This is a genomic window from Methylobacterium sp. E-046 (assembly GCF_022829625.1).
Lineage (GTDB): Bacteria > Pseudomonadota > Alphaproteobacteria > Rhizobiales > Beijerinckiaceae > Methylobacterium > Methylobacterium longum.
Genome location: NZ_JAKSYP010000252.1, coordinates 112,052 through 168,312, shown reverse-complemented (window position 1 = coordinate 168,312; position 56,261 = coordinate 112,052). Strand labels below are relative to the sequence as shown.

Here is a 56,261-nt window from a genome sequence, read left to right as displayed (position 1 = left end):
GAGCGGGCGATGGCCGTGAGGATCAGGCCGGAGACCGCCATGAAGCCCAGCGCCAGCCAGTAGTTGGTGTCGGCGTCGATGGAGATGACGTCCGGCACGGTCAGGCCGATCTCGCCGCCGGTGAGGCCGGAGAAGACCACGATCATGTTCTGCAGGAGCAGGACCGCCACCAGGGTGATCAGCCCGAAATAGGGGCCGCGGACCTTCAGGGCCGGCAGCGCCAGGGCGAGGCCGCCGACCACGGCGAGCACCGTCCCGACCGCCAGGCAGTAGGGGATCGGCAGCTCGTAGCGGTTGTTGAGGATGCCGGCGCCGTAGGCCCCGAGCCCGATCAGGAAGGTCGGGCCGAAATTCACCTCGCCGGCGAAGCCGAAGAGCAGGTCCCAGGCCATCGAGAACACGCCGAAATAGTAGGCGATGGTCAGGAGGCCGAGGATGTAGCCGGACACCCACCAGGGCAGGGTGGCGGCGGCCAGGACGGCGAGGATCGCGATCCAGAAGCCGGGGGTGGTGAGGAGCTTCATGGATGAGCCAGACCAGGGTCGACCATTACGATTCCGAGTGCCCGAAGCGGTACGGACAAGGGGCGGGTCCGCGCTCCCGGGCGGGAGAGGGGGCTCGTCGCGCGACCGGCGGACACGGGGATGCCGGACCCGCACATCACCGTCGCCCCAGCAGGCCCTGCGGGCGCAGGTACATGACGGCGACCAGCAGCAGCAGGGCCGGGATCACCCGGTAGGCCGGCGAGACCAGGTAGGCGGTGGCGGTCTCGAGGTAGCCGACCACGTAGGCGGCGATCAGCGAGCCGGTGACGCTGCCCAGCCCCCCCAGCACCACGATCGAGAAGGCGCTCGCCGTGAGGGGCCCCACGGAATACGACGACACCCCGAGGAACATCCCGAGCAGCACCCCGGCGATGCCGGCGAGCAGGCCGTAGATCGCCCAGACCGCCACGTAGATCTTGCCCATGTCGTGGCCGAGCAGCGTCACGCCGCGCGGGTTCATGGAGGCGGCGAGCAGGACCTTGCCGGCCCGCGCCCGGTTCACGAACAGCCAGAGCAGGGCGATCACCACCCAGCAGATCACCGCGGTGAACAGCTCGTTCTTGGGCGTGCGCACCCCGGCGATCTCGACCACGCCCTCGACGATCGGCAGCACGGTCTTGGGATTGTCGGTGAAGAAGTAGGCCACCAGCTCCTGGATCATGATCCCCCAGAGCAGGGTGCCGGTGAGGACGAAGATCTCCTTCTCCTCCCGCGGGATCGCCCGGCTGCGCTCGATCGGCGCGACCACCGCGAAGTAGGTGACGAGGGCGCCCGCGAGCCCGCAGAGGATGCCGATCGCCGCGCCCGCGTAGGAGCCGAGCCCGAACAGCGCGGAGGCCGCCCAGGCCGCCACCGCGGCCATGACCATCAGGGCGCCGTGGGTCAGGTTGAGGACGCCCGAGACGCCGAAGATCAGGGTGAAGCCCATCGCGCCGAGCGCGTAGAGGGCCGAGATGGCGAAGCCATCGACGAGGATCTGGAGGCCGATCACCGCGCTCTCCCGCCCCGGCCTACTGCACCACCGCCTTCACCGCAGGGGGCAGGATCATGGCCCCGTTGGCGGTCGCCGCCGGCCAGATCGCCACCTGCTTGCCGTTCTGCCACTGCCCGAGGACGCTGGTCATCAGGCCGGGCCCGTACTGGATCGAGTGGGTGAACGGGTCGTCCTTGCCGTAGAACTTGAGATGCCCGACCGTGCCGACGTAGTCGGTCTTCTCCAGGGCATCGACGAGCTTGTCGGCCTCCGTGGAGCCCGCCCGCCGGATCGCCTCCGCGGTGTAGTACGTGGCGTCGTACGCCATGTACCCCGCGTAGGACGGCGCCCCGCCGAAGCGCTTGGTGAAGGCCTCGGCGAAGGGGATCGTCTTCTCGGTGAGCGCCACGCCCGGCAGCGCCACGCTGTCGAACAGCACGCCCTGCGTGCCGCCGTTGGTGTTGGCCCAGAAGGTCGAGGAGGTCGCCTGGCCGCTGATGCCGGTCATGGCGATCGGGACCTGCTGGTTCTGCCACTGAACGGTCGGCTGCACGCCGACATGGGCGATGCCGGTGACGATCAGGTCCGGCTTGGCCGCCTCGATCTTGTTGTAGATCGGCGTGAAGTCGCCCGTGTCCGGCGAGAAGCGGACGTGCTCCACCACCTTGAGCCCGGATTTCGGCAGACATTCCTGGTAGGCGGCGTCGAGCGGCCGGGTCCAGGCCGCGTCCTCGCTCATGATCGCCGCCGTCTTGGCCTTGAGCTTCTCGACCAGCACCTCCTTGGCCGAGTCGCAGACCGCCTGCGCCAGGGCGTGCGAGGTCAGGTAGCCGTGGAAGGTGTACTTGTTGCGCGCGTAATCCTTGTGGACCGCGACGCTGATCTCGTTCGAGGCCGCGCCCGGCGTGATCATCGGCGTCTTGAGCCGGGCCGCCCAGGGCATCAGCGCCAGCACGACCTCCGAGATGTAGCTGGCGATGACGAAGTTGACCTTGTCCTCGGAGACCGCCCGCTGGAAGGCCCGGACCGCGTCGGAGGCGGAGGACTTGTCGTCGTAGGTGACGACCTGGATCTGGCGCCCGTCGATGCCGCCCTGGGCGTTGATCTCGTCGGCGGCGAGCTGCACGGCCTGCGGGATCGAGGCCCCGGCCACGGACTGCGCCTCGGCGATCACGCCGATCTTGATCGGGTCGGCGGCGTGCGCCGGCCCCGCGAGCAGGGAAGCCGTCGCCAGCAGTGCGGGCAGCATGCGCCGGATCGGGACGCGCCGGGAGGCTGCGCGCGCGGGCTCGGACATCGGCGTTTCCTCTCGTCGTGCCCGCATTCTTTATTCGCAGGCTTGGGGGGACTGTAGCCGGGGCTCGACGGATCACAAGGGCCGGCCGGTCCGGGGCGGGTGACGTTTCCGGCGAGTCGTTGGCTGCGCGATTTCCGCCGCCGGGATTGTTGCGCCCCGGCAACCCGCACCGCGTTTCCGGCAACCGCCGGCGGCTCCGGGCCCGCGCGAGCGCCCCGTCCGCATCGGAGCCCAGCTTCGGCACAGCCAGATGGTGTCGCGTCCGTTCCCGACCGAGCCCGGCCGCAGGGCGCCGCGCAGCATCGGACGGGAGGGGCGCCATGCTCAGACGTACAACGACCGCCGCACTGGCGCTGACCGCCCCGTTCCTGGCCGTGACCGGCCAGGCGCACGCCGCCGCCGTGACCCAGCCCGGAGAGCAGGTCGGCCTCGCGCCGGGCCTGCCGCTGCCGGAGGGATTCTACGCCTTCGACACGTTCAGCTGGGGACGGGCCGACCGCCGCGACGCCGCCGAGGTGGGCGTCAACATCCTGTTCCTGATCTACGCGTCGCCACTCAAGATTCTTGGTGCGCGCGTCGAGCCGGTGGTCGCGTTCCCGTCGGTGTTCATCAACACCCACTTCCCCGCCCCGGTCCCCAACCGGGACGTCAGCACCTTCTACACGCCGTTCCTCGGCAACATCTTCGCGTGGAACCTCGGCGGCGGCCTCGGCGTGTCGTACATCGCGGGCGCCTACCTGCCGTACGGCGACCGCGGCTCGCTCGGGCTCGGCCTCCGGGGCACGCCGCTGCTGCCGCAATCCGCGTCGGCGACGCTGACCCAGCGCGTCGCCGCCACCTACGTGGGCGACGGCAGCCTCAACCTCTCGGCCATCCTCACCTACAACCGTCCCTTCGACGCGCATGGCCGGTTCGGCGGCACCGTCGGGACGGCGATCGGGCCGATCCCGGTGGCCGACCAGATCAACCTCGATCTCACCGCCACCAAGAAGTTCGGGAAGTTCGAGATCGGCGCCGTGGCGTACGGCTACACCGACCTGCCGGTGAACCGCCGCGACCGCCTGTTCAGCCGCTTCCAGCGGGACGGGTACATCGCGGCCGGCGGCCTCGTCGGCTACGATTTCGGGCGCGTGATCCTGCAGACCTTCGTGACGCGCGAGATCGTCGCGCGCGACACCCTCAACGCCGCCGGGCAGCGCCAGCACAACGAGGAGACCCGGGGCTGGTTTCGGGTGATCGTGCCCTTCCCGGTGGCGAGCGCGGCGGCGGCACCCGAGCCGCTGCTCCGCAAGGACTAGGCGCTCTCCGCCGAGGCGGGCTCCGGTTCGGCGCCCGGGACCCGGATCCGAGCCCGGGTGCGGCGCCACGGTACACGGGACCGAGGCGGCCGGTGGCGATCCTCCAGCCCTTCCCTCATCCGGGGGTGGCGGCGCGGAGCGCCGGCCTCGAAGGGGCGCTCCGGATGGCGCGGCGATCCCTGGATGACTCCTTCGACGCCCGCTGAAGCGGGCCCTTCATCATCATGGGTCGGACAGGATCACCCGATCACCGTGCATCGGGGCGCTGTCGCGCACCGGGATGCGGCCCGACCGGGCTCGGCCCCGAGATCCGCCGCGGGTTTCACGCGGGCCGCCCTGTCCGCATCGGGACTATCGAGCCCGGCCCCGCGGGCCTAGGTTCCCGGCAGATCCGCGACGCGCGGACCGGACGGCCTCGCAGAAGGGCGCGGACAGGTGAGGAACGCACGCATGGCCGCGCCCGGGACCATCCCGGGCCGCGGCCCCCGGCCCCGCCGGGGACGGACCCCATGAGCCTGCGCTGGACCCGGCGGCCCGAGGGCTCGACCTGGGGGGATTTCGGGCCCGACGACGAGCGCGGGCGCCTGAACCTGCTGACCCCCGAGAAGGTGCGGCAGGGCGTGGCCGAGGTGCGCGAAGGGCTCACCTTCTGCCTCAGCCTGCCGCTGGACCTGCCGGGCGGCAACGTCCTCAATCCGCGCCGCCACCCGCCGCAGATCACCCCGACCCGCCGCGCCAACGGCCGGCCGAACATGAACTTCCCGGTCTGCGAGGAGGTCGACGGCGCCACCGACGTGATCTGCGACGACCGGGCGCTGATCCACCTGCAATACTCGACGCAGTGGGATTCCCTCGCCCATGTCGGCTCGCTCTTCGACGCGGACGGCACCGGGGCGGGCCCCACCTTCTACAACGGCTTCCGGGGCGGGCACGACATCGTCGGGCCGGAGAGCGCCGCGGCGGCCGACCAGCCGTCCCGGGCGAAGCGGCTCGGCATCGAGCGCCTGGCCGAGACCGGCATGCAGGGCCGGGCCGTGATGATCGACCTGCGCGCCCATCTCGGCGACGCCAAGGTGAAGGTCGGCTACGACCAGCTCGCCCGGATCCTGGAGGCCGACGGCGTCGTGGTCGAGCCCGGCGACATGGTCTGCCTGCACACGGGCTTCGCCGAGCGGCTGATCGCCATGGGCGGCGCGCCGGACCCGACGCGGGTGCACAACCTCTGCGCGGGACTGGACGGCCGGGATCCACGGTTGCTGGACTGGATCACCCGCACCGGCCTGTGCGCGCTGATCGCCGACAACTACGCGGTGGAGGCCTACCCGGCCGGACCCGGCCCCGCCTGCTGCGCGACGCTGCCGCTCCACGAGCACTGCCTGTTCAAGCTCGGGGTCAATCTCGGCGAGCTCTGGCACCTGACGCCGCTGGCCGAGTGGCTGCGCGCCAACGGCCGCAGCCGCTTCCTGCTCACCGCTCCGCCCCTGCGCCTGCCGGGCGCGGTCGGCTCGCCGACGACCCCGATCGCCACGGTGTGAGGGAAGGGGAGCATGCCCGTTCGGTCCCATCGGCGCCCGCATCCTGAGGTGCCGACGCCCGGCGGACGCGTCGGAGGGGGGCTCCAGAAGCCGCCGGGCTGGCGGGGGGCCGCCGGCGAGGCTGCTGCGCGGCACCGCAGGATGAGGACGTGGGTGGGCTTCTCCGCCCGGCGAACGGAGGGCGGGCCATGAGCGAGATCGCGATCGTCGGCGGCGGGCTGATGGGGCACGGCATCGCCCTGGTGCTGGCGCTCCACGGGCATGCCGTGCGGATCACCGACACAAGCCCCGAGACCCGCGCCCGGGTGCCGACCCTCATGGCCTCGGCGCTCGCCACCCTGCGGGCGGCGGGGGCCGCGCCCGAAGGCTGGGATGCCGACCGGCTGGCCGGCGCCGTCCGGGTCGAGGCGGAGCTCGGCGCCGCGGTGGCCGGCGCGGGCCTCGTGATCGAGGCGATCACCGAGAACCCGGAGGCCAAGCGCGCGCTGTTCACGGAGCTCGACCGGCTCTGCGCGGCCGACGCGATCCTCGCCAGCAACACCAGCTACCTCGACGTCTTCCCGCTGATCCCCGAAGCGCGGCAGGCGCGGGCGCTGATCCTGCACTGGTACACGCCGCCCTACATCGTCGACCTCGTCGACGTGGTGCCGGGGCCCGGCACGGACCCGGCGGTGGTCGCCGCGATGGACGACCTCGTGCGCGGCCTGGGCCAGGTCCCGATCGTGCTGAAGCGCTTCATCCCCGGCTACGTCGCCAACCGCATCCAGCAGGCGATCAGCGCCGAGGTGTTCCGGCTCCTCGACGAGGGCGTCGCCGCGCCGAAGGACATCGACGACGCGATCATCCACGGGCTTTCCCTGCGCATCCCGATCCTCGGCCACCTCGCCAAGGCCGACTTCACCGGGCTGGAGCTGACGCAGCGGGCTTTGGCCAACGGCAGCTACGCGCCGCCGCCGCCGCGCACCCGCTCCGAAACCCTTGACGCCCTCTGCGCCGAGGGCCGGACCGGGGTGATGGCGGGCAGGGGCTATTTCGACTGGGGCGGCCGGGAACCCGCGGACCTGTTCCGCGAGCGCGACCGCAAGCTCCTGGCGCTCAAGGCGGCCATGGCCGGGATCGGCCGGATGGAGGGCACATGATCGGGGCGGATCTGTCGGGACGGCGCATCCTCGTCACCGGGGCCTCGTCGGGGATCGGGCTGGCGACGGTGGAGATCTTCGCCCGCAACGGCGCCGCGGTGGCGCTGAACCACCTGCCGGGGGACGCCCGCGGCCCCGACGAGGCCGCCCGGCTCGCCGGGGCGGGGCTCTCGGTGGTCGCGCTGCCCGGCGACGTGTCGGCGCCCGGCGCCGCCGAGGCGATGGTGGCGGCCGGGATCGAGCGGCTCGGCGGCCTCGACGTGCTGGTCAACAACGCCGGCACGTCGGGCACCACGACGCCCATCGCCTTCGAGGACCTCGACGCGATGACCGAGGAGTTCTGGGCCACGATCCTGGCGACGAACCTCCTCGGGCCGTTCCGCTGCGCCCGGGCCGCGTCCCCGACGCTGAAGGCGAGCCGGGGCGCCATCGTCAACACCGCCTCGGTGGCCGGGCTCGGCCGGCGCGGCTCGTCGGTGGCCTACTCGGCCAGCAAGGCCGGGCTGATCAACCTGACCCGCAGCCTCGCCCGGGCGCTGGCGCCCGACGTGCGGGTCAACGCGGTGGCGCCCGGCCTCGTCGCAACGCCCTGGACCGAGCCCTGGTCGGAGGAGCGCAAGGCCTCGACCGTGGGCCGCACCATGCTGGGCCGCATGGCCCGGCCGGAGGACATCGCCGAGACGATCTTCTTCCTCGCCGCGGGGGCGGCCTACATCACCGGCGAGACGATCACGGTCGACGGCGGGGCGATCTGACGCTTGGGGAACACACGGATGTCGAGCACCACCGTCATCACCTGCGCCCTCACGGGCTCCTTCGACACGCCGCGGAAGAACCCGGCGGTGCCGGTGAGCCCGCAGGCCATCGCGCAATCGGCCCTTGAGGCCGCCGCCGCCGGGGCGGCCGTGGTTCACATCCACGTCCGCGACCCCGAGACCGCCGCGCCCAGCATGGAACTCGCCCATTACCGCGAGGTGATGGAGCGGATCCGCGAGCGGAACGCGGATGTCATCCTCAACCTGACCACCGGGGCGGGGGGCCGGTTCGTGCCGGGCGACCCCGACCCGGCGGTCGCCGGCCCGGGTACGACCTTCGTGAATCCGGAGGCCCGCACCCGGCATGTCGGCGCGCTGCGCCCGGAGATCTGCACCCTCGACGTCGCCACGATGAATTTCGGCGAGCACCTGTTCCTCAACACCCCCGGCCACCTGCGGGCGATGGCGGGTCACATCCGCGACGCGGGGGTGAAGCCGGAGATCGAGGTGTTTGACCTCGGCCAGATCGAGCTGGCCCGGCACCTGATCGCCGAGGGGCACCTGGCGCGGCCGCCCCTGTTCCAGATCTGCCTCGGCATCCCCTGGGGGGCGCCGGCGACCCCGGAGGCCCTGGTGGCGATGCGGGCCCGGCTGCCGGAGGACGCGGTCTGGTCGGCCTTCGGCATCGGCCGGGCGGAGTTCCCGATCCTCGCGGTGGCGGCCGGCATGGGCGGCAACGTCCGGGTCGGGCTGGAGGACAACCTGTACCTGTCCCGCGGCACGCTCGCGCCGAGCAACGCCGCCCTGGTGGAGAAGGCCGTGAGCCTGCTGGCCCACATCGATCGCGAACCGGCCACGCCCGATCAGGCGCGGGCGATCTTCGGGCTGGCGCCGCGGGGATAGGTGGCCCGCGCGCCTGCCGCGCATCTCCCGATCCCCTGCGCGGGACAGGAAAACCCGCCCCTGACGGAACGCCCGCATCCTCACCCGCGCCGGTATCAGCCGCGATGCCCCGCGGATACTCTGCCTTCCGAGACCGCGAGCGGCGATCAACGCTGCCGCGTTCGAGAACAGCAGGGAGAGAAACATGACGGTCCGCCACCTCACCGCGCGGCTGCTGGGAACCTTGTGCGCGCTCGGTGCCGGCGCGGCGCTGGCGGCCGACCTCGTGCCGGTGAAGATCGGCGTGCTGAACGACCGCTCCGGCGTCTATTTCGACTCCACCGGCGAGGGCTCGGTGGTGGCCGCCCGCATGGCGGTCGAGGATTTCAAGCCCGAGGAACACGGGCTGAAGGTCGAGGTCGTCTCCGCCGACCACCAGAACAAGCCCGATGTCGGCGCCTCGGTCACCCGGCAATGGTACGACCGCGACGGCGTCGACGCGGTGTTCGACGTGCCGACCTCCTCGGTGGCGCTCGCCATCGCGCAGATCACCAAGGAGAAGAACAAGGCCTTCATCAACTCGGGCGGCGGCACCGCGGACCTGACCGGCCCGGCCTGCACGCCCAACACGGTGCACTGGACCTACGACACCGCGGCGCTCGCCAACGGCACCGGCAAGGCGATCCTCAAGCGCGGCGGCAAGAGCTGGTACTTCATCACCGCCGACTACGCCTTCGGCCTCGCCCTGGAGCGGGACACCAAGGCCGTCGTGGAGAAGAACGGCGGCACGGTCGTCGGCGGCGTGCGCACGCCGTTCCCGAACCCGGACTTCTCCTCGTTCCTGCTCCAGGCGCAAGGATCGGGCGCGCAGGTGATCGGGCTCGCCGATGCCGGACTGGACGCGGCCAACGCCATCAAGCAGGCGCACGAGTTCGGCGTCCGCCAGGGCGGCCAGACCCTCGCCGCCCTGCTCATCGCGATCACCGACATCCACTCGCTGGGCCTGGATGTGGCGCAGGGGCTGGCCTTCACCGCCTCGTTCTACTGGGACCTCAACGACGGCACCCGCGCCTTCGCGGAGCGCTTCGAGAAGCGGATGCCCGGCAAGAAGCCGACCTCGTACCAGGCGGGCGTCTACGCCAGCACGCTGCACTACCTGAAGGCGGTGGAGGCCCTGCACTCGGCCAAGGACGGCGCCGCCGTGGTCGCCAAGATGAAGGAGATGCCGACCGACGATCCCCTGTTCGGCAAGGGCATGATCCGGCCGGACGGACGCAAGATCCACCCGATGTACCTGTTCGAGGCCAAGGCGCCGTCCGAATCGAAGGGCGAGTGGGACCTCTACAAGGTGCTGGAGACGATCCCGGCCGAGCAGGCGTTCCGCCCGATGAGCGAGGGCGGCTGCCCCATGCTGGCCGGCATGACGGCGAAGTAGGCACCCCCATCCCACCCAGTCACCTCATCCTGAGGTGCCGGCGCGCAGCGGAGGCCTCGAAGGAGACCTTCAGGAATCGCGGCCGGCTGGAGGGCTCCTTCGAGGCTCGCTGCGCTCGCACCTCAGGATGAGGGCGCGGTTTGGACCTTCGTCCCTCACGCCGCGCCGATCCGATCCAGCGCCGCCATCGCGGCGTCCGGGAGCGCGAGGTCCGCCGCCGCGAGGTTCTCGCGCAGGTGGCCGAGGGCGGACGTCCCGGGGATCAGCAGGATGTTGGGCGACCGGCGCAGCAGCCACGCCAGCGCCACCTGCATCGGCGTCGCGCCGAGCCCGGCCGCCACCTCCGACAGGGTGTCCGACTGGAGCGGGCTGAACCCGCCCAGCGGGAAGAACGGCACGTAGGCGATGCCGGCAGCCGCCAGATCGTCGATGAAGGCGTCGTCGCCCCGGTGGGCGAGGTTGTACTGGTTCTGCACGCAGGCGATCTCGGTGATCCGGCGCCCGTCCGCCACCTGGCGCGGCGTGGCGTTGCTCAGGCCGATCCGGCGGATCAGCCCCTTCCGCTGCAGCTCCGCCAGCACCGTGAGCGGCGCCTCGATCAACCCCTCCGCGGGGCCGTGGACATCGAACATCAGGCGCAGGTTGACCACGTCGAGGGCGTCGACGCCGAGGTTGCGCAGGTTGTCGTGGACCGCCTGGGTGAGTTCCTCGGCCGAGAAGGCCGGGTTCCACGAGGCATCGGCCCCGCGCTTGGCGCCGACCTTGGTGACGATCACGAGGTCGTCCGGATAGGGATGCAGCGCCTCGCGGATGATCTGGTTGGTGACGTGCGGTCCGTAGAAATCGCTGGTGTCGATGTGATCGACGCCCTGCGCCACGGCCTCGCGCAGCACCGCGATGGCGGCGGCGCGGTCCCTGGGCGGCCCGAACACGCCGGGTCCGGCGAGTTGCATGGCTCCGTAACCGAGCCGTTTCACGGTCCGGTCGCCGAGCTGGAACGTCCCGGTCTGCGCGATATCGGTCATGGCGAATCTCCTGTTGGCGACCCGGATGTAGACGTCACCGTTTGCGCGGATAAGCCGTGACAATCGGCACGGGCCGTGCGGATTCTCGAACGATGACCCAGGATCTGTCGGACCTCACCGCCTTCGTCACCGTGGCGCGGGCCGGCGGCTTTCGCGAGGCCGCCCGCGCCGGCGGAGCGAGCGCGTCGAGCCTCAGCGAGGCCGTGCGCCGGCTGGAGGCGGGCCTGGGCGTGCGCCTCCTGAACCGCACCACCCGCAGCGTCGCGCCCACCGAGGCCGGCGCCCGCCTGCTGGACCGGCTCGGGCCGGCGCTGGCCGAGGTGGAGTCCGCCCTCGACGTGGTGAACGGCTTCCGCGACCGGCCGGCCGGGATGCTTCGGCTGAACGTGCCGCTGAGCGCCGCCCGGCTGGTGCTGCCGGCGCTCGTGCCGCCCTTCCTGGCGGCCTATCCGGAGATCCGCCTGGAGGTGGTGGTTGAGGACGGGTTCGTGGACGTTCTGGCGGCGGGCTGCGACGCCGGCATCCGCTACGACGAGCGGCTGGAGCTCGACATGATCGCCGTGCCGATCGGCCCGCGGCGGCAGCGCTTCGCCACCGCGGCCGCCCCGGCCTATCTCGACCGGCGCGGCCGGCCGGACCATCCGCGGGATCTTCTGGACCATGCCTGCCTGCTCGGCCGGTTCCCGAGCGGCGCCTTGACGGCCCCCTGGGAGTTCGAGCGCGACGGCGACATCGTCCGGGTGGATCCGTCCGGGCCGCTGATCGTGCGGGTCGGCGCCAGCGACCTCGCGGTCGCGGCCGCGGTCGCGGGAACCGGGATCGTCCACCTGTTCGAGGATTGGCTGCGGCCGCTTCTCGACAGCGGCGCCCTGGAACCGGTGCTGAAGCCCTGGTGGCAGGCCTTCTCCGGACCGTTCCTCTACTATCCGGGCCGGCGGCTCCTGCCGGCGCCGCTGCGCGCCTTCGTGGACTTCGTCAGTGCGCGGCCGGCGGCGCCGGATCCGGTACTTCGAACACCGTGAGCTGCCCGCCCGGCGCCGTGTACTGCGACAGGGCCGCGTAGCCGCCCACCGCCCCCGAACCGTCGGCCGGGTCGGTGAGCCCGGCCGCCAGACCGATCCCGGCCCAGCCGCCGACGCCGGAGAGCACCGCCACGTACTGCTTCCCGGCGTGCAGGTAGGTGGTGACGTTGCCGACGATGCCGGACGGCGTCTTGAACCGGTAGAGCTCGCGCCCGTCCCGGGCATCGACCGCCTTCAGGTAGCCCTCCAGCGTGCCGTAGAAGACCACGTTGCCCGCCGTGGCGAGCGCCCCCGACCAGACCGAGAACGGCTCCGGGATCGTCCAGGCGATCCGGCCCTTGGCGCCGTCCCAGGCGATGAACGCGCCGGTCCGGTCGGTGCCCTCCGGCGGGTGCAGGGTGAGCGTCGCGCCGACATAGGGCTGGCCGGGCGTGTAGGTGACCCGGAACGCCTCGTAATCCATGCACATGTGGTTGGTCGGCACGTAGAACAGCCGGGTCAGCGGCGAGTAGGCCGCCGGCTGCTGGTTCTTGGCGCCCAGCGCCCCGGGACAGATATTTTTCGTGGCTTCGTCCTCGTCGGCCTCGCCCGGCGCGTAGCGCCTGTCGACCACTGGCCGGCCGTAGCCCGGCGCGGCCGGATCCATCTCGACCCGGCTGGCCCAGTTGACCGTGGGGTCGAACTTCTCCGCCACCAGCAGGTCGCCGGTGGCCCGGTCCAGGGTGTAGCCGAAGCCGTTGCGGTCGAAATGGGTCAGCACCTTGCGGGGCCCGCCGCCGATCACCTGCTCGGTGAGGATCATCTCGTTGACGCCGTCGTAGTCCCACTGGTCATGGGGCGTCATCTGGTAGACCCAGTGGGCGATCCCCGTATCGGCGTCGCGGGCGATGATCGCCTGCGCCCAGCGGTTGTCGCCGGGGCGCTGGTTCGGGTTCCAGGTCGAGGGATTGCCGGTCCCGTAATAGACGAGGTTTAGGTCCGGGTCGTACGAGAACCAGCCCCAGCTGCAGGCGCCGCCGGTCCGCCACTGGTCGCCCTCCCAGCTCCTCAGGGAGGAATCCCGGCCGATCGGGCGCCCGAGCTCGGTGGTTCGCTCCGGATCGACCAGCATGTCGGCATCCGGCCCGGTGGCGTAGGCGCGCCAGAGGCGCTTCCCGCTGGCCTGATCGTAGGCCGTGACGTGGCAGCGCGCCCCGTACTCGCCCCCCGCCAGCCCGACGATCAGCTTGCCGCGCACCGGCAGGACCGTGGCGGTGTTGGTCTCGCCCCGGCCCGGGTCGCCGTTCTTCACCGACCACAGCACCCGCCCGGTCTCCGGATCGAGGGCCACCACCGTGGTGTCGGCCTGCTGCAGGAACAGCCGCCCGTCCGCGTAGGCGAGCCCGCGGGAGACCGTGTCGCAGCACATGACGGCGATGACGCCCGCGTCCTGCCGCGGGGCGTAGCGCCACAGGATCTTCCCGCCCTGGTCCAGGTCGAGGGCATAGACCACGTTGGGGAAGGGGGTGTGCACGATCATGAGGTGCCCGATCACGATCGGCGCGCCCTCGTGCCCGCGCAGCACGCCGGTGGAGAAGGTCCAGGCGACCTTGAGGCGCCCGACATTGCCGGCGTCGATCCGGTCGAGGTCGGAATAGCGGGTGTTGGCGTAGTCCAGGGTCTGGAGGACCGGTCCTTCGGCCGCGAAGCCTGCGCCGGCCAGCAGGACGAGCGGCACAGCCGCGAGGGTCGGGACGCGCATCCTGGGGCTTCCTCTTCCGGCCGGCTCGGTCGGCGCGGCCTCATACACCGGACCGCCGTCGAAATCCCGGCGCGGCCGGCGCGGCCGACGCCCCCGACCTCAGGGGAGGGAGGACTGTTCCAGTGCGCACTGGACCGAGCGTACCGGACCGGGCGCACCGCCGGCGTTGCGGGGCCGAGCCGTTTTCGACGGCTCAAGCCCTCCATATCCGAAGCCGTGCTCTCAACGAAACCAATATAGGCAAGCTATATTTTACTATATGAGCGATATAAACGGACTAATGGCCGCATAAATCTGCACCAAGAGGGCATGTGTTCAGATTTGTACGGACTCACAACAAAAACACGATGATTTCTCCGCGGTTTTTAGCCAGACTCCGCGCGAAACGGGGGAATGGACGCATGGCGCTCAAACTGAAGATCGGCGCGAAGGTCACGCTGGCCGCGGTCACGGCCTGCCTGCTGGTCGTCGGGATGATCGCCAACCAGTGGCTCAGCGCGCAGACGATGGTCGGCAACATCGCGGCGATCGGCCGCGAGCAGGCGATCCTCAAGGGGATCGAGGGCGCGCAACTCGCCATGGCCAGGATGCGCGACACGCTGCACACGCTCGAATCGGCGCCCGCGGACGCGATCGACGAAGCGTCCCTGAGCGGGATCGACGCGCTCGCGCGCGCCGCCGCCGCGGGCCTGGACGGCCCCATCGCCCTCGCCCTCAAGCCCGACGTGCTCAAGCAGACGCAGGCAAGTCTGCTGCGCCACGCGAGCCAGGCGCGGGCCTACCTGACGGAGACGCGGCTCGCGCCCCGGGTGGCGGCGCGCAGGACGCTCAGCGACGTCGAGGCCAACGCCGACGCGGCCATCGGCGAATCGACCAAGAACGCGCAGGTCTTCGCGGCCGACGCGACGGGGGCCGCCCTGGCCCAGGCCGACACGGCGAGCTGGCGCGGCCTGGCCATCGGGCTGCTCGGCCTCACCGTGGTGCTGGGTTCCGCGCTGCTCATGATCTTCGGCGTCTCGCGCCCGATCCGCCGGATCGGCGACGTCCTGCTGGCCATCGCGGAGGGGCGGAGCGACGTCGCGATCCCCTATACCGGACGCTCCGACGAGATCGGGGAGACCGCCCGTTCCGCCCGGGTGTTCCGGGACAGCCTCATCCGCACCCACACCCTGGAGGACGAGGCCAACGCGGCGCGCAGCGAGGCCGAGGGGCGGCGCAGGTCCGCGATGCGGGCGATCGCCGACGGGTTCGAGGGCACGGTCGGCGGAATCATCCGGGTGGTCTCGGAGGCCGCGGCCGAGCTCCGGGCCACCGCCCAGAGCATGACCGACACCGCCAACGAGACGGCGATGAAGACCGCCACCGTGGCCTCGGCGGCCGAGGCGGCCTCGACCAACGTCCAGGCCGTGGCCTCGGCGGCCGAGCAGCTGGGCACGTCGGTGTCCGAGATCGGCCGGCAGGTCACCGGCTCGGCGGATCTGGCACAGGGCACCGTGAGCGAGGCCGACCGGACCGCCCGATCCGTGCAGGCGCTCAGCGCCGCGGCGACCCGGATCGGCGACGTGGTCGGACTGATCTCGACCATCGCCGGGCAGACGAACCTTCTGGCCCTCAACGCCACCATCGAGGCGGCGCGCGCCGGCGAGGCGGGCCGGGGCTTCGCGGTGGTCGCCGCCGAGGTCAAGGAGCTGGCCGACCAGACGGCCAAGGCCACCGGGGAGATCGCCGCGCAGATCGGCCAGATCCAGGGGGCCACCGCCGAGGCGGTGGCGGCGATCACCGCGATCACCGGCCGGATCCGCGAGATCAACGGCGTCGCCACCAGCATCGCCACGGCGGTCGAGGAGCAATCGGCGGCGACGCAGGAGATCGTGCGCAACGTCGCGGAGGCGGCGGCCGGCACCGGCGCCGTCACCACCACCATCACGGGCGTGGCCGATGCCGCCGAGGGGACCGGCGCTGCGGCCGCCCAGGTCTTCGCCTCCGCGTCGGCCTTGTCCGGCCACGCCGAGCGGCTCGACGCCGAGGTGCAGCGCTTCATCTCCGACGTGCGCGCGGCCTGATCGCACCGTCCCCGGGGCGTTCGGGCGGCCCCGCCGCCCGATCCGCGTCACATCCGCTGCTGGACGATGTCCTCGGCCTCGGGATCGGGCTCGTGGCCGGCGTCGCGGAGCAGCGGAACGACGGCGTCCGCCTCGCGGGCGACGAGGTAGCTGAGATCGAGCCCCTCGCGGATGAAGCCGTGGCCGCGCATGTGCTCGAACAGGGCGAGCAGCGGCGCCCAGAACTCGGCCACCGAGACCAGCACCACGGGCTTGCGGTGCCGCCCGAGCTGCGCCCAGGTCAGCTGCTCGACCAGCTCCTCCAGGGTGCCGATGCCGCCCGGCAGGGTCACGAAGGCGTCCGAGCGCTCGAACATCAGCCGCTTGCGGGTGTGCATGTCGGGCACCACCACGGTCTCCTGAACCTCCGCCAGCATGTGTTCGCGCGCCTGCAGGAAGTCCGGGATGATGCCGGTGACGTGGCCGCCGGCGGCGAGCGCGGCCCGCGCCACCGTGCCCATCAGGCCGACGTCGCCGCCGCCGTAGACGAGGCGCATCCCCGCCCGCGCGATCGCCGTACCGAGGATTTCCGCGGCCTCGCGGAAGGCGGGATCCCGGCCGAAGCCGGAGCCGCAATAGACACAGACTGTCCTCACCGGAGCCATCCGGCGCCCTCCTCGCGCGTCCGTTGCGAGCCGTCCGGAAGAAGCTCCGCGTCCGGCGCTCCACGCGCCAAACTGCTGAAGTCGCGCGGGATTCACCCGTCTGAGCGGCGGGACGGCTTGGTGTCGCGACCATGTACGGTATTATGGGCGGTGCCGTCGACGCTTTTCACGCGGGCGGGTGGGCCGCTCGGCGGCGGGATCAGGGGAGGCCATGGTGGCGATGTCGGGACGGGTGCGGCGCAGTCTCGTCCTGGCGCTCGCCGGCCTGCTCGGCGGCCTCGGCCTCGTGCTGGCCCTGTTCGGCGGCGAGTCCCTGCGGCGGCTCACCGGCCGCGACGAGGCCGCCCCGCCTGCCGCCGCGCCGCAGAGCACCCTGCGTGGTCTCGCCGATCCCGGCACCGTGGCCGGGCGCGTCGATCCGACCATCGATTTCCGCGACGACAAGCCCGGCGGGACCAAGCCCGGCGACGCAAAGCCCACGGAGATCCGGCCCACGGAGATCCGGCCCACGCAGATCCGGCCGGGCGACGCGAAACCCGGCACGCCTGCCGGTGGGACCGGACCGTCGCAGGCCCCGCAGGACGGGCGCGTCCCGGCTCCGGACGCCTCCGGCAGGATGGCCGGCCCCGATGCCGCGGAGACCCCGCGCTTCGACATCGTCCGGGTCGAGCCGAACGGCGACGCCGTCGTGGCCGGGCGCGGAGCGCCGCACGCCGTGGTCGAGATGCTGGTCGACGGCAAGCCCGTGGCCCGCGCGACGGCCGACGCGAACGGGCAGTTCGCGATCGTGCCGCCGGCGCTGCCGGCGGGATCCAGCGTGCTCGGGCTGCGGATGACCGCCCCGGACGGGCGGGCCGCCGATTCCCAGCAGAGCGTGGCGGTGGCGGTCGCTCCCGGCCGCGACCGTCGACCGCTCGTGGCCCTGACGGCTCCGGACGCGCCGACCGTGGTCCTGTCGCAGCCCGACGCCCCCGCATCAGCGTCCGGCGCGGGCGGCAAGGTCGCCACCGCCGCGCGCCCCGGGACGCCCGGCGCGGGGGCAGCGGAGCCGACCCGGATCGCCAGCGTGGACGTGCAGGGCAACGGCCGCCTGTTCGTGACGGCGACCGGGGTTCCGGGCGCCCCGATCCGGCTCTACCTCAACGAGACGCTGATCGCCCCGGGCAGCATCGGCCCGGACGGACGGGCGAGCTTCACGATCGGGCGCGGGATCAAGCCCGGCCAGTACCAGGTGCGGATCGACCAGATCGATCCGTCGACCGGCAAGGTCGCGGCCCGTGCCGAGGTCCCGCTGTCGGTGCCGGATCCGGCGCAGGTCGCAGCCCAGGAGCCCGCCGCGACGGCAACCGCCGCGGGCCACCCCAGGGCGGGCGCCCGCGAGGGTGGAAGAACGGCAGCGGGGCATGCGCCCGGGAATGCCCCTGGGACCCCGTCGGCCCTCTCCGCGCCCGCCCCGGACTCGCCCCGCGGTCCGGACACGAGCCACCTCGCGGCGGATGCCGCGGGGCCGGTGCGGGCCGGGGCGGTGTTCGTGCCGGAGATCAGCACGGCCAAGATCAGCCGCGGCGACAATCTCTGGCGGATCAGCCAGCGCGCCTACGGTCGCGGCGAGCGCTACACGGTGATCTACGACGCCAACCAGAGCCAGATCCGCGATCCGGACCTGATCTACCCGGGCCAGATCTTCGTGTTGCCGACGGGCAAGCGGGGCTGAGCCGCCCTCACTCCACGACCTGGTCGTCCCCCGCGAAAGCCAGCCGCCGCAGGCGGCGCAGGGCTTGGTCGAGGTCCTCCCGCGCGGGCGCCGCGAGGGCGAGGCGGACCGCGTTCGGCGCGTAGCCCGGCGTGACCGCGAAGGCCGAGGCCGGGAGGAGGGCGATGCCCTGGCGCAGGGCCGCCGCCGCGTAGGCCTCCGCCCGCCACGTCTCCGGCAATTCGAGCCAGAGATGGTAGGCGTGGGGATCGCCGACCACCCGGAGGTCCGACAGCGCCGCGCGGGCGATGACCTGCCGGGCCGTGGCGTCCCGGCGCTTGGCGGCGGCGAGCGCGGCCGCCGAGCCGCCCGCCATCCAGTGCATCCCGGCAGCCAGCGACAATCCGAGCGCCGTCCAGGCCCCCTGGCGGACGGAGGCCGCGAGCCGGTCGGTCAGGTGCGGGGGCGCCGCGATCAGGCCGACGGTCAGCGCCGGCATCACCCGCTTCGACAGGCTGTCGATCAGGATCGTCCGGTCCGGCGCGAAGCTGGCGAGGGGCTGGGCGTCGGCGAGGAAGCTGTAGACCGCGTCCTCGATGACCGTGAGGCCGGTCCCCTCGAGGAGGCGCGCGAGGTCGGCGCGCCGGGCCGGCCCCATCGTGACGCCCAGCGGATTCTGCAGCGTCGGCTGGATGTAGACGCCGCTCAGCGGCGCCGCCCGGTGGGCCTGGAGGAGGGCGTCGGGACACATCCCCTCCGCGTCCATGGCGACCGGCACCAGGGTGATCCCGAGGCGGGCCGCGATGCCCTTCACGACCGGATAGGTCAGCGGCTCGCAGCCGATGCGCTCGCCCGGCCCCGCCAGCGCCGCGAGGGCCGCCGCCAGCGCCTGCCGGCCGTTGCCGGTGAACAGGATGTCGGCCGGGTCGGGCGCGTAGTCGGCACGGGCCAGGAACCCGGCCGCGACCGCCTGCGCCCGGGCCGTGCCCGCCGGCCCGTACTGGCTGAACCCGATCTCGGCACCGCTGCGGGCGAGCGCCGCCAGCGTCTCCGACAGCACGGCCTCCTGCTCGGGCAGCCGCGAATGGGTCCGCTGGAGATCGAGGGCCGCCGCGGGCGGCTCCGGCTGGAGCGGCCCGACCCGGCCCGGCTCGGACCGCACGTAGGTGCCCCGCCCGACCTCCCCGGTGACGAGGCCGCGGCGCGCCAGCTCCGCGTAGACCCGGCTCGCCGTCGAGACCGCGATGCCCCGCGCATAGGCGAAGTCGCGCTGCGGCGGCAGCCGCTCGCCGGGCCGCAGCCGGCCAGCCGCGATGTCGGCCGCGATGGCGTCGGCGACCGATCGGAAATCCGCGGGCGACATTATTGCTCCGAGGTCAATGTTTCGATTGATCCGAGATGTGTATCGGATCAATTCTCCGCCAGCAATCCCGGCCGGACTGCACCCCCGCCACCGGATCGTCCGCGATGACCGCCGTCAGCCTGTTCCAGTCCCCCTCGTCCCTCCGCGCCGCCGCGCGGCCGTCCGCGCTCCAGATCTGGCTGTGCCGGATCCACACCCGGCGGGCGCTCGCCGCGCTCCATCCCGACCAGATGCGGGATGTCGGCCTCGAACCGTGGCAGGTGCGCGCGGAGATCCGGAAGCCGTTCTGGCGGGGGTGAGACGGGGACATGCGCGCAGCGCGGGTGATCCCGCGCGACCGCGCGCCTATATGCGGGGCTCACGACACCCCGCCCGACAGAACCCTCATGACCGACACCACCGCGCGCCCGGCCGGGCCGACACCGCCGGCCGGGCCGAAGCCTCTGGCCGGGCCGAATCCCCCGGCCGGGCCGGCCAATGCCGAGCGCCCCGGGCTGATCGCCACCTATCGGCGCCTCTGGCCACATCTCTGGCCCTACGGCCGGCCGGACCTGCAGCGCCGCGTCTTCCTGGCCTTCGGCCTGCTGCTCGCCGCCAAGCTGGTGACCATGGTGACGCCGTTCACCTTCAAGTGGATCACCGACGCGCTGGTCGCGGCGGTCGGCGGGCAGGAGGGTGGCAGCACGCCGGTGCCCACGGGGCTGCTCGCCGCGCCGATGCTGCTGATCGCCCTCTACGGCGTCTCGCGGATCGCCATGTCGGCCCTGACCCAGGTGCGCGACGGGCTGTTCGCCAAGGTGGCGATGCACGCGGTGCGCCGCCTCGCGCTCCAGACCTTCGAGCACATGCACCGGCTGTCCCTGCGCTTCCACCTGGAGCGTAAGACCGGCGGCCTGACCCGGGTGCTGGAGCGTGGCCGCGCCGGCATCGAGGAATTGTCGCGCCTGATGGTGCTGACCCTGGTGCCGACCATCGTCGAGTTCGTGCTGGTGCTCGGCGTGCTGGCCTACGAGTTCAGCTGGACCTACGCGGCGACCGCCTTCCTGACGGTCGCGGCCTACCTGGCCTTCACCTACAAGGCGACGGAGTGGCGGATCGCGATCCGCCGCCGGATGAACGCCTCCGACACCGACGCCAACACCAAGGCGGTCGATTCGCTGCTGAACTACGAGACGGTGAAGTATTTCGGCGCCGAGCGCCGGGAAGCGGCCCGCTACGACGAGTCGATGGCGAAGTACGAGAAGGCCTCGACGCAGACCTACGTGTCGCTGGCGGTGCTCAACGCCGGGCAGGCGGTGATCTTCACGCTGGGCATGACCGCGGTGATGTGGCTCGCCGCCCGGGACATCCTGGCGGGGCGCACCACGATCGGCGGCTTCGTGCTGGCCAACACCATGCTGGTGCAGCTCGCGATGCCTCTCAACTTCATGGGCATGATCTACCGCGAGATCAAACAGGCGCTGATCGACATCGACGACATGTTCCGCATCCTCGGGCAGAACCCCGAGATCGCCGACCGGCCGGGCGCGGCGCCCCTCGCCGTGGCGGGCGGCACGGTGCGGTTCGCGGACGTGCGCTTCGCCTACAATCCCGAGCGGCCGATCCTGCGGGGCGTCTCCTTCGAGATCCCGGCGGGCCAGACGGTGGCGGTGGTGGGTCCTTCGGGGGCCGGCAAGTCGACGCTCTCGCGCCTGCTGTTCCGGTTCTACGAGCCGTCGGCCGGCCGGATCAGCATCGACGGTCAGGACATCGCCGCGGTGACCCAGGCGAGCCTGCGGGCGGCGATCGGCATGGTCCCGCAGGACACGGTGCTGTTCAACGACACGATCGGCTACAACATCCGCTACGGCCGCGCCGACGCCACCGACGCGGAGCTGCGCGAGGCCGCCCGGCTCGCGCAGATCGACGGCTTCGTGTCGAGCCTGCCGGAGGGCTACGACACCCCGGTGGGCGAGCGCGGCCTGAAGCTCTCGGGCGGCGAGAAGCAGCGGGTCGCCATCGCCCGGACCATCCTGAAGGCGCCGCCGATCCTCGTGCTCGACGAGGCGACCTCGGCGCTCGATTCCTTCACGGAGGCCGAGATCCAGTCGGCCCTGGACCGGGTCAGCCGAGGCCGCACCACCCTGGTGATCGCCCACCGGCTGTCCACGGTGGTCAACGCCGACGCGATCCTGGTGCTCGACCACGGCCGCATCGTCGAGCGCGGCACCCATGCCGCGCTCTTGGAGGCCGGCGGCGTCTACGCGGCGCTCTGGGACCGCCAGCGGGAGGCCGACGCCGCCCTGGAGGTGCTGCAGCGCGCCGACGCGCCGGTGGTGCCGCCCCGGGTCGGGCGCGGCGCCGTGCCGGAGACAGAGGCCGCGGAGTAGGCGGGGACAAGCCGTCCCGGGGGCGGTCCTCAGGACGTCCGGTCCCGCGACCGGACCGTGACCCCGAGCAGATCCTCGAAGGGCAGCACCATCGCGCCCTTGTCCCTGTCGCCGTACCCCTGGCGCAGGGCCGTCTGGTAGGTGGCGGTGGCGGCCGCCGTGACCGGCATCGGAAAGCCGTTCTCCGCCGCGATCGCCGCCGCCGCGACGAGGTCCTTGTAGGCGGCCCCCATCGGATAGCCCTCCTCGAAGCGCCCCTGCAGGATCCGGGGCACGAAATACTGCGACGCGTAGCTCCGGCTCGTCCCCGTGGTGACCACCTGGGCGACCTGGTCGGGGTCGAGCCCCATGGCGACCGCCATCGGCAGCACCTCGGCCAGCGCCGCGATGTTGATGTCGTAGAGCACGTTGTTGATCGTCTTCGTGAGCTGTCCGGACCCGACCGGCCCCATGTGGAGGATGCTGGTGCCGATCCGCTCTAGCAGCGGGCGCACCTGCGCGACGGCGGCGGCGTCGCCGCCGCACATGACGGTCAGCGTCCCGGCCTCCGCGCCGGCCGGCGCCCCGGAGACGGGGGCATCGATGAAGAGCCGCCCCGCCGCCTCCAGGGCCCGGCCGATCGCCAGGGCCTTGGCGTGCGCGATGGTGCTGAGATCGACCACGACGGCCCCGGGCGCCAGACGCTCGGCGACACCGCCGGGGCCGAACAGGGCCGCCTCGACCACGTCGCCGTTCGGCAGGCACAGGAACAGCACCGCGGCGCCGTCGATCGCGCCCGGATCCGCCGTGGCGACGAGGCCGGGCGCGTCGAGTCCGGCGAGCCGGGCCGGATCGGCATCCACTGCGACGATCGTCTCGGCCTCGGATCCGCGCTTGGCCGCGAGGTTGCGGGCGATGGGATGGCCCATGGCGCCGAGGCCGAGGAGGGCGATGCGTGCGACCATGTCGGTGTCCCTGTCCTGGCGCCCGGCCGCGCGCTCCCGGCCGGGGCGGAGAACCAGCCGGGATCTCCGCGTCGGCGTGGCCGGTCGGTCTGCCCTAGGCCGTCGCCGCCGCTTCGTCGAGGCGGCGGCGGTGAAGCGGAGGCGTTTCGCGCCGCTCCGGAACCGACTGCGCGAGCGCCCGCGACCCTCGGAAAGTTGACGCCGGCCCGGCGGGCTGCCATCCGCGCGTCCGACCTGTCCGCCCGTCGCGGCGCCGTTGAGTCCGAAAACCCATGACAGACCTGATCGAGACGATCCGCCGGACGCTCGTGCCGATCCACAAGGAGGGCTACCCCTTCATCCTGATCGGCATCGTGCTGACGGTGCTGGCCGGCTACTTCTCGCAGTTCTTCGGCTGGATCTTCCTGATCCTCACTCTCTGGGTCTGCTACTTCTTCCGCGATCCGGAGCGCGTCACCCCGGTGGCGGACGGGCTGGTGATCTCCCCCGCCGACGGACGCGTGAACCTCATCGCCACCGTCCTGCCGCCGCCCGAACTCGACCTGCCGCAGGTGCCGACCCTGCGGGTCTCGGTGTTCATGAACGTGTTCGACTGCCACGTGAACCGGGTGCCGGTGGCGGGCCGGATCGGCCAGATCCACTACACGCCGGGCCTGTTCCTCAACGCCGAACTCGACAAGGCCAGCGACGACAACGAGCGCAACGGCATGGTCATCGAGACCGCCCATGCCGGCCAGCCGAAGCGCGTCGGCGTGGTCCAGATCGCGGGCCTCGTGGCCCGGCGCATCGTCGGCTTCGTCTCGGCGGGCGACGTGCTGGGCGTCGGCGAGCGGTTCGGCCTGATCCGCTTCGGCTCGCGGGTGGACGTCTACCTGCCGGCGGGGTCCACCGTGCTGGTGGGTCTCGGCCAGAAGGCGGTGGCGGGCGAGACGGTCCTGGCCGACCTCGGCGGCGGACCGGTCCGGGTCTTCAAGCGGATCTGAGGCGGCCATGGACGATCTCTTCCCGCCCTTCGCGCCCGATCCGAACGAGCCGCGCCCGCGCCGGTTCAAGCCGGTGCCGTTCCGGATGATCGCGCCCAACATGATCACCCTGATGGCACTCTGCCTCGGGCTCACCGCGATCCGCCTCGCCTTCGAGGGCAAGTTCGAGCCCGCCGTCATCGCCGTGGTGGTGGCCGGCGTGCTGGACGGCATCGACGGCCGGGTGGCCCGCCTGCTCAAGGGCACCTCGCGCTTCGGGGCCGAACTCGATTCCCTCGCCGACTTCGTGAATTTCGGCTGCGCCCCGGCGCTCATCCTCTACGGCTTCGTGCTGTTCCACCTGAAGTCGATGGGCTGGATCGTGGCGCTCATCTTCGCCATCGCCATGGCGCTCCGGCTCGCCCGCTTCAACGCGATGCTGGATGATCCGAACCGGCCGGAATGGAAGAAGGACTTCTTCGTCGGCATGCCGGCGCCCGCGGGCGCGCTCACCGCGATGCTGCCGCTCTACCTGCACTTCCTGGGGTTCGGCCTGGAGAGCTGGGCGGCGCCCGCGGTCCTGATCTACGTGCTGGCCATCGCCCTGCTGGTGGTCTCCACGGTGCCGACCTACTCGGGCAAGACCATGGGCAAGCGGGTGCCGCGCAGCCTCGTCCTGCCGATCTTCCTGTTCGGGGTCGCGGCCTTCGGCCTCCTGATCAGCTACCCCTTCGAGGCGCTGGTGGCGGTGAGCGGCGGTTACCTGCTGACCATCCCGGTGGTTGCCGCCCAGTACCGCCGACGGCTCAAGGCCGAGCAGGCGGCCGTCGCGGGGGAGCGGCCCGCCGCCGGCCTGCCGGCCGGATCGGAGTAGGGCCGGTCCGTCGGCCGAGCCGACTCCGCGCCCTCATGGGACATGCCCGCGTCAGCGGGCCTCGAGGGAGGGCTCCCGGGATGGCGCGCCTGGCCGGAAATCTCCCGCGCGGCCTCCGCTGCGCCCCGGCGCCTCAGGACGGGCCTCAGGACGCGGCGCGGGTCGGGGCCCGGGCACCGGGCGCGGCGCTGACGATAGCCGGCCCGCCCAACAGGCCGCTGGCCGTCACCGAATCCTCCCCTACCTTGGCAGCATTCGACGGGGGGATTCGCGAATGCTCGAGGAATTCAAGAAGTTCGCGCTGCGCGGGAACGTGGTCGATCTCGCGGTCGGGGTGATTATCGGCGCGGCCTTCGGGGCCATCGTCACTTCCGCGGTGCAGGACGTCTTCATGCCGGTGATCGGCGCGGTCACCGGCGGGCTCGACTTCTCGAACTACTACATCCCGCTCTCGTCGAAGGTGCAGGCCGGCCTGCCCTACGTGGATGCGAAGAAGCAAGGCGCCGTCATCGGTTACGGGCAGTTCCTGACCCTGACGCTGAACTTCCTGATCGTCGCCTTCGTGCTGTTCCTGGTGATCCGGGGGATGAACCGCCTGCAGACCGCCGAGGCCAAGAAGCCCGACGAGGTGCCGGCGGACGTGAAGGTTCTGACCGAAATCCGCGACATCCTGGCGGCCAAGCCGCGGGTCTGAGGTTCAGCCCCCGCGCCTGTCGGTCTCGTCGGGGTTGACGCCAAGGGCGTCGAGGATCTGGTCGAGGGCTTGGCCGACGGCGCCCGTCCCCTCCTCGTGGGTCTTCAGTCGCGTCTCCAGCCGGCGGATCTGCGGCTCGAACACCTCCGGCACGGGATCGTCGCCGAGGAAGCGAGGCTTGTCGGCCTCCACCGGCAGGACTCCGCGGAGCTGCTGGCCGAGGTGATCGCGCACCGGCTCGGGCAGGGTGGCACTCGGTTCGGTGGGATTGTCGCTCATGATCGCCTCACAGGTCGAACGGCATCTCAACGGCCGGTCGGATGAAGCGTTGCGCCGGCGCCGGACGCGGGAGACAGAAGGGCCCCGGAGCACGGCTCCGGGGCCCGCCGGGCCGGCACGAGGCCGGCCCGTCAGATCAGTCGATCACCTCGACGATGCGGTGGCCGCGGTCGACCAGCACCGGACGGTCGTTCACCACGGTGTAGCGGTAGCCGGGCTGCACCCGGTACTCCGACGGCACGTCGTAGTAGGTGACGCCCGAGGACGGCAGGGCGGTGCCGACGGCGACGCGGCCGTCGTAGTCGTACGAGCGGACGTTGCGCTCGCGGACGTAGCTGCGGAAGCGCGGGGCCATGTCGACGCCGAGGATGCCGCCCACCGTGCCGGTGGCCGCGCCGACGGCGCCGCCGACGATCCCGCCGATCGGGCCGGCCGCATCGGCACCGGCGGCCGCGCCGCGCTCGGCACCGGGGATCGTGCCCTGGGCCTGGGCGGCCAGCGGCAGCGACAGGGCGAGGACCGAGGCGGCGATAAGGGTCTTGAAGGTCATGCAGGACATCTCCGTTCCGTGACGTTCCGCCGCGTGGACGCGGCGAAGCTCGGGCCGGTAACGCCCGATCTCCGGAATCGGATGCATGCTTTTTTGCAGCGCGTCGGCTGACGGCTGGCGCCGTCCTACGCGTCCTTGGGCATGGCCGACTGGATGAACCGGTCGGAGCCGAGATCCTCCTCGTCGTAGCCCAGCAGTTCCGCCAGCCGGCCGCGGGCGCGGCTGACGCGGCTCTTCACGGTGCCGACCTTGCAGCCCATGATGGCCGCGGCCTCCTCGTAGGAGACGCCCTCGGCGCCGACCAGCACCAGGGCCTCCCGCTGGTCCGGCGGCAGCTTGGCGAGCGCCGATTGAAGGTCCTCGACGTCGAGTCGGTCGCCCTGATGCGGGGCGGTGGCGAGCCGGGCCGCGTAGGACCCGTCCTGATCCTCGACCTCGCGCACCCGCTTGCGGTGGTCCGAGTAGAAGATGTTGCGCAGGATCGTGAACAACCACGCGTTCAGGTTGGTCCCGGGCTGGAACCGCGCGCGGTGCTGCCAGCCCTTGAGCAGGGTGTCCTGGACGAGGTCGTCCGAGCGGGCGGGGTTCGAGGTCAGCGACAGCGCGAAGGCGCGCAGGGACGGGACCGCGGCCAGCAGGCCGTTGCGGAATTCCGGCTCGATCGCCTCGCCCCGGGCGCGCAGAGCCGCCTCGAGCTTCTCGATCAGATCGGCGAAGCGGGACGGCAGCGTCTCCTCGCCGATCCGCTCGTAGACGGTGCGCAGGTGCTCCCCGAGATGCGTGCGGATGCCGGGGGCCAGGTTCGGGCGGCCATCCCGCGTCCCGTCCTCCTGGGACAGGACGGTGTCGGTGTCGTCGCGGGTCATGCGTATCGCGCTCGTCAACTCATCGTGGCTCGACCAGTGGTCCCGAATGGGTCGAGGCGGATCGCTTACCGGCCCGAACCAAGGGGAAGGCCCGTTCGATGCGCTCCTGTTACGGGCGTTCTAGCGCATCGGCGGCGGGCATGCACCCTCGGGCAAACTACACTTAAGCTAAGTTTGCCGGTCGCAACAGGCGCACCGCTCCGTCCCGGAGGGTCAGAACGTCGCCGCGGGCGAGGTCGGTCCAGCACTCGTCCCGGGTCAGCGCCTGGGTGGCGATCACCGTCACCACGTCGTGCTCGGTGGTCTCCTGCGCGAAATCGACCTGCCAGTCTTCGTCGATCAGGGTGGCCTTACCGAAGGGCGCGCAGCGGGTGAGGTAGCAGAGCCGCTTGCCGCAATGGGCGTAGAGGGTGCGGCTGTCGGTGAGCAGCATGTTGAACACGCCCAGCGCGTGCAGCTCGCCCGCGAGGTCGGCCACGGCCCGGTCGAGGGTCTCGGGCCGGGGCAGGGCCTTGTACCGGGCCTGGAGGCGACCGAGCATCCAGCAGAAGGCGTGTTCGCTGTCGGTGGAGCCGATCGGCATGAAGCCGCCGAGCGGCAGCCGCTTCACGCCCTTGAGCTGGCCGTTATGCGCGAAGGTCCAGCGGCGGCCCCACAATTCCCGGGCGAACGGGTGGGTGTTCTCCAGGCTGACCCGCCCACGATTGGCCTTGCGCACGTGGGCGACGACGATCCGGCTCTTGATCGGCATGTCGCGCAGCAGCCGGGCGAGCTGGGAGCGCGAACTCGGCTCGGGCTCGTGGAAGCTGCGGCAGGTGCGGCCGTCGTAGAAGCTGATGCCCCAGCCGTCGGCGTGGGGTCCGGTCTCGCCGCCGCGCCGGGCGAGCCCCGCGAACGAGAAGCGGATGTCGGTCGGCACGTTGGCGCTCATGCCGAGCAGTTCGCACATCGGGTTTCGACCGGGGCAGGGCGGGGGAGCGGCGACGTTTAGGAGTGTTCGGCCGCCCGGACAACGGATTTCGCGCGGTTCAGCGCGCGAGATAGTCGGTCAGGGTCATCCCGAACAGGATGGCGACCCAGAAGAAGCCGAGCCCCGAGAACAGCCGGATCAGCGGCGGCTCGTGGATCACCTCCATGGAGACGAGGAGGATCAGCGCCACCATCACGGCGACCACGCCGAGCTCGACGATCCAGACTTGCGCGAAGGGCAGGGTGGCGCCCAGCGTGACGTTCACGGCGAGCAGCGCGAGCAGCGCCAGGAAGGTGAGCACGGGGGTGCGCAGGCGCTTCCGGAGCTGGGCGCGGTCGTCGGCACGCAGGGCGGCGAGGGGATTGCGCATCCTACCGGTTCACCACGTAGAGGATCGGGAAGGCCAGGATCCAGACGAGGTCGATGAAGTGCCAGTACAGGCCGTAGATCTCGATCCAGTTCTGGTGCCGGGCGAGGAAGCCGGCCTTGGCGGCCATCCAGGTCATGCCGAGCAGCAGCGCGATGCCGGTGAACAGGTGCAGCGCGTGGAGCAGCGTGGCGACGTAGTAGAGGTTCACGAACAGCCGCGCGGCCGGCGTCTCGGCGAGCGCGAAGGGGCGGCTACTCAGGAACGGCATCATGTGCTCGTCCCAGTCGGCGTAGTACTCGTAGCCCTTCAGCACGAGGAACAGGCCGCCCAGCGCCGCGGTCGCCAGCATCGCCCGGACCATGGCGCGCTGCCAGCCCATGCGGGAAAACTCGATCGCCATCGACATGGTCAAGCTGGAACAGATCAGCACCACGGTGTTGGTGGCGCCGATCCAGAACTTGAGGTGCTTGGCCGCCGCGACCGTCGCCTCGGGATGCTGGATGCGGGTGATCAGCGCCACCAGGAACAGGGCCGAGAACAGCAGGAGCTCGGTGATCAGCCACGCCCAGATGCCGAGCGTCGCCGCCGCGCGCTGCTGGGCGATGCTCTCGAAATGCTCGGCCCGCGCGACGCCGACGCCGTCCGCCAGGGGCTGGCTCATCCGTGCTGGTCCCGGGATTCCTGGGCCTGGATCGGGTAATCGTAGGGGATGCGCGGGACCTCCGGGGGCGTGAGGAAATTGTGCGTCGGCGGCGGGGAGGCGGTCTCCCACTCGAGCCCCTTCGCGTTCCACGGGTTGGCGGGCGCCTTCCGCCCGAACCACAGGGAATAGACGAGGTAGAGCATCGGGAAGATGTAGCCCGCCGCCAGGATGGTGGCGCCCGCCGAGGACAGCACGTTGAGGAGCTGGAACTCGGCCGGGTAGGTCGCGTAGCGCCGCGGCATCCCGAGATAGCCGAGGATGAACTGCGGGAAGAAGGTCACGTTGAAGCCGAGGAAGATCAGCATCGCCGAGACCCGGCCCCAGGGCTCGCTGTACATCCGGCCGGTGAATTTCGGCCACCAGAAGTGCAGGCCGCCGAGGAACGCCAGCACCGTGCCGCCGACCATGATGTAGTGGAAGTGGGCGACCACGAAGTAGGTCGCGTGAATGTGCTGGTTGATGGCGAGCGTCGCGAGGTAGAGGCCGGTGAGGCCGCCGAGCACGAACAGGCCGATATAGCCCATGGCGTAGAGCATCGGCGTGTCGAGCCGGAGCGAGCCCTTATGGATCGTGGCGGTCCAGTTGTAGACCTTCACGGCCGAGGGCACCGCCACCGCGAAGGACAGGGCGGAGAAGACCAGCGAGGCCAGGTCGCTCTGGCCGTTGACGAACATGTGGTGGCCCCAGACGAAGAAGGTCACCGAGGCCAGCCCGATCGACGCGTAGGCGACGAAGCGGTAGCCGAACAGCTTCTTCTGCGCGAAGGCCGGGACGATCTCGGAGATCACCCCCATGCCGGGCAGGACCATGATGTACACGGCCGGGTGCGAGTAGAACCAGAACAGGTGCTGGAACAGCACCGGGTCACCGCCATAGGCCGGGTCGAACACGCCGATGTGGAAGGCGCGCTCCGCGATCAGCAGGATCAGCGCCGTGGTGATGACGGGCGTCGCCAGCAGGAAGATCAGGCTCGTGGCGTAGTGCGCCCAGACGAAGATCGGCAGCTTGAACCACGTCATGCCGGGGGCCCGCATGGTGTGGATCGTGACCACGAAGTTGAGGCCCGTCAGGATCGACGAGAAGCCCACGATGGTGACGCCGATCAGCGCCGGCAGCACCCAGGTGTTCGAGAAGGCGGTGGAGAGCGGCGCGTAGAAGGTCCAGCCGGTGTCGACGCCGCCGAGCACCACCGAGACCAGGGTGAACAGGGCGCCCGCCATGAACACGTACCAGCTCGTCAGGTTGAGCTTCGGGAAGGCGAGGTCCTTGGCCCCGATCATCAGCGGGATCAGGAAGTTGCCGAAGGTCGCGGGGATCGACGGGATCAGGAAGAACCAGACCATCACCACGCCGTGGATGGTGAAGGCCTTGTTGTAGGTGTCGTTGGTCATGATCGCGCCGTTCGGCACGACGAGCGCGAGGCGCACCACTCCGGCCGCCAGGGCGCCGATCACGAAGAAGCCGGTGATGGAGACGAGGTAGAGGATCGCGATGCGCTTGTGGTCGGTGGTGAGGAACCACGAACGCAGGGTCGATTCCGCGTGCAGGTAGTCGGCCTTGCGGCCGATCGTCGATTCCGGGGTGTGAGGTTCGCGGCGGGCGGTGCCGCCGATGCTGCCCGATGCGCTCATCGTGTCGCCCTCGGTCGCCTTGGCGAATGTCTAAGGAGGCGAAGCGGCCGGACGATCACGCGGGTCTTCCTTCCAGCACTGCGGGGGGAGGGAGAGCGGCGCGGCCTGCAAGCCGACCCCTGAATCTCCGAGGTGACGCCGGTCATCATCGTGTCGCGTCCGCGGCCCTTGGAGCCGGATAGGCTTTCAGGAAATCGATCAGCCGTCCCAGTTCGTCCTCCGGGATCCGCCCGGCGAAGCTCGGCATGACCTGCTTGTACCCTTCGGCGAGCCGGTCGCCGTTCGGGTTCAGGATCTTCTCGCGCAGCCATGCCTCGTCGGCGGTGACGGTACGGCCGTCGGCGAGCTTCACCGAGGAACCGTAGAGGCCCGCGAGGCTCGGTGCCCTCACGGACGAGCCGGGCTCGTGGCAGCCGGCGCAGCCGAAGGCCTCGTAGAGCGCCCGACCGGCCGCGACCTTGCCCTGCTGCGCTCCGGCATGGGTCAGCCAGTCCTGATAATCGCCGGGGTTCATGAAGGTAACCTCGCCGCCCATCACGGAATGGTCGGTGCCGCAATATTCCGAGCAGTAGAGGTGGTAGGTGCCGGTCTTGTCGGCCTTGAACCACAGGTCGGTGTAGCGGTCGGGCAGGGCGGCGACCTGCAGGCGCACCGCCGGGAGGTAGAGGGCGTGGATCACGTCCTGGCTGATGATGCGCAGGCGGATCGGCTGGCCGATCGGAAGATGCAGGTCGTTGATCTCGGACTGGCCGGTGGGATGCTGGAACTTCCACATCCACTGCCGGCCGATCGCCTCGACCACCATGGCGTCGGGAGGCGGGTTCTTGGAGTGGATGTACAGCCGCGCGCCCCAGACGAAGAAGATCAGCGTCAGCAGGAACGGGATCAGCATCCAGCTGATCTCGATCAGGTTCGAGCGGATGCCCGACGGGCTGCGGTCCGCCTCGGAACCCTCGCGGTAGCGCACCGCGAAATAGGTGATCGCCAGGAAGACCGGCACGGTCAGCAGCAGCGTCAGCACCGTGAAGGCCAGGATGAGCACGTCCGTCTCGGTGGCGGTGGCGGAGACCGCGGCGGGCCAGAGCTGGAGGGAATCGTGGCCCGGGGTCATCGGTCTCCGGGCTCCGCCGCGTCGAGGGGGCGGCCGACGATCAGGTCCATGGCGCGTCCGATCGGGATGCGGGCGCGGGTTCGGGCCTCGTCCCGGTAGCCGTAGCCGTCCAGATGCGCCTCCGTCGCCGCCCGCTGGCGGTTGAGGTCGGCATACGGGTCGGCCTGCAGGTTCGGGGGCGGCGGCACGAGCCGCGTGGTCTGCTGGGGCGTCAGCGCGGGCAGCGCTTGGCGCTGACCGGCCGCGAAGGTGCTCATCATCCAGATCATCGTCCCGACGACCGTCAGCACCGCGAGCGCGAGGCCGGCCATTACCAGGGCGGTGTTGCGGACGTCGACGTCGCGGGTCTCGTGGCCCGGCCCGTCGGGCTCACGGGGGGCGTTGGCGGCGGGCTTCTGCGGCCGCCCGGCCAGGAAGCCGCTGCCGCGCAGGGTCAGGCCGGCCAGGATCGCGGGGATCAGCCCGGAGGGTCCGCCCGCGCTCATGCCGGCCTCCCGGCGCGGCGGGCCTCGGAGGCCGCCCGGTCGGCACTCGGCCGCAGGACCGGCCGGAGCGCGGCGGCGAGGCAGGCCACGGCGCAGGCGGCGAGCACGTCGCTGGGCCGGAGGACGAAGCGGTCCCGCAGGGCCGGGGTGACCAGCCAGAACATCTCCAGGGCGTGGACCGCGAGCGCCGCGCCGGCCAGGATCCGGGTGGTCGGGCGTCCCGGCCGGAGGGTCGCGAGCCCGGCCAGCACCACGACCGCGCCGGCCACGATCGCCAGCGCCCGCCCGAGCCAGCCGCCGCGGGCGAAGTACCACGACACCTCGGGCGGCAGGTTCGCCGACCAGACGATCAGGAACTGCACGAAGTGCAGGTAGGCCCAGAGCCCGAGCAGCACGACCAGGGGCACCAGCCGGCCGCGGCCGGGCGCGGTCCGGCCGCGGCCCACGGGTTCCGGCTCCTCCCAGGCGAGCAGGATCGCCGCCGCGAAGGCGAGGCCGCTCCAGGCCGTCATCACGAGCAGGCCGAGGAGGGTGGAATCGAGCCGCGGGTCCAGGGAGGCGACCACGTCGGTGACGAACAGCGTGCCGATGACCGCGTGCAGCCCCACCGCCGGCACGGTCCGCCCCTCGCCGGGCGCGTCGAACGGCCGGGCGAAGCGCAGCGCCAGCCAGGTCCAGGTGCCGAGATAGGCGACCACCCGGATCGCGAAGAACGGCACCGTGAACCACAGGCCGGCCAGAGGCGTGCGCGCCGGGGCCGCCACCCACGGGTAGAGCAGCGACACGGCGGCCAGAACCGGCAGCGACAGCAGGGCCGCGACCGGCATCAGCGCCATCAGCCGGCGCAGGCCCGCCAGCATCTCGATGCCGCCGCGGGCGCGGACGCGCGCGCCGAACCGCTCGGCCACGATGACCACCGGCAGGGCGCCGACCGGCAGGGCGAGGAGGACCAGCCAGGCCGCGAGATACGAGGCCGTCGCGCCGCGCCAGCCGCCCGCTGTCAGGCAGCAGGCCAGCAGACCGAGCCCGGCGAGGCCCAGGAGGGCGCGGCGGCTCACGGCTTGGCCTCCAGGCGGGCACGATCCTCCGCGGCCAGGCTCGCCACGGCGGCATCCTGGCTGAGCTGGAGGGCGCGGACGTAGGCGACGATCGCCCAGCGGTCCGCGGAGGGGATCATCTGGGCCATGCCGAACATCGCCTTCCGGCCGTTCGCGATCGCGTCGTAGATCTCGGCCGCGGAGGCCCTGCGCAGGGGCTCGGCCGTGAGGTTGCCGGCGGACGGGAAGCCCCGCGCGACGATCATGCCGGCGCCGCGCCCGTCCTGGCCGTGGCAGGGCGTGCAGAACACCCCGTAGCGCTCCCGGCCCCGGTCGAGCAGGTCCCGGGTGATCGTCGCCGGCTGCGGCGCCGCGCGGGCCGGATCGACCCGCGGCACGGTGCCGGCCACCGGCTGGCGCATGGTGATCTCCCGCGGGAAAAACGGGTTCTTGTCCCAGGTCTTGGCCCGGGCCTGATCGGCCATGTCGGCCTCGCCGCAGGCGGCGAGGGGGGCCAGGGCGAGGAGGGCGAGCGGCAGGGTGCGGAGGACGGCGCTCCTCATCGCGGGATCCGCCGGATCTCGAGGGGACGCCCGGCCTCGGCCGGCAGGGCCGCGAGCCGCCGCTCGATCCGGCCCGCGTCGAACCGGTCGCCGCGCGCCTCCGCGGAGAGGAAGAACCGGTCCTCCGAGGCCCGCAGGAAGCCCGGGATGTTGAAGGCCGGGTGGTTCAGGCGGGGCAGGCGGTTGAGCACCAGGAGCGCGAGGTGGATCGCCCCGCAGCCCGCCATCATCGCGAAGGAGACGCTCGGCACCACGAAGGAGGGCCAGGACAGGCGCGGCCGTCCGCCGATCAGGAAGACGTAGTCGTAGGCCGTGGCGTAGATGCACAGGGCGAAGAAGCCGGTGCCGCCGAGCAGCGCACCGGCCAGGGCGTAGGGCAGGATCGAGCGGCCCTCCAGACCCAGGGCGCGAAGGGTGCGGGGCATCGGCACCGGGCCGTGCCCGTCGAGATGGACGTGATCCGGGCTGATGCCCGAGACCGCCTGGAGGGCGGCGGCGAGGTCGCCCTGGCTCGCGAAGGTCGCGGACACGCCCCACAGGGGCGCGGAGACCGCGTTCTCCTCGGGCCGCGCGGCGGCCCGGGACGCGGCCGCGCGGGCGGCGTCCTGCGCGGCCGGCGAGGCCGTCAGGGCGAGGCGGCGGCTCTCGACGATCGAGACGGCCGGCAGGTAGCGCAGGAACAGGAGCAGCAGGGTCAGGAACAGGCCGACGGAGCCCGCGAAGGTGGCGATGCCCCAGACATCCGTCGTGTAGGGCAGCTTCGAGGACGGCAGGAAGTCCTGGGTCAGGGTGACGACCAGGACCATGACGTGGTCCGCGTAGGCGCCGACGGCCACGAGGAGCCCCACCGCCGCGATGGCGAGCGGCGCCGCGCGGGCGCGCGCCGACCACAGGACCTGCGCGGGGAGGACGAGGCAGAGGATCGCCGTCCAGGAGACCAGGGCGTGGGCGCCGGTCACGCGCCGGACCAGCACGGCGCGCGCTTGCGCGTCGCCGTTGAGGAGGGTGTCGAAGGACTCGGCCGCGTAGCAATAGGCGCTGGCGCAGCCGAGGCAGAGCAGCAGCCGCCCGAGCACGTCGAGGTGGCGGGCCGTCACCAGGCCGTCGAGGCCGTAGACGAGGCGGATCAGCATCACGATCACCGCCGTGACGCCGACGCCCGAATAGACCGCGTTCACCAGGAAGCTCACCGGCAGCAGCGTGCTGTGCCAGCCGGGCATCAGCGAGCCCGCCAGCATCACCGACGCGCCGGTCTGGACCGAGACCACCAGCAGCACGCCGAGGAGCGCCACCGTCCGGTAGGCCTGGAGCCAGATCTGCCAGTGGGCCGCAGACCCGCGCCAACCCGAGGCGACGATGCCGTAGACCTGCGCGCGCAGCAGCGCGAGCTTGCGGGTCGGGGCCTTCGCGTCGGCCTGGCGCATGGCCTCCGCGAAGGCCCGGTCGCGCAGGGTGGCGAGGTCCGGCAGCAGGCCGATGAACCACAGGCTCACGCAGATCACCAGGAACGACACGATGTCGATCGCGTCCCAGAGCAGCGGCGAGCGGAACTGCGGCCAGAGGTCGTAGGTGTTGGGGTAGGGCAGGTTCCAGAAGAAGAACCACGGCCGCCCGAGATGGATGATCGGGTAGAGTCCGGCCGCCGCGGTGGCGAGCAGCGCCAGGGTCTCGGCGACGCGGTTCACCGCCCCGCGCCACTCCGCCCCGAGCAGGAGCAGGATCGCCGAGACCAGCAGGCTGCCGGAGGCGACGCCGATCCACCAGTCGTAGCTCGCGATGTCCAGCGCCCAGACGACGGCGTTGTTGTTGGCCCAGATCCCGGGCCCCGCGTAGAGCAGGTAGGCGAGGGTGAGGGCGAACAGGCCGAGGAGCGAGGCCGACCCCGCGAAGGCGATCCACCAGCGCCGGTTGCCGGGATGCGTCAGCGGGATGGCGGCGACCGCGCCGCCGATGCCCTGGAGGGTCGCGTCGGGCCGGATCAGGGCGCCGGACATGCTCAGCCCTCCCGTCCGGCCGGGGCCGCGGCGGGGGCGAGCCCGGCGAGGTAGGTGGTGCGCGGCCGCGTGTTCAGGTGGCCGAGCAGCGCGTATTCCCGCGGGTCCCGGCGGGCGGCCGAGACCTGGCTGCCCGGGTCGGCGACGTTGCCGAAGGTGATCGCCCGGGTCGGGCAGGCGCCCTGGCAGGCGGTCTCGACGGCGCCGTCGGGGATGGGGGCGTGGGCATCCTTGGCCGAGGTGATCCGCGCCGCCGTGATGCGCTGGATGCAGTAGGTGCACTTCTCCATCACGCCGCGGGCCCGGACCGTGACCTCGGGGTTGCGCTGCTGCTGCTCCACCGGGGTCATGCCGCCGGTGTAGTCGAGGTAGTTGAAGCGGCGGACCTTGTAGGGGCAGTAGCTCTGGCAGGTCCGGGTGCCGACGCAGCGGTTGTAGACCTGCAGGTTCAGGCCCTCGCTGTCGTGGAGCGTCGCCTCCACGGGGCAGCCGAGTTCGCAGGGCGCCTGCTCGCAATGCATGCAGGGCACCGGCTGGAAATGCGTGCTCGGCGCGTCGAGTTCGCCCGCGTAGTAGCGGTCGACCCGCAGCCAGCCCATCCAGCGGCCCTTCTCGACTTCCTCGCGGCCGACCACCGGGATGTTGTTCTCGGCCTGACAGGCGGTGACGCAGGCGTTGCAGCCGATGCAGGCGTCGAGGTCGATCGCCATGCCCCATTGCGCGGCGACCCATCGATCCTGGCTCTCCGGGGGCGGATAGAACGAGGCCGGCGCCGGCGCGCCCTTCGGGTCGCCCACGGGCGCGGCGCCGAGCGCCTGGACGCGCACGAGATCCTGCCCCTCCATGGTGCCGAGGTGCTGGGTGGTGACCGGCATGCGCCGCTCGCCGGTCTTCGTCAGCTTGGCGCCGGCGAGCCGCCAGGGGGAACCCGGCGGGCGCAGGGGGGCGGCGTCGTAGCCGAGGCCGCGGGCGAGGTGGTCCGGCACGTCGCGGCCGTAGCCCAGGCTGAGGGTCACGGTGTCGTCGGCCTGGCCGGGCAGGATCCAGGCCGGGCCCTCGACGGCACGGCCCTCCGCCTCCACGCGCAGCACGTCGCCCGTGGCGATCCCCGCGCGCTCGGCGAGCCGCGGGCTCACCGCGACCACGTTCTCCCAGACCACCTTGGTCAGGGGCTTCGGCAGTTCCTGCAGCCACGCGAGGTCGGCATGGGTACCGTCCCAGATGGTGGGATCAGGGCGGAACAGCACCTCGACTCCTGCCGGCGGCGCGGGAGAGGGGGAGGGGGGCACGGACTGCGTCAGCGCGACCGGCTCGGCCGGATGCGCGCTGTCCACCCAGAGGCCCCGGCGCAGGGCCTCGGAGAAGCGGGCCTGGAACGCAGCGTCGTCCTCGCCCGCGTTCCGCCACTGCGCCTTGAGGAGGTCCAGCCCCTCCTGTCCGCCGCCCCCGCCCGCGCCGGCCAGGAGGGCCAGCATCTCCGGCAGGGTCCGGCCGTTGTACAGGGGGGCGATCGTCGGCTGGATCAGCCCCACGGTCCCGTCGAGGGACCGGACGTCGCCCCAGGATTCCAGCGGATGGGCGGCGGGCAGATGCCAGTCGGCATGGGCGCCGGTCTCGTCGTAATAGAGCCCCGCATGGATCTTGAGCGGCACGCGCGCCATGCGGGCGGCGAAGTCGAGGGCGCCGGGCGCCTCGTAGACCGGGTTGGCGCCGAGCACGATGAGGGCCCGGACGGCGCCGCGCCCCATCGCCTCCGCGAGATCCGCCAGGGTGCCGGCACCGGTCTCCGCCGCGGGCGCCGTGTGGACCAGGGTCGTTCCGGTGTTGCCGAGCGCGCCGTTGAGCCGGTGCACGAGCTCCTGCAACTCCGGGCCCGCGCCCAGGCCGGCGGTGACGATGCCGGCGCCCCGGGCCTGGTTGAGCGCCGCGCCGGCGTCCCGCGTCCAGCGGGACACGGGATCGTCGCCCGCGGGAGCGGCGCCGTCCGCGGCCAGACCCAGGAGGTCCCGGGCCAGAGCCTCGAGTCGGCCGGCCGGCACCACGACGCCGCGATCCGCCTTGGCGCTGGTCAGCGTCGGGGTCGGCGCCGCCGCGTGGAGGGTGAGGAGACGGCCCTCCGCGTAGGCCGCGCGCCGCGCCTCGATCCAGCGCCGGGACAGGCCGACCTGACCGGGGCCGAGGTCCAGGAAATCACCGTCGAGCGCCACGATGGTGCGGGCGCGCCCGAAATCGGGATGGGTCTCCAGCGGCCGCCCGTAGGCCCGGCGGGCCCCCTCGTAGATCCCGTCGCGGCCGGCCCCGGCGCCGACGTACCAGCGCAGCGCCGGATAGGCGGCCCGCAGCCGGGCGATCTGCGCCGCGAGGCTGGGCGAGGTCACCGGGCCGGTGAGCAGGGCGAGGCCCTCGCCCCCGGTCTGGCGCCACCCCGGCAGCCGCCCCTGCAGGTCGGACCGGAACGCCGCCCAGGAACTCGGCCGCCCGAGATGCTGCACCGCCTGGGAGCGGAACGGGTCGTAGAGCCCGAGCACCGAGGCCTGGGCCAGCACGTCGGTGCCGCCGCGGCTCCAGGGATGCTCGGGATTGCCCTCGACCTTCAGGGGGCGGCCGTTGCGGGTGGTGACCTGGATGCCGTTGCCGAACCCGTCGAACAGCGCCGACGAGGCGTAGGACAGGTCCGTGCCCGGCACGATCCGCTCGGGCTGGTTGACGTACGGCACCTCGTAGTCGCGCCCCCCGCCCCCGCCGCAGGCGGTGAGGCCGCCCAGGGCGAAGGAGGCCGCCATCAGCTTCAGGAAGCCGCGGCGCTCCGGCGCGGCGGCGAGCCGCGACGCGGAGGGGAACTCGGCCGCGAGGTAGGCGCGGAACTCCGCGCTGTCAGCTACGGCGTCGAGGCTGCGCCAGAAGCGCGGGCCGTCGCCGCCGGCCAGTCTGGCGCGCAGGGCCGCAAGGTCGGGAGCGGCCGTCATCGGTGGCAGATCCCGCATTCGGTCAGCCGCTCCCCGCCGCGGATATGGTACTGCGCCACGAGCTTCGGGCCCAGGGTCGCCTGATCGGCCGGCGGCTTCCAAGTCATGTTCCAGACCTGATCCGGCGTGCGGACGTACTTCTCCGGCGCCCGGTGGCAATCGAGGCAGAACTGCATCTCGAAGGCGTTGGCCCGGTAGGTCATCTGCATCGACGTGACGTCGCCGTGGCAGGTCGAGCAGCCGATCCCCTTCGTCACGTGGACGGAGTGGTTGTAGTAGACGTATTGCGGCAGCTTGTTCAGCCGCACCCATTCCAGGGGCTTGTCCTGCGCGTAGCTGTCGCGCACCGGCTTGAGCATCTCGGAGCCGGTCCAGATCTGCGAGTGGCAGGTCATGCAGGTATGCGTCGGCGGGATGCCGGCGGTGGCCTCCCGGTCGACCGTGGTGTGGCAGTAGCGGCACTGGATGCCCAGTTCGCCGGAATGGTGCTTGTGGCTGAACGGCAGCGGCTGGGCCGGCGCGATCCCGACGCCCGTGACGTAGTTCGAGCGCACGATCCCGGCCGCCAGGACCGGAAGCCCGACGAGGCAGGCCACGCCGGTCATCAGGGCCAGGCGGTAGAGCGCGTCGGCACCGGGGGTGAACAGCTGCGCCATCAGGCGACCCCGGGCATCGGGCCGGCCGGGCGGCATTCGGTCTGCTCAGCCCCTCGCCGCACGCGTCGCCTCATCCTCTGATCCCGGCCGAAAACGTACTGCGCCGGCTGGCCCGCCCAGTGCGGCTCGGACGGACGCGGCAGCCGGACCGCTCGACGGTACCGGGGGCCGCGCCGTGCGCACAGGGCCTAACCTAGAGCGCTCCCAGACTGGGGCCAGAACTTGAATCAGTCCGGCCGACATGTCGCACGGGGCCGGACCGCACGCATCGCCCATCCCTCGGCCTTTCCCGCCGCCAATCCTACCGCCCTTCCCGCCGCGGGCGTGAAAGCCTATGCGCAAGGTTGCGGCCGACCCGCCCGATCCCCATCGGAGACGCATGGAATCCGATCCCCTCGTCCTGACCTGGCGCGCCGCCCGGCGTCTTCACGCCGCCGCGGCGGCCCTCGCGGTCGGAGTCGGCGCCCCGCTCTGCGCCCTGGCGCTGCTGTGCCTGCGCGACCTGATCGCGGTGCTGCCGCGGGACGAGGCGCCGGTGCTGCCCTTCCTGCGCCTCGCCGTGCCGCTGCCGGGCCGCGAAGTCGTGCTGGTCCCCGGGATGCCGATGCGTCCCGTCGAACTCGAGCTCGCGGCCTTCGTGTGCATCGCCGCCTGCGCGGTGGTCCTGGCCGCACTCGGCTGGAGCGTGGCACGCCTCTGCTTCAAGGCTCAGAACCGGGCCGCCGACACGGTCCGCAATGCGGTCCTGGCGACGATCCTCGACGCGCCGGCCGGAGCGCGGGACGAAGCGCGCAGCCTCGCCCGGATCGTCGGCGAGGTCCTGGCCCGGGCCGACCGGCTCCTCGCTGCCGGCATCGTGCTGCCGGCCATGACCCTCGCGGCCCTGATCCTGGCGCTCGGCTTCGCGGCGCTCGCCGCTCCCCGACTGGTCCCGGCTGCGATCGTCGGGCTCGGGGCGGTCGGCCTCGCCTACGGGCTGGTGCTCGACCGGGCGCGGGACCGGCAGGACCTGCGCCTGCGCTCCAGCGCGCGGGCGGAGGAGAATCTGAACGACCTCGTCCGACGGCTGCCGGCGGTGCGCAGCCACGGGGCCGCCGCCCTTGAGCGGGGGCGCATCGCGGCGCGCGTCACCGCGATGCGCACCAACGTGGCGCGGGCCGAGGCGCGGCTCGCCTACGCGCGGGCCCCGGCTCTGGCGCTCGCGGTGATCCTGCCGGCGATCGCGGTCGGGACCGCCCTGTGGCGCTCGTCCGGGCCCGACGCCGCACCGGTCCCGGCGGTGGATCCGGCCGCGCTGCTGGCGGCGACCGGCGCCTTCGGCCTCGCCGGCTGGCTCGCCGCCGTCTGCGCGCGGCTCTGGACGGTGCGCAGGGCGGTGCGCCCCCGCTTCCGCGACCTCGCCCGCATCATCGCGTCCCTCGAAGGCCGGCAGGCGCGGGCAGGCCGGACCGGGGCCGCCTCGCCTCTGCCGCGATCGGGCATCCTGGCGACGGAGGGCGTCGGCGCCTTCGACGCGGCGACGGGCGAACGCCTGACCGGCGTCGACGTGGCCCTGGCCATGCCGGGGCATGTGGCGATCACCGGCAGCCGCGGCAGCGGCGCCCGGGCGCTGGCCGCCGTCCTGGCCGGCCAGGTGGAGCCGACCGCCGGCGCCGTCACCTACGCGGGCACGGACCTGCGCGGCTTCGACGCCGCCGAACGCGCCCGCCGCATCGCCTTCGCGTCCGGTGAGGCGATCCTGATGGCGGGGTCGCTCCGCCAGAACCTGCTCTACGGCACCGACCCGGTGAGCGCCCCCGACGATATCGCGCTGATCGGGATCAGCCGGCTCACCGGGCTCGACGGCTTCGTCTACGCTCGCGGGCTGACCGGGCAGCTGGACCCGGCGGCGCAGCCGCGTCTGGCGGCCGCCATCGTCACCGCGCGCCGGACCATGCGCCAGGCGCTCGCCGCCAAGGGGGCCGAGCGCCTCGTGGAGCCCTTCGACCCGACACGCTACAATCATCAGGCGAGCGTCGGCGAGAACATCCTGTTCGGCGAGCCGGTGGGCGGCGCCTTCGCGCCCCTGCGCTTCGCCCGCCACCCCTACCTGCGGGCGGTTCTGGAGGCCGAGGAGCTGGTGCGCCCGCTCACGGAGATCGGCCTGTCGGTGGCCCGCAGCACGGTGGAGATCTTCGCCGACCTGCCCAACGACCACCCGCTGTTCGACGCCTACTCGCTGTTCCAGGCCTCGGAGCGCGGGTACTTCGAGGATCTCGTGGTGCGGCTTCCCGATGCAGTGCGCCTGCGCCGGGGGCCGGCGGGCCAGCGGGACCGCACGCGGCTGATCGGGCTGTCCCTGCGCTACAGCGAGACCCGCCACCGCTTCGGCCTGATCGACGCCGCCTTCGAGGCCCGGCTGGTCCAGGCGCGCCGCTCCTTCGCGCGGATGCTGCCCCCCCACCTCGCCGGGGCGGTGGAGTTCCACGATCCCACCCGGGTCAATCCCGCCGCCAGCCTGGAGGAGAACCTGCTGTTCGGCCGCATCAGCCTCGGCGAAGCCAATGCCGAGCCCCGGGTGCGGGAGCTGGTGCGCCGCATCCTGGCCGACGAGGGCCTGGAAGCCGCGGTCTACGGGCTGGGGCTCGACAGCAAGGTCGAGATCCAACCGAGCACCGGAGCGCTCGCGGACGGCGCGATCAACGCCCGCGAGCGGGTGGCGATCGAGCTGAGCCGCTGCCTCGCGCGCGATCCCGACATCCTCGTCGTGGCCATCGCGGCCGACGAGCGCAAGGCCGAGGGCCTGCGCGACCGCCTCGCCCGCCTGCGGCAGGTACGGGCCGGGCGCGGCCTCATCGTCTGCCTGCCCGAGACGGGGGTCCCGGAGGGGGTCGAGCCGTTCGACGCGGTGATCGCGGTGGAGAACAGCGCGGTGGTGGCGCCCGCCACGGCGGCCGCCCCCCGGGAGGCGGTCCCGGCGGGTTGAGCGAGGCGGCCGGGCCGCGCCGCACCGGATGCCGTCGCGCCGTTCCGGGTCGCTTGGCCGCGCGCAGACGCGATGGGTCGGACCGCCCCTTCTGCCCTGGACGGGGCGGAACCGCAGCCTCACGGCCGCCGCAATATTCCGTCAGCTCGGGGGACCGTGCCCGTCCGGCGCCATCCCGGCGAGTGAGCCCGCCGTGTCAGCCCGGCCGAGTCAGCCCGGACGGTTCATGCCCCGAACGCTCCTGAAAACGCTCGCCGCCGGTCTCGCGCTGCTGGCCCTCGCCGGTCCGGCGGCCGCGCAGGCCGGGAAGGCCGAGGCGCCGATCCCGGCCGCGACCCTCGCGCTGATGGCCCAGAAGGGCGTCACGGCCGCGTCGCCGGTGCTGTTCCGGGCCTACAAGAAGGAATCGGAGATCGAGGTCTGGAAGAAGGGTTCGGCCGGATACGTCTTCATCAAGACCTACCCGATCTGCCGCTGGTCCGGACAGCTCGGCCCCAAGCGCAAGACCGGCGACCGGCAGACGCCGGAGGGGTTCTACACGGTGCCGCGGCGTCAGATGAACCCGAACTCGCACTACTACCTGTCCTTCGACGTCGGCTATCCCAACGCCTACGACCGGGCCCACGGCGGCACCGGCTCCGCCGTGATGGTGCACGGCATCTGCTCGTCGATGGGCTGCTTCGCCATGACCAACGCGACCGTCGGCGAGATCTACGCCATCGCCCGCGATGCGCTGAACGGCGGCCAGGCGGCCTTCCAGTTCCAGTCCTATCCGTTCCGGATGACCGCCGAGGCCATGGCGCGGCACCGGACCGACCCCAACATCGCCTTCTGGCGCGAGCTCAAGGCCGGCTCCGACCGGTTCGAGGCGAGCCGCGAGGAGCTCCAGGTCTCGGTGGCGGCGGGCCGCTACGCCTTCGCACCGTCCCGGGTCCCGGCGATCGAGGCCGCCGTGACCACCCGCCGGGCCGTGGAGGAGGCGCGGATGACGGCGCTCGCCGAGGCGGGGGAGCCGGCCGTGCGCACCACCTATTCGGACGGGGGGCAGCACGCCTTCTGGGCGGCCTACACGGCCCGGGGCGGGGCGGTCGGCGACATCAGCCGGCCGGAGGCCCTGGCCTTCGCCGGGCAGGAGGTGGTGGTCGTGCCCGGACACCGGGCCGCGCGCCCCGTGCCCGAAACCGTCTGGGCGGCCTGGGCGGCCCCCGATTCCGTCCTCTCGCCGCGCCGGATGGCCGGCTTCGTCCCGGTCTACGAGCGCCCGCGCGACCTGTTCGGGGGCCTCACGACCCGATTCCTGACGCGCTACGGCGATGGGCTGCCCACGTGGCTGGCGGCGAATCTCGCCGGCGGAACCTCGGGCGGGACGGACCCTCACGGCTCGGCCTTCGGTCTCCGGGCCGCGAGTCTTCTGGCCCCGAGTCTTCTGGCCTCGGCCGAGAGCCTCTAGGCATGCAGTGGCCCCCGGCAGAGGCCCGTCCGTGTGCGCAGCCGCACATCACGGCAGTCCCCGGCACACCAATTCATGATACGGCAGGGGACAAGCGATACTTTCGCGACGTCGGCCTGCCGTATTCAGAGCACCCTTCCCGGAACGGCGACGGGGTTTCGATCATAACCGATCGGGACTGCCCGTCCGCAGATTCGTGATCGCCATGTCCAACAGTTCCAAACCGGCTCGTCCGGCGGCCGATCAGGACCTCGTCCTCCGCTTCTGGGGCGTCCGCGGCTCGACTCCCGTCAGCGGCCCGCAATACGCCGAGTTCGGCGGCAGCACGCCCTGCCTGGAGGTGCGCTGCGGCGATCGGATGTTCATCGTCGACGCGGGCTCGGGCATCTACAATCTCGGACAGGGCCACCGGACCGACCTGCCGCAGGAGGTGGACCTGCTGTTCAGCCACCTGCACCTCGACCACACCGCGGGCCTCCCCTTCTTCAAGCCGGCGGTCCTCGACTCCGACCGGGTGATCAACACCTATTGCGGCAATCTCGGCGGCGAGTCGGCCGGACCGACCCTCGACCGCCTGTTCGCGCCGCCGCTGTTCCCGGTTACACTCGACAAGCTGTGCTGCACCTTCCACCACCACGGCTTCGAGGCGGGCCAGACCCTGACCTTCCCGGACGGGACGCAGGTCGGGACGATCCCGCTGAACCATCCGCAGGGCTCGGTGGGCTACCGGTTCGAGCATGGCGGCCGCCGCCTGTGCCTGATCAGCGACATCGAGCACAGCGATCCCTGGCCGGATCCGGAGCTCGCCAAGTTCGTCGAGGGTGCCGACCTGATGGTCTACGACGGCATGTTCACCGACTGCGAATATCCCACCTGCCGGGGCTGGGGTCACTCGACGTGGCAGAAGGGCGTCGAGCTGGCGCGGATGGCCGGCGTCAAGGCGCTGGCCATCATCCATCTGCACCCGGCCCATTCCGACACGGCCCTGCGCGACATGGAGGCCGACCTCCAGGCCGAGATGCCCGGCGCCTTCATCGCCCGGGAGCGTCAGAGCATCACGGTCGGCGCCCCCCGGTCGGTGAGCCGCCGACCCGGAGGCCGCCCCGCGGTGGCGCGCGAGTTGCGCCGCCGGATCAAGGTCGCCTGAACAGAGGCCGACCCGGCGGCCCGCTCAGGCCGAGCGCGCGGCGGACCGCGCCTTGCGCGAGCGGTTGAACCGGCCCGCCGCGAACAGCACGAACAGCGCGACGCCGATGATCAGGATGCTCCAGCCGTAGGTGCTGACGAGCTGGGCATCGATCGGGTGGCCGATGCGGCCCAGCGCGACGAGGAGCCCGAACACGGCGATCCCCGCGGAGATCAGCATACCAACGATCATGGTGAAGCTCCGGCGCGGCGAGAGGGCCGGAAAAAATGCGCGGGTCCCGCACCTGTTCCCGCCTCGCGCCGCGGTCAAACCCGAAATCTTCGGACCTCGCCTGATTGCAACGCCCTCGCGCGCCGCACTAAGTAGGCGCCTGTACGGCGCCCCGGTGCGCGCCAGGAACCCGAGACCACGGCGATGACCGGCCAAGAGACCACCACCGCGCGGACGACGCAGGACAGCGGGCCCACTTCCGTCGCCGGGCCGGGCCCGCTGCGCCCGCAGGACCAGCTCGTGACGATCTACGGCGGCTCAGGCTTCCTGGGCCGGCACGTGGTGCGGGCGCTGGCCAAGCGCGGCTACCGGATCCGCGTCGCGGTGCGGCGGCCGGACCTCGCGCTGTTCCTGCAGCCCTTGGGCAAGGTCAACCAGATCGTGGCCGTGCAGGCCAACCTTCGCTACCCGGATTCGGTGACCCGGGCCGCCGAGCGGTCGGACGTGCTGATCAACCTCGTCGGCATCCTGCAGGAGACCGGCTCGCAGAGCTTCGCGCGCCTGCAGGTCGACGGCGCCGACGCCATCGCCCGCGCCGCGGCCAGCCAGGGCGCGCGGATGATCCACGTCTCGGCGATCGGGGCCGATCCGGCCTCGCCCTCGCTCTACGCCCGCTCCAAGGCGGAGGGCGAGGCGCGGGTCTTCGCCGCCTGCCCGGACGCGGTGGTGTTCCGGCCCTCGCTGCTGTTCGGTCCCGGCGACAGCTTCTTCAACCGCTTCGCCAGCCTCGCCCGGGCGCTCCCGGTCCTGCCGCTGGCCGGCGGCCAGTCGCGCTTCCAGCCGGCCTTCGTGGGCGACGTCGCCGAGGCGATCGCCCGGGCGGTGGACGGGACCGTGGCGCGCGGCAAGGTCTACGAACTCGGCGGCCCGGAGGTGGGCACGCTGGAGCATTTCGTGCGCTACATGCTGAAGACGATCCGGCGCAAGCGCGCGATCGTCGACCTGCCGCTGCCGGCGGCCAAGCTCCAGGCCCGGCTCCTGGAGATCGCCGACACCCTGACCTTCGGTCTCCTGCCCGACGCGCTGAAGCTGACCCGCGACCAAGTGATCCTCCTCCAGAACGACAACGTCGTCTCGGAGACCGCCCGGGCCGAGGGCCGGACCTTCGAGGGGATCGGGATCACCCCGACCGCCGCCGAGGCGGTGGTGCCGGGCTATCTCTGGACGTTCCGCAAGGCCGGTCAGTTCTCCACCGAGCGGGACGAGGAGCACCTGTCCGAGGTGCCCGACATGCTGGCCTCGACGCCCATGGCGGCCAGCTCGCAGCACCGGCCGCAGACCGCCTCCGGACCGGCGATCGGCGCCGATGCCGGCAGCTCGCCGAACCGCGGCGCCCCGCGCTGGGGCACCCGGAAATCGGGATAGGTGCCGGCCCCTCGCCCGAGCGTGGCGCTGACCACGCCGTCAAACCAGGGATCGGCGGACCGGACGTGAGACGCATCCTCGTCACCGGCGCGGCGGGCTTCGTCGGCGGCCACGTCCTGCCGCTCCTGGCGGAGGCGGGCGACCGCGTGGCGGGGATCGGACGCGGGGAGCCACCCGCCCTGCCGGCCGGCGTCACCTACGAGGCGATCGATCTCCTCGACGAGACCGCACTCGCCGCCTTCGTGGGGCGGTTCCGGCCCACCGAGATCCTCCACCTCGCGGGCCTCGCCTCGGTGGCCGATTCCACCAGCGGGCCGGGGCAGACCTGGCGGGTGAACGTCAACGGCCTGATGAACCTCGTGGCGGCCGTGGAGGCGGTGCCGGGCTGCACGTTCTTCTTCGTCAGCTCCGGCGAGGTCTACGGCAGCGCCTTCCTGGCCGGGCACGCCCTCACGGAGGCGGCCGAACCCCTGCCGCGCAACACCTACGCCCGGTCAAAATGGGTCGGCGAGCAGTTGCTGCGCGACCTGCTGCCCCGGATCGGCGTGAAGCTCGTCGTGCTGCGGCCGTTCAACCATATCGGACCGGGCCAGGACGAGCGCTTCGTGGTGGCCTCGTTCGCGGGCCAGATCGCCCGGATCGAGACCGGGCTGGTGCCGCCCTGCCTGGAAGTCGGCAACCTCTCCTCCTACCGCGACTTCCTGGACGTGGCCGACGTGGCGGCCGCCTATGCCGACCTCATCGGCCGGGCCGCGGCCCTGGCGGAGGGTAGCGTATTCAACATCAGCTCGGGCCGGCCCCGGACCATCGCGAGCGTGCTCGACGACCTGCGGGCCCTGGCACGGGTGCCGTTCGAAATCCGGGTCGCTCCCGAGCGGGTGCGGCCCGCGGAGATCCCCCTGGCCGCGGGTGACGCCGGCCGGCTGCACGCGGCCACCGGCTGGCAGCCGCGGATCGCGTGGGAAGCCTCCCTGACGCGGGTGCTGGACGATGCCCGCGCGCGGCTGGCGGCTTCGCACGGCGCGGGATGAGGCGGGTTCCCGATGGCGTGCGGGCCCTCACGTTCACGCAACGCGGTTCGCGAACGGGAGACCGGCTCCGCGGCACGCCCTCCCCGTCCGCGGGCTCGCAGATCCCCATGTCGGGTTTGAGATCCCCGTTCGGTGGTAGGTGTGGGGGGCGAGACTTCCCCTGCGCACGCCCCTTCGCGGGGGGAAGAAGACGCGCGGAACCGTCGCCGACCCGCCGAAGCTTGCCCGTTCCGCCCCGCTTCTGCCAGGTCGCGAAGTCATGGCGTCGCCGCTACCGCACCACCCCCTTGGCCGTGAGCGCGTCCCGCTCGGCCTCCGGATAATTCAGCTCCTGGGCCAGGATCTCCGCGCTCGAAGCCCCGAGCCCCGGCGGCATGCGGCGCACCGGAAGCCTGCGGCCGTCGAGGCGGTAGGGTGGGGCGATGACGTGGGCGTTCTCGGGCGCAGCGACCACCAGCCCGGCCTCCCGGGCCCGGTCGCAGGTCAGCGCCTCGCGCAGGCCCATCACCTCGCCGCAGGGGATGCCGGCGGCCCGCAGGCGCGCGATCAGCGGCGCGCGCTCACACTTGGCGAGTTCGGCCTCCAGCACCGGGATGAAGGCGGCGCGGTTCTTGGAGCGGTCGAGGTTGGTGGAGAAGCGCGGGTCGGCGACGAGGTCCGCGCGGTCGAGGACCTGCTCGCAGAAACGGCGGTACTGGCCGTTGTTGCCCACCGTGATCACCACCGGCCCATCGCCGGCCTCGAACACGCCGTAGGGCACGATCGACGGATGGGCGTTGCCGTAGCGGGGCGGATCGATGCCCCGGGCCAGCGCCTCCAGGCCGTAATACGAGGTCAGCGCCACGCCGCAATCGAACAGGGCGAGGTCGATCGCCTTGCCGCGCCCGGTCCGCTCCCGCTGGAACAGGGCGGCGAGCACGGCCTGCGCGGCGAACTGCCCGGTGAACAGGTCGACCGCCGCGACCCCGAACTTCAGGGGCGGCCCGCCGGCCTCGCCGTTGAGCGCCATCACGCCGGACTCACCCTGGACGACGAGGTCGTAGCCGGGGCGACCGGCCTCCGAGCCGTCCGAGCTGTAGCCGGCGATGGAGCAGTAGATCAGCCCCGAATTCTCGGCCGAGAGCGCCCCGTAGCCGAGACCGAGCTTCTCGGCCCCGCCGGTCTTGAAGTTCTGGACCAGCACGTCGCTCTCGCGGGCGAGCGCCTTCACGATCGCCAGCCCCTCCGGCGTCGCGAGGTCGACGCCGATCGAGCGCTTGTTGCGGTTGACGCTGTCGAAATACGAGGTGTTGCCGGGGCTCGTCGGCACGCCCCAGTCGCGGGTGTCGTCGCCGCGTTCCGGGTGCTCGACCTTGATCACGTCGGCGCCGAGATCGCCGAGAACCTGCGCACACCAGGGCCCCGCCAGGACCCGGGACAGATCGAGGACGCGGATCCCCGCGAGCGGCAGGTCGGGCTGTTCGGTCGTCATCGTGTTCTCCACCATACCGGGGCGGACAAGACCGCCTGTCCCGACGCGTGCGCGGCGAGCGCGGCGCCGGCGCGACGGGCCCCGGATCGGGCCAGCCGCGGAGTCCTAAGCGCCCATCACGCCGTCGAGGCTGCGCACGGCGTCGATCAGTTTCGGACGCGCCACCTCCATGAGGAAGCGGGCGTCGGTGATGACGGTCGGGGCCCCGCAATTGACCGCCATCGGGGGCAGGCCGCCGCCGGGATGGAACCCCACCGCGATGGCGCAGACCGTCTCCTGCCACTCGCCGAACGAGGTGCAGCAGCCGAGTTCCCGGTGCTCGTCCACCGCCCGATCGAGCCCGGCGCGGAGCGCGGGCCAGGCCACGGGATCCAGCGCCTTCAGGTCCTCGTAGATGCCCGCGCGCTCGCGCTCCGGGCAGATCGCCACGTAGGCGCGGCCCATGGCGCTGCGCGCGAGCGAGATGCGCGAGCCGGTGTCGAGGTTGAGCGAGATCGCCGCCGGGCCGCGCTGGCAGTCGACGTAGCGCATGCTCAGCCGGTCGCGCACCCCGAGCCCCACCGAGGCGTTCGCCGCCTCCGCGACCGCCCGCAGGACCGGCCGGGCGATGGCGCGCACGTCGAGGCCGCCCAGAGCCGCAGAGCTGAGCGCGATGGTGGCGGTGCCGAGGCGGTAGCGGCCGAGTTCGGGCATGTGCTGCAGGTAGCCGAGCTTCGTCAGCGTGTAGGTGAGCCGCGAGACGGTCGACCGCGGCAATCCGCAGGCCTCCGCGATGTCGTGGTTGGCGAGGCTCGTGCGGCCCGGCCCGAAGCAGGCGAGCACCGCCAGCCCCCGAGCCAGGGCCGTGACGAAGTGGCGGTCCTCCTTGGCGCCGGGACCGGGGGCGTCGAGCCCGGGCAGGAGGCTTGTCTCCGCGTCGGTCATCGGCGCAGGAAGGCCGCGAAGGCTGCCTGCGCCTCCGGGGCGCGGCGCAGCGCGTGGAAGACCACCGCCTCCTCGTCGAGTGCGCGGGCCACGGCCTCCTCGTGGCCGCGCCGCAGGGCCCGCTTGGTGGCGGCGATCGAAGCCCGGGGCAGGGCGGCGAGGGAGCGCGCCTTGGCCATCGCGGTGTCGAGCGCCGTCCCGGCCGGGACGGCGGCGTTGACGAGGCCGGCCGCGGCGGCGGCCTCCGCGGTGAAGGGCTCGCCGAGCATCAGCAGCTCGGCGGCGCGCTTCGAGCCCGCCACCAGGGGCAGCAGGTAGCTGGACCCGCCTTCCGGGCTGAGACCCAGCGCGGCGAAGGGCAGGCGGAACCGGGCGCCGTCCCCCGCATAGGCGAGGTCGCAATGGAGGAGCAGCGTCGTGCCGATGCCGACCGCGTGGCCCTCCACGGCCGCCACCACCGGCTTCGGGCAGGTGCGCAGGGCCTTGAGGAAGGTCAGGCCGGGGCTGTCGCCCCCCGCTGCGACGTCCTGGAAATCCCTGAGGTCGTTGCCGGCGGTGAAGCAGCCGCCCGCGCCGGTGAGCACCACGACTCCCACGGCCTCGTCCTGGGCGGCGGCCGCGACGGCGGCGGTCAGGCCCGCATAGGACGCCCGGTCGAGGGCGTTGCGCCGTTCCGGCCGGTCGATGGTGACGAGCCGGATCCCGGGCTCCGGATCGGCGACGCGGATGCTCACGGGGCGGCCTCGCCGGCGAGGTCCGCACCGTATTCCGCCGACAGGCCGGCCGCCCGCGCCCGCGCCGCCGCGTATTCCCGGGCGAGCCGGGCGACGAGGTCGGCGGTGGCCGGCGCATCCGCGATGGTGCCGACGCCCTGGCCGGCGCCCCAGACGTCGCGCCACGCCTTCACGCTGGCGCTGCCGAAGTTCATCGCGGTCTTGTCGCGCACCGGCAGGGCCTCGGGATCGAGCCCGGCGGCCCGGATGCTCGGCGTCAGGTAATTGCCCGGCACGCCGGTGAAGTAGGGGGTGTAGAGGATGTCGGCCGCCGCGCTGCCAGCGATCATGTCCTTGTAGGCCGGGGCGGCGTTCGCCTCCCGGGTGGCGATGAACCGGGTGCCCATATAGGCGAGGTCGGCACCCATGGCCTGGGCCGCCAGGATCGCCGAGCCCGACGTGATGGCCCCCGAGAGGATCAGCGGCCCGTCGTAGAACCGCCGGATCTCGCCGACGAGGGCGAAGGGGCTCAGCGTCCCCGCATGCCCGCCCGCCCCGGCGCAGACTAGGATCAGCCCGTCGACGCCGGCTTCCAGGGCCTTCTCGGCGTGGCGGACGGTGGTGACGTCGTGGAACACCACGCCGCCATAGGCGTGGACCGGGCGGATCACCGCGTCCGGCGCCCGCAGGGAGGTGATGATGATCGGCACGCGGTGCCGGACGCAGGCCTCGACATCCTGCGCGAGGCGGTCGTTCGAGGCGTGGACGATCTGGTTCACCGCGAAGGGCGCGATCCTCCTCGCGGGATCCGCCGCCCGGGCCTCGGCCAGCGTTCGGGTGATCCGCGTGAGCCACTCGTCCAGCAGCGCGGCCGGACGCGCGTTGAGGGCCGGGAAGGAGCCGACCACGCCGGCGAGGCATTGGGCGATCACCAGTTCCGGCCCGGAGACGATGAACATCGGCGCGCAGATCACCGGCAGGGCGAGCCGGCCGCGCAGAGCCTCGGGCAGGCGCCCGGCCGGGATCCGTTCGGGACCGTCGCTCATCGCGCGATCTCCGCCGCCTGACCCCGCGCCGGACGGGCGCTCCCGGACCGCTGGTCCCGATCGATGCCGCGCACCGTGATCCTCCCCTGCCTCCGGCGGTCCGGCCCACGGTCACCCGGCGGCCACCGCAACCGAGTCCCGCCCGGGGCCGTTTTGATGGCATGGGCCCAGGGCGCCGGTCAAACGCCCGAACCGGGCTGTAACTGCAATGCAGAACGGATGTCCCGACACGGCGCGCGCTCCCGATACATCCTTGACGATCGTGAACCGGCAGACCAACATCCAGCCGAGATGCAGACTGTTGTTCTGCACTGCAGAATATGAGGGAGTCCTGAGTGGTTCGCCAGGAGGTCGACGGCGATGTGGCCGTGCTCACGCTCGCCAACCCGCCGGTCAACGCGCTGGGCGCCGCCCTGCGGGCGTCCCTCGACGAGGCCCTGGCGCAGGTCATCGCGGATCAGGCGATCCGCGCCATCGTGCTGGCGGCAGAGGGCAAGGTCTTCGTCGGCGGCGCCGACATCAGCGAGTTCGGGAAGCCGCAGCACCCGCCGAGCCTGCCGGATGTGCTCGAGCGGCTCGATGCCAGCCCGAAGCCGGTGGTGGCCGCCATCGGCGGCGCGGCGCTCGGCGGCGGCCTGGAGCTGGCGATGGCCTGCCACGGGCGGATCGCCGCTCCGTCCGCCAAGATCGGGCTGCCCGAAATCAAGCTCGGGATCATCCCGGGGGCGGGGGGCACGCAGCGCCTGCCCCGCCTGATCGGGCCCGACGCCGCCTTCGCGATGATGGTCACCGGCGAGCCGGTCTCCGCCGAGAAGGCGGCGGCGCTCGGAATCGTCGATTCCGTTGTGCTCGGTGACCTCGTGGCGGCGGCCCGCACTCGCGCGCTGGAGATCGCCGATTCGGGCACGCTGCCGCGGGTGCGCGACCGGTCGGACAAGCTGACACCGGAGGCGCGCGAGAAGTTCGAGGCGCTGGCCGCCGATGCGGTGAAGCGCGATCCCGACGCCACGAACGTCCACGCCCTGGCGCGGGCCGTGCGCGCCGGGCTGGAGCAGGACTTCGACACCGCCGTGGCGACGGAGCGGGCCGAGTTCCGGGCCCTGGTGGAGGATCCGCGCTCGCAGGCCCTGCGCTACGCCTTCTTCGCCGAGCGCGAGGCCGCGCGGGTGCCCGGCCTGCCGAAGGACACGCCCCGCCGCCCCATCCGGACGGCCGCCGTGATCGGCGCCGGGACGATGGGCGGCGGCATCGCCATGTGCTTCGCCAATGCCGGCATCCCCGTGACGGTGATCGAGACGGAAGGCGGCGCCCTGGCGCGCGGCCTCGACCGGGTGAAGGGCCTCTATGCCGGCTCAGCCAAGCGCGGCTCGATCACCGAGGCCCAGCGCGACGAGCGGGTCGGCCGGATCACCGGCGCGCTCGGCCTGGAGCAGGCCGGGGAGGCCGACATCGTCATCGAGGCGGCCTTCGAGGATATGGGCGTCAAGCGCGAGATCTTCTCGAAGCTCGACACGATCGCGAAGCCCGGCGCGATCCTGGCCAGCAACACCTCCTATCTCGACGTGAATGCCATCGCGGCGGTGACGAACCGGCCTCAGGACGTGCTCGGCCTGCACTTCTTCAGCCCAGCCAACGTGATGCGCCTCGTGGAGGTGGTCCGCGCCGAGAAGACCGCGCCGGACGTGCTCGCCACCGCCCTCGACCTGGGCAAGCGCCTCAACAAGCTGCCGGTGACGGTGGGCGTCTGCTTCGGCTTCGTCGGCAACCGCATGCTGGAGCGCCGCAGCCGGGCCGGCGAGCGCCTGCTGCTCGAAGGCGCTCTGCCCCACGAGATCGACGCGGCGGTCACCGCCTTCGGCTTCCGGATGGGGCCCTTCGCCATGGGCGACCTCGCGGGCCTCGATATCGGCTGGCGCTCGCGCAAGGATTTCGGCGGCCGGGCCCCGGTCGCGGATTCGCTCGCCGAGCAGGGGCGCTTCGGCCAGAAGACCGGGCGCGGCTTCTACCTCTACCCGGACGGCGCCCGGACCGGCACCCGCGACCCGGAGGTCGAGGCGCTGATCGCGCGCGTCGCCGCCGAGCACGGCGTCGCCCGCCGCAGCTTCACGCCGGACGAGATCGTCGCGCGGCTCATGTACCCGATGGTCAACGAGGGCGCGCGGATCCTGGAGGAGGGCATCGCGGCCCGGCCCGGCGACATCGATACGATCTGGATCAACGGCTACAACTGGCCCGCCTGGCGCGGCGGCCCGATGCACTGGGCCGATACGGTCGGGCTGAAGACCGTCGCCGAGGCGCTGTCGCGTTTCGCGTCCGAGACCGGCGACGACAGCCAGGAGCCAGCGCCGCTCCTGACGCGTCTCGCCGCTGAGGGCGGCCGCTTCGCCGGCCTGAAGAACGCCTGAGGGGGAGGGGGGATCATGACCGACGCGGTGATCGTTTCGACCGCGCGCACGCCGATCGGCAAGGCCCATCGCGGTGCGCTGAACCTCACCCGCGGTGCCGACCTCGCTGCCCACGCGATCCGCGGCGCCCTGGACCGGGCGCGCCTGGAGCCGGAGGCGGTCGAGGAGGTGGTGCTCGGCTGCGGCTATCCGGAAAACGCCACGGGCGGCAACGTCGCCCGGCACGCGGCGCTGGTGGCGGGGATCCCGGTGGGTTCGGCCGGCGTCACGGTCTCGCGCTTCTGCGCCTCGGGCTTGGAGGCGATCGCCAGCGCGGCCCGGCGGATCATCCTCGACGGCGTGCCGGTGGCGGTGGCCGGCGGCGTCGAGTCGATCAGCCTCGTCCAGCCGAAGGTCCAGCGGGAGCTGACCCGCAACGCGTGGCTGGAGGCGCACCTGCCGGCCATCTACATGCCGATGATTGAGACCGCCGACATCGTGGCCGAGCGGTACGGCGTCTCCCGGGAGGCGCAGGACCGTTTCGCCCTGGAGAGCCAGCGCCGCACTGCGGCGGCACAGGAGCGCGGGCTCTTCGACGACGAGATCGTCCCGATGAGCGCCGTCATGGCGGTGACCGACAAGGCCACCGGCGAGACCCGGGAGGTCGAGACCCGGCTCGCCAAGGACGAGGGCAACCGGCCTGACACGACGCTCGACGGTCTCGCCAAGCTCAAGCCCGTGCGCGGGGAGGGCGCCTCCATCACCGCGGGCAATGCCAGCCAGCTCTCGGACGGGGCCTCGGCCAGCGTGCTGATGTCGGCCGACGAGGCGGCGCGGCGCGGCCTCACGCCGCTCGGCACCTTCCGGGGCTTCGCCTCGGCGGGTTGCGGGCCGGACGAGATGGGCATCGGCCCGGTCTTCGCCGTGCCACGGCTGCTGGAGCGGCAGGGGCTGACGGTCGCCGATATCGACCTGTGGGAGCTGAACGAGGCCTTCGCGTCGCAATCGGTCTATTGCCGCGACACGCTCGGGATCGACCCCGACAAGGTCAACGTCAACGGCGGCGCCATCGCGGTCGGCCACCCGTTCGGAATGTCGGGGGCCCGGCTCGTGGGCCACGCCCTCCTGGAGGGCCGCCGCCGCGGCGCGCGCTATGCCGTGGTGACCATGTGCGTGGCCGGCGGCCAGGGCTGCGCCGGCCTGTTCGAGATCGCCCGGAGCTGAACCGATGGACCTGCGCTTCACCGACGACGAAATCGCGTTCCGCGACGCGGTCCGGACCTTCTGCCGGACGGAGATCCCGGCGGAGATCCGCAAGAAGGTCTCGGAGGGGCGCAGCCTCTCGAAGGAGGACTACGTCACCAGCCAGCGGATCCTCAACGCCAAGGGCTGGGCGGTGCCGCACTGGCCGCAGGAATGGGGCGGCCGGGATTGGACCCCGATCCAGCGCTACATCTACACCGAGGAGCTGTTCCAGGCGGCGGTGCCGCTGCCCCAGCAGTTCAACTGCTACATGTTCGGCCCGGTGCTGGCGACCTTCGGGCGGCAGGACCAGAAGGCGCGCTTCCTGCCCCGCGCCGCCAACCTCGACGATTGGTGGTGCCAGGGCTTCTCCGAGCCCGGCGCCGGCTCCGACCTCGCCTCGCTCAAGACCAAGGCGGTGCGCGACGGCGACCACTACGTCGTGGACGGCCAGAAGACCTGGACCACGCTCGGCCAGCACGCCGACTGGATCTTCTGCCTGGTCCGCACCGATTTCGAGGCCAAGAAGCAGCGCGGCATCTCCTTCCTGCTGATCGACATGAGGACGCCGGGCATCACGGTGCGGCCGATCCTCACCCTCGAGGGGCGGCACGAGGTCAACGAGGTCTTCTTCGATTCCGTCCGGGTGCCCGTGGAGAACCTCGTCGGCGAGGAGAACAGGGGCTGGGACTACGCCAAATTCCTGCTCGCCAACGAGCGCACCGGCATCGCCCGGATCGGCCTCACCAAGGAACGGATCGCCCGGATCAAGCGCCTCGCGCGGGAGATGCCGTCCGGGCCCGGCACGATGTGGGACGA

49 protein-coding genes (2 of these 49 running past the window's edge) are annotated in these 56,261 nt (G+C 72.3%); 22 read left to right on the top strand and 27 right to left on the bottom strand.

Going from position 1 to position 56,261, the window contains the following annotated elements; translation table 11 throughout:
* The 3 genes from MKK82_RS28000 to MKK82_RS27990 all read right to left on the bottom strand — a co-directional run.
* Positions 1-524, bottom strand: partial view of a branched-chain amino acid ABC transporter permease gene (locus MKK82_RS28000; protein ID WP_238286110.1) — the 5' portion only. The gene continues 397 nt to the left of window position 1, outside the view; only the first 524 of its 921 coding nucleotides appear in the window; its start codon is at positions 522-524; its stop codon lies beyond the left edge, outside the window.
* A gap of 136 nt (positions 525-660) precedes the next feature.
* The gene (locus MKK82_RS27995; protein ID WP_238286111.1) at positions 661-1,536 is read right to left on the bottom strand and encodes a branched-chain amino acid ABC transporter permease; all 876 of its coding nucleotides are present in this window, start codon (positions 1,534-1,536) and stop codon (positions 661-663) included.
* 19 nt (positions 1,537-1,555) lie between these two features.
* Complete coding sequence (locus MKK82_RS27990; RefSeq protein WP_243987500.1) at positions 1,556-2,815, bottom strand: ABC transporter substrate-binding protein; 1,260 nt, start codon at positions 2,813-2,815, stop codon at positions 1,556-1,558.
* Positions 2,816-3,135: 320 nt separating this feature from the next.
* On the opposite strand from MKK82_RS27990, the gene MKK82_RS27985 reads away from it, so the two are divergent.
* The 6 genes from MKK82_RS27985 (at position 3,136) to MKK82_RS27960 (ending at position 9,859) form a co-directional block, all read left to right on the top strand.
* Positions 3,136-4,113, top strand: a complete 978-nt coding sequence (locus MKK82_RS27985; protein WP_243987499.1) for a transporter — start codon at positions 3,136-3,138, stop codon at positions 4,111-4,113.
* Positions 4,114-4,622: 509 nt separating this feature from the next.
* Entirely contained in the window at positions 4,623-5,648 is a 1,026-nt protein-coding gene (locus MKK82_RS27980) for a cyclase family protein (RefSeq protein WP_238286114.1), read from the top strand.
* A gap of 188 nt (positions 5,649-5,836) precedes the next feature.
* Complete coding sequence (locus MKK82_RS27975; protein ID WP_238286115.1) at positions 5,837-6,787, top strand: 3-hydroxyacyl-CoA dehydrogenase family protein; 951 nt, start codon at positions 5,837-5,839, stop codon at positions 6,785-6,787.
* On the top strand, positions 6,784-7,542 hold the full coding sequence (locus MKK82_RS27970; RefSeq protein ID WP_238286116.1) for an SDR family NAD(P)-dependent oxidoreductase: 759 nt from the start codon (positions 6,784-6,786) through the stop codon (positions 7,540-7,542). Before MKK82_RS27975 ends, MKK82_RS27970 begins: the two co-directional genes overlap by 4 nt.
* A gap of 18 nt (positions 7,543-7,560) precedes the next feature.
* Positions 7,561-8,445: a 3-keto-5-aminohexanoate cleavage protein gene (locus tag MKK82_RS27965; protein ID WP_238286117.1), complete on the top strand. Its 885-nt coding sequence runs from the start codon at positions 7,561-7,563 to the stop codon at positions 8,443-8,445.
* 184 nt (positions 8,446-8,629) lie between these two features.
* Positions 8,630-9,859: an ABC transporter substrate-binding protein gene (locus MKK82_RS27960; RefSeq protein WP_238286118.1), complete on the top strand. Its 1,230-nt coding sequence runs from the start codon at positions 8,630-8,632 to the stop codon at positions 9,857-9,859.
* 155 nt (positions 9,860-10,014) lie between these two features.
* On the opposite strand, the gene MKK82_RS27955 is transcribed toward MKK82_RS27960, so the two are convergent.
* Positions 10,015-10,884: an aldo/keto reductase family oxidoreductase gene (locus MKK82_RS27955; RefSeq protein WP_238286120.1), complete on the bottom strand. Its 870-nt coding sequence runs from the start codon at positions 10,882-10,884 to the stop codon at positions 10,015-10,017.
* A 92-nt stretch (positions 10,885-10,976) separates the two neighbouring features.
* Between MKK82_RS27955 and MKK82_RS27950 the strand changes: the two genes are divergently transcribed.
* Entirely contained in the window at positions 10,977-11,906 is a 930-nt protein-coding gene (locus MKK82_RS27950; protein ID WP_238286121.1) for a LysR substrate-binding domain-containing protein, read from the top strand.
* On the opposite strand, the gene MKK82_RS27945 is transcribed toward MKK82_RS27950, so the two are convergent.
* The gene (locus tag MKK82_RS27945) at positions 11,860-13,647 is read right to left on the bottom strand and encodes a methanol/ethanol family PQQ-dependent dehydrogenase (RefSeq protein ID WP_238286122.1); all 1,788 of its coding nucleotides are present in this window, start codon (positions 13,645-13,647) and stop codon (positions 11,860-11,862) included. The genes MKK82_RS27950 and MKK82_RS27945 overlap by 47 nt on opposite strands.
* Before the next feature lie 401 nt (positions 13,648-14,048).
* Between MKK82_RS27945 and MKK82_RS27940 the strand changes: the two genes are divergently transcribed.
* The gene (locus MKK82_RS27940; RefSeq protein WP_238286123.1) at positions 14,049-15,710 is read left to right on the top strand and encodes a methyl-accepting chemotaxis protein; all 1,662 of its coding nucleotides are present in this window, start codon (positions 14,049-14,051) and stop codon (positions 15,708-15,710) included.
* 47 nt (positions 15,711-15,757) lie between these two features.
* Here the strand turns inward: MKK82_RS27940 and MKK82_RS27935 are convergent, their stop codons facing one another.
* The gene (locus MKK82_RS27935) at positions 15,758-16,354 is read right to left on the bottom strand and encodes a TIGR00730 family Rossman fold protein (protein ID WP_238286124.1); all 597 of its coding nucleotides are present in this window, start codon (positions 16,352-16,354) and stop codon (positions 15,758-15,760) included.
* A gap of 220 nt (positions 16,355-16,574) precedes the next feature.
* Here MKK82_RS27935 and MKK82_RS27930 point away from each other — a divergent pair, with 220 nt between their 5' ends.
* On the top strand, positions 16,575-18,068 hold the full coding sequence (locus tag MKK82_RS27930) for a LysM peptidoglycan-binding domain-containing protein (protein WP_243987509.1): 1,494 nt from the start codon (positions 16,575-16,577) through the stop codon (positions 18,066-18,068).
* Positions 18,069-18,075: 7 nt separating this feature from the next.
* Here MKK82_RS27930 and MKK82_RS27925 read toward each other — a convergent pair whose 3' ends face one another.
* Complete coding sequence (locus MKK82_RS27925; protein ID WP_243987498.1) at positions 18,076-19,410, bottom strand: PLP-dependent aminotransferase family protein; 1,335 nt, start codon at positions 19,408-19,410, stop codon at positions 18,076-18,078.
* 104 nt (positions 19,411-19,514) lie between these two features.
* Here MKK82_RS27925 and MKK82_RS27920 point away from each other — a divergent pair, with 104 nt between their 5' ends.
* Both MKK82_RS27920 and MKK82_RS27915 read left to right on the top strand, forming a co-directional pair.
* Positions 19,515-19,709, top strand: a complete 195-nt coding sequence (locus tag MKK82_RS27920) for a DUF1127 domain-containing protein (RefSeq protein ID WP_238286128.1) — start codon at positions 19,515-19,517, stop codon at positions 19,707-19,709.
* Between the two features lie 87 nt (positions 19,710-19,796).
* On the top strand, positions 19,797-21,779 hold the full coding sequence (locus MKK82_RS27915) for an ABCB family ABC transporter ATP-binding protein/permease (RefSeq protein WP_238286130.1): 1,983 nt from the start codon (positions 19,797-19,799) through the stop codon (positions 21,777-21,779).
* A 29-nt stretch (positions 21,780-21,808) separates the two neighbouring features.
* On the opposite strand, the gene MKK82_RS27910 is transcribed toward MKK82_RS27915, so the two are convergent.
* A complete protein-coding gene (locus MKK82_RS27910) occupies positions 21,809-22,723 on the bottom strand; it encodes an NAD(P)-dependent oxidoreductase (protein WP_238286132.1) in 915 nt (304 codons plus the stop codon).
* A 272-nt stretch (positions 22,724-22,995) separates the two neighbouring features.
* Here MKK82_RS27910 and MKK82_RS27905 point away from each other — a divergent pair, with 272 nt between their 5' ends.
* The 3 genes from MKK82_RS27905 (at position 22,996) to mscL (ending at position 25,253) form a co-directional block, all read left to right on the top strand.
* Positions 22,996-23,706: a phosphatidylserine decarboxylase gene (locus MKK82_RS27905; protein ID WP_238286134.1), complete on the top strand. Its 711-nt coding sequence runs from the start codon at positions 22,996-22,998 to the stop codon at positions 23,704-23,706.
* A gap of 7 nt (positions 23,707-23,713) precedes the next feature.
* Positions 23,714-24,559 carry a CDP-alcohol phosphatidyltransferase family protein gene (locus tag MKK82_RS27900; protein WP_238286136.1) on the top strand — a complete coding sequence of 282 codons (846 nt, stop codon included), beginning with the start codon at positions 23,714-23,716 and terminating at the stop codon, positions 24,557-24,559.
* Positions 24,560-24,833: 274 nt separating this feature from the next.
* Positions 24,834-25,253 (top strand): large conductance mechanosensitive channel protein MscL, encoded by a 420-nt coding sequence (mscL, locus tag MKK82_RS27895; protein ID WP_238286138.1) that lies wholly within the window; start codon positions 24,834-24,836, stop codon positions 25,251-25,253.
* Positions 25,254-25,256: 3 nt separating this feature from the next.
* On the opposite strand, the gene MKK82_RS27890 is transcribed toward mscL, so the two are convergent.
* The 14 genes from MKK82_RS27890 to MKK82_RS27820 form a co-directional block, all read right to left on the bottom strand.
* Positions 25,257-25,532 carry a hypothetical protein gene (locus MKK82_RS27890; RefSeq protein WP_238286140.1) on the bottom strand — a complete coding sequence of 92 codons (276 nt, stop codon included), beginning with the start codon at positions 25,530-25,532 and terminating at the stop codon, positions 25,257-25,259.
* 136 nt (positions 25,533-25,668) lie between these two features.
* The gene (locus MKK82_RS27885; RefSeq protein WP_238286142.1) at positions 25,669-26,082 is read right to left on the bottom strand and encodes a DUF1236 domain-containing protein; all 414 of its coding nucleotides are present in this window, start codon (positions 26,080-26,082) and stop codon (positions 25,669-25,671) included.
* 125 nt (positions 26,083-26,207) lie between these two features.
* The gene (locus tag MKK82_RS27880; RefSeq protein WP_238286144.1) at positions 26,208-26,948 is read right to left on the bottom strand and encodes a NepR family anti-sigma factor; all 741 of its coding nucleotides are present in this window, start codon (positions 26,946-26,948) and stop codon (positions 26,208-26,210) included.
* 163 nt (positions 26,949-27,111) lie between these two features.
* The gene (locus MKK82_RS27875) at positions 27,112-27,897 is read right to left on the bottom strand and encodes a class II glutamine amidotransferase (RefSeq protein ID WP_238286146.1); all 786 of its coding nucleotides are present in this window, start codon (positions 27,895-27,897) and stop codon (positions 27,112-27,114) included.
* A gap of 79 nt (positions 27,898-27,976) precedes the next feature.
* A complete protein-coding gene (locus tag MKK82_RS27870; protein ID WP_238286148.1) occupies positions 27,977-28,288 on the bottom strand; it encodes an oxidase in 312 nt (103 codons plus the stop codon).
* Between the two features lies 1 nt (position 28,289).
* Positions 28,290-28,949, bottom strand: coding sequence for a cytochrome c oxidase subunit 3 (locus MKK82_RS27865; RefSeq protein WP_238286150.1), 660 nt, complete (start codon positions 28,947-28,949; stop codon positions 28,290-28,292).
* Positions 28,946-30,622, bottom strand: a complete 1,677-nt coding sequence (locus MKK82_RS27860; RefSeq protein WP_238286151.1) for a cbb3-type cytochrome c oxidase subunit I — start codon at positions 30,620-30,622, stop codon at positions 28,946-28,948. Before MKK82_RS27860 ends, MKK82_RS27865 begins: the two co-directional genes overlap by 4 nt.
* Positions 30,623-30,767: 145 nt before the next feature.
* Positions 30,768-31,733 (bottom strand): cytochrome c oxidase subunit II, encoded by a 966-nt coding sequence (coxB, locus tag MKK82_RS27855; protein WP_238286152.1) that lies wholly within the window; start codon positions 31,731-31,733, stop codon positions 30,768-30,770.
* Entirely contained in the window at positions 31,730-32,218 is a 489-nt protein-coding gene (locus tag MKK82_RS27850) for a hypothetical protein (RefSeq protein ID WP_238286153.1), read from the bottom strand. The genes coxB and MKK82_RS27850 overlap by 4 nt, the downstream gene beginning before the upstream one ends.
* Positions 32,215-33,276 carry a hypothetical protein gene (locus MKK82_RS27845; RefSeq protein ID WP_238286154.1) on the bottom strand — a complete coding sequence of 354 codons (1,062 nt, stop codon included), beginning with the start codon at positions 33,274-33,276 and terminating at the stop codon, positions 32,215-32,217. Before MKK82_RS27845 ends, MKK82_RS27850 begins: the two co-directional genes overlap by 4 nt.
* On the bottom strand, positions 33,273-33,818 hold the full coding sequence (locus tag MKK82_RS27840; RefSeq protein ID WP_238286155.1) for a c-type cytochrome: 546 nt from the start codon (positions 33,816-33,818) through the stop codon (positions 33,273-33,275). The genes MKK82_RS27845 and MKK82_RS27840 overlap by 4 nt, the downstream gene beginning before the upstream one ends.
* Positions 33,815-35,812, bottom strand: a complete 1,998-nt coding sequence (locus MKK82_RS34080) for a quinol:electron acceptor oxidoreductase subunit ActD (RefSeq protein ID WP_279603313.1) — start codon at positions 35,810-35,812, stop codon at positions 33,815-33,817. The genes MKK82_RS27840 and MKK82_RS34080 overlap by 4 nt, the downstream gene beginning before the upstream one ends.
* Before the next feature lie 2 nt (positions 35,813-35,814).
* Positions 35,815-38,778 carry a TAT-variant-translocated molybdopterin oxidoreductase gene (locus MKK82_RS27825; RefSeq protein ID WP_243987497.1) on the bottom strand — a complete coding sequence of 988 codons (2,964 nt, stop codon included), beginning with the start codon at positions 38,776-38,778 and terminating at the stop codon, positions 35,815-35,817.
* Entirely contained in the window at positions 38,775-39,434 is a 660-nt protein-coding gene (locus MKK82_RS27820) for a cytochrome c3 family protein (RefSeq protein WP_238286157.1), read from the bottom strand. The genes MKK82_RS27825 and MKK82_RS27820 overlap by 4 nt, the downstream gene beginning before the upstream one ends.
* A gap of 379 nt (positions 39,435-39,813) precedes the next feature.
* Here MKK82_RS27820 and MKK82_RS27815 point away from each other — a divergent pair, with 379 nt between their 5' ends.
* The 3 genes from MKK82_RS27815 (at position 39,814) to MKK82_RS27805 (ending at position 44,996) form a co-directional block, all read left to right on the top strand.
* A complete protein-coding gene (locus MKK82_RS27815; protein ID WP_238286158.1) occupies positions 39,814-42,399 on the top strand; it encodes an ABC transporter ATP-binding protein in 2,586 nt (861 codons plus the stop codon).
* A 226-nt stretch (positions 42,400-42,625) separates the two neighbouring features.
* Positions 42,626-43,849 carry a murein L,D-transpeptidase family protein gene (locus MKK82_RS27810; RefSeq protein WP_238286160.1) on the top strand — a complete coding sequence of 408 codons (1,224 nt, stop codon included), beginning with the start codon at positions 42,626-42,628 and terminating at the stop codon, positions 43,847-43,849.
* Between the two features lie 205 nt (positions 43,850-44,054).
* The gene (locus tag MKK82_RS27805; RefSeq protein ID WP_238286161.1) at positions 44,055-44,996 is read left to right on the top strand and encodes an MBL fold metallo-hydrolase; all 942 of its coding nucleotides are present in this window, start codon (positions 44,055-44,057) and stop codon (positions 44,994-44,996) included.
* A gap of 24 nt (positions 44,997-45,020) precedes the next feature.
* Here the strand turns inward: MKK82_RS27805 and MKK82_RS27800 are convergent, their stop codons facing one another.
* Positions 45,021-45,227, bottom strand: coding sequence for a hypothetical protein (locus tag MKK82_RS27800; RefSeq protein ID WP_238286162.1), 207 nt, complete (start codon positions 45,225-45,227; stop codon positions 45,021-45,023).
* 183 nt (positions 45,228-45,410) lie between these two features.
* Here MKK82_RS27800 and MKK82_RS27795 point away from each other — a divergent pair, with 183 nt between their 5' ends.
* Positions 45,411-46,631 (top strand): complex I NDUFA9 subunit family protein, encoded by a 1,221-nt coding sequence (locus MKK82_RS27795; RefSeq protein ID WP_243987496.1) that lies wholly within the window; start codon positions 45,411-45,413, stop codon positions 46,629-46,631.
* 65 nt (positions 46,632-46,696) lie between these two features.
* Positions 46,697-47,662, top strand: coding sequence for a GDP-mannose 4,6-dehydratase (locus tag MKK82_RS27790; RefSeq protein WP_238286164.1), 966 nt, complete (start codon positions 46,697-46,699; stop codon positions 47,660-47,662).
* A 271-nt stretch (positions 47,663-47,933) separates the two neighbouring features.
* Here MKK82_RS27790 and MKK82_RS27785 read toward each other — a convergent pair whose 3' ends face one another.
* The 4 genes from MKK82_RS27785 to MKK82_RS27770 all read right to left on the bottom strand — a co-directional run bounded on the left by MKK82_RS27785 (position 47,934) and on the right by MKK82_RS27770 (position 51,816).
* Positions 47,934-49,133, bottom strand: a complete 1,200-nt coding sequence (locus MKK82_RS27785; RefSeq protein ID WP_243987494.1) for a CaiB/BaiF CoA transferase family protein — start codon at positions 49,131-49,133, stop codon at positions 47,934-47,936.
* A 105-nt stretch (positions 49,134-49,238) separates the two neighbouring features.
* The gene (locus tag MKK82_RS27780; protein WP_238286166.1) at positions 49,239-50,057 is read right to left on the bottom strand and encodes an IclR family transcriptional regulator; all 819 of its coding nucleotides are present in this window, start codon (positions 50,055-50,057) and stop codon (positions 49,239-49,241) included.
* Positions 50,054-50,791, bottom strand: a complete 738-nt coding sequence (locus MKK82_RS27775) for an enoyl-CoA hydratase-related protein (RefSeq protein WP_238286168.1) — start codon at positions 50,789-50,791, stop codon at positions 50,054-50,056. Before MKK82_RS27775 ends, MKK82_RS27780 begins: the two co-directional genes overlap by 4 nt.
* Positions 50,788-51,816, bottom strand: coding sequence for an NAD(P)H-dependent flavin oxidoreductase (locus MKK82_RS27770; protein ID WP_238286169.1), 1,029 nt, complete (start codon positions 51,814-51,816; stop codon positions 50,788-50,790). Before MKK82_RS27770 ends, MKK82_RS27775 begins: the two co-directional genes overlap by 4 nt.
* 335 nt (positions 51,817-52,151) lie before the next feature.
* Here MKK82_RS27770 and MKK82_RS27765 point away from each other — a divergent pair, with 335 nt between their 5' ends.
* The 3 genes in view from MKK82_RS27765 to MKK82_RS27755 are tightly spaced (at most 15 nt apart) and all read left to right on the top strand, a layout consistent with a single transcriptional unit that may run on beyond the window.
* On the top strand, positions 52,152-54,221 hold the full coding sequence (locus tag MKK82_RS27765; RefSeq protein WP_238286170.1) for a 3-hydroxyacyl-CoA dehydrogenase NAD-binding domain-containing protein: 2,070 nt from the start codon (positions 52,152-52,154) through the stop codon (positions 54,219-54,221).
* Positions 54,222-54,236: 15 nt separating this feature from the next.
* Positions 54,237-55,424 (top strand): acetyl-CoA C-acyltransferase, encoded by a 1,188-nt coding sequence (locus MKK82_RS27760; protein WP_238286171.1) that lies wholly within the window; start codon positions 54,237-54,239, stop codon positions 55,422-55,424.
* Positions 55,425-55,428: 4 nt separating this feature from the next.
* Positions 55,429-56,261, top strand: the 5' portion of a protein-coding gene (locus MKK82_RS27755; protein ID WP_238286172.1) for an acyl-CoA dehydrogenase family protein. 364 nt of this gene lie beyond the right edge of the window; the window shows 833 of its 1,197 coding nt (coding positions 1-833); its start codon is at positions 55,429-55,431; its stop codon lies off the right edge, out of view.

Coding starts and splice junctions, on each gene's coding strand:
- MKK82_RS27990 (WP_243987500.1), bottom strand. CDS start 2,815: ATGTCCGAGCCCGCGCGCGCAGCCTCCCGGCGCGTCCCGATCCGGCGC.
- MKK82_RS27985 (WP_243987499.1), top strand. CDS start 3,136: ATGCTCAGACGTACAACGACCGCCGCACTGGCGCTGACCGCCCCGTTC.
- MKK82_RS27980 (WP_238286114.1), top strand. CDS start 4,623: ATGAGCCTGCGCTGGACCCGGCGGCCCGAGGGCTCGACCTGGGGGGAT.
- MKK82_RS27975 (WP_238286115.1), top strand. CDS start 5,837: ATGAGCGAGATCGCGATCGTCGGCGGCGGGCTGATGGGGCACGGCATC.
- MKK82_RS27970 (WP_238286116.1), top strand. CDS start 6,784: ATGATCGGGGCGGATCTGTCGGGACGGCGCATCCTCGTCACCGGGGCC.
- MKK82_RS27965 (WP_238286117.1), top strand. CDS start 7,561: ATGTCGAGCACCACCGTCATCACCTGCGCCCTCACGGGCTCCTTCGAC.
- MKK82_RS27960 (WP_238286118.1), top strand. CDS start 8,630: ATGACGGTCCGCCACCTCACCGCGCGGCTGCTGGGAACCTTGTGCGCG.
- MKK82_RS27955 (WP_238286120.1), bottom strand. CDS start 10,884: ATGACCGATATCGCGCAGACCGGGACGTTCCAGCTCGGCGACCGGACC.
- MKK82_RS27950 (WP_238286121.1), top strand. CDS start 10,977: ATGACCCAGGATCTGTCGGACCTCACCGCCTTCGTCACCGTGGCGCGG.
- MKK82_RS27945 (WP_238286122.1), bottom strand. CDS start 13,647: ATGCGCGTCCCGACCCTCGCGGCTGTGCCGCTCGTCCTGCTGGCCGGC.
- MKK82_RS27940 (WP_238286123.1), top strand. CDS start 14,049: ATGGCGCTCAAACTGAAGATCGGCGCGAAGGTCACGCTGGCCGCGGTC.
- MKK82_RS27935 (WP_238286124.1), bottom strand. CDS start 16,354: ATGGCTCCGGTGAGGACAGTCTGTGTCTATTGCGGCTCCGGCTTCGGC.
- MKK82_RS27930 (WP_243987509.1), top strand. CDS start 16,575: ATGTCGGGACGGGTGCGGCGCAGTCTCGTCCTGGCGCTCGCCGGCCTG.
- MKK82_RS27925 (WP_243987498.1), bottom strand. CDS start 19,410: ATGTCGCCCGCGGATTTCCGATCGGTCGCCGACGCCATCGCGGCCGAC.
- MKK82_RS27920 (WP_238286128.1), top strand. CDS start 19,515: ATGACCGCCGTCAGCCTGTTCCAGTCCCCCTCGTCCCTCCGCGCCGCC.
- MKK82_RS27915 (WP_238286130.1), top strand. CDS start 19,797: ATGACCGACACCACCGCGCGCCCGGCCGGGCCGACACCGCCGGCCGGG.
- MKK82_RS27910 (WP_238286132.1), bottom strand. CDS start 22,723: ATGGTCGCACGCATCGCCCTCCTCGGCCTCGGCGCCATGGGCCATCCC.
- MKK82_RS27905 (WP_238286134.1), top strand. CDS start 22,996: ATGACAGACCTGATCGAGACGATCCGCCGGACGCTCGTGCCGATCCAC.
- MKK82_RS27900 (WP_238286136.1), top strand. CDS start 23,714: ATGGACGATCTCTTCCCGCCCTTCGCGCCCGATCCGAACGAGCCGCGC.
- mscL (WP_238286138.1), top strand. CDS start 24,834: ATGCTCGAGGAATTCAAGAAGTTCGCGCTGCGCGGGAACGTGGTCGAT.
- MKK82_RS27890 (WP_238286140.1), bottom strand. CDS start 25,532: ATGAGCGACAATCCCACCGAACCGAGTGCCACCCTGCCCGAGCCGGTG.
- MKK82_RS27885 (WP_238286142.1), bottom strand. CDS start 26,082: ATGACCTTCAAGACCCTTATCGCCGCCTCGGTCCTCGCCCTGTCGCTG.
- MKK82_RS27880 (WP_238286144.1), bottom strand. CDS start 26,948: ATGACCCGCGACGACACCGACACCGTCCTGTCCCAGGAGGACGGGACG.
- MKK82_RS27875 (WP_238286146.1), bottom strand. CDS start 27,897: ATGTGCGAACTGCTCGGCATGAGCGCCAACGTGCCGACCGACATCCGC.
- MKK82_RS27870 (WP_238286148.1), bottom strand. CDS start 28,288: ATGCGCAATCCCCTCGCCGCCCTGCGTGCCGACGACCGCGCCCAGCTC.
- MKK82_RS27865 (WP_238286150.1), bottom strand. CDS start 28,949: ATGAGCCAGCCCCTGGCGGACGGCGTCGGCGTCGCGCGGGCCGAGCAT.
- MKK82_RS27860 (WP_238286151.1), bottom strand. CDS start 30,622: ATGAGCGCATCGGGCAGCATCGGCGGCACCGCCCGCCGCGAACCTCAC.
- coxB (WP_238286152.1), bottom strand. CDS start 31,733: ATGACCCCGGGCCACGATTCCCTCCAGCTCTGGCCCGCCGCGGTCTCC.
- MKK82_RS27850 (WP_238286153.1), bottom strand. CDS start 32,218: ATGAGCGCGGGCGGACCCTCCGGGCTGATCCCCGCGATCCTGGCCGGC.
- MKK82_RS27840 (WP_238286155.1), bottom strand. CDS start 33,818: ATGAGGAGCGCCGTCCTCCGCACCCTGCCGCTCGCCCTCCTCGCCCTG.
- MKK82_RS34080 (WP_279603313.1), bottom strand. CDS start 35,812: ATGTCCGGCGCCCTGATCCGGCCCGACGCGACCCTCCAGGGCATCGGC.
- MKK82_RS27825 (WP_243987497.1), bottom strand. CDS start 38,778: ATGACGGCCGCTCCCGACCTTGCGGCCCTGCGCGCCAGACTGGCCGGC.
- MKK82_RS27820 (WP_238286157.1), bottom strand. CDS start 39,434: ATGGCGCAGCTGTTCACCCCCGGTGCCGACGCGCTCTACCGCCTGGCC.
- MKK82_RS27815 (WP_238286158.1), top strand. CDS start 39,814: ATGGAATCCGATCCCCTCGTCCTGACCTGGCGCGCCGCCCGGCGTCTT.
- MKK82_RS27810 (WP_238286160.1), top strand. CDS start 42,626: ATGCCCCGAACGCTCCTGAAAACGCTCGCCGCCGGTCTCGCGCTGCTG.
- MKK82_RS27805 (WP_238286161.1), top strand. CDS start 44,055: ATGTCCAACAGTTCCAAACCGGCTCGTCCGGCGGCCGATCAGGACCTC.
- MKK82_RS27800 (WP_238286162.1), bottom strand. CDS start 45,227: ATGATCGTTGGTATGCTGATCTCCGCGGGGATCGCCGTGTTCGGGCTC.
- MKK82_RS27795 (WP_243987496.1), top strand. CDS start 45,411: ATGACCGGCCAAGAGACCACCACCGCGCGGACGACGCAGGACAGCGGG.
- MKK82_RS27785 (WP_243987494.1), bottom strand. CDS start 49,133: ATGACGACCGAACAGCCCGACCTGCCGCTCGCGGGGATCCGCGTCCTC.
- MKK82_RS27780 (WP_238286166.1), bottom strand. CDS start 50,057: ATGACCGACGCGGAGACAAGCCTCCTGCCCGGGCTCGACGCCCCCGGT.
- MKK82_RS27770 (WP_238286169.1), bottom strand. CDS start 51,816: ATGAGCGACGGTCCCGAACGGATCCCGGCCGGGCGCCTGCCCGAGGCT.
- MKK82_RS27760 (WP_238286171.1), top strand. CDS start 54,237: ATGACCGACGCGGTGATCGTTTCGACCGCGCGCACGCCGATCGGCAAG.